Annotated in this window: 49 protein-coding genes; 27 read left to right on the forward strand and 22 right to left on the reverse strand. The window is 71.8% G+C overall.

The genetic code is table 11. The annotated features are described in order from the left end of the window. Positions 1-125: 125 nt before the first annotated feature. The 9 genes from pssA to ACFVZW_RS08130 form a co-directional block, all read right to left on the reverse strand. Positions 126-1,001: a CDP-diacylglycerol--serine O-phosphatidyltransferase gene (pssA, locus tag ACFVZW_RS08090; protein ID WP_362356067.1), complete on the reverse strand. Its 876-nt coding sequence runs from the start codon at positions 999-1,001 to the stop codon at positions 126-128. Next, entirely contained in the window at positions 994-1,650 is a 657-nt protein-coding gene (locus ACFVZW_RS08095; RefSeq protein WP_376430642.1) for a phosphatidylserine decarboxylase, read from the reverse strand. Before ACFVZW_RS08095 ends, pssA begins: the two co-directional genes overlap by 8 nt. A gap of 169 nt (positions 1,651-1,819) precedes the next feature. Continuing rightward, positions 1,820-3,025, reverse strand: coding sequence for an acyl-CoA dehydrogenase family protein (locus ACFVZW_RS08100; RefSeq protein ID WP_329114005.1), 1,206 nt, complete (start codon positions 3,023-3,025; stop codon positions 1,820-1,822). A gap of 2 nt (positions 3,026-3,027) precedes the next feature. Then, positions 3,028-3,552, reverse strand: coding sequence for a MaoC family dehydratase (locus ACFVZW_RS08105; protein ID WP_383552890.1), 525 nt, complete (start codon positions 3,550-3,552; stop codon positions 3,028-3,030). 5 nt (positions 3,553-3,557) lie between these two features. Next, positions 3,558-4,523 (reverse strand): CoA ester lyase, encoded by a 966-nt coding sequence (locus tag ACFVZW_RS08110; protein ID WP_260226713.1) that lies wholly within the window; start codon positions 4,521-4,523, stop codon positions 3,558-3,560. Then, positions 4,520-6,532: a protein meaA gene (locus ACFVZW_RS08115; RefSeq protein WP_384518415.1), complete on the reverse strand. Its 2,013-nt coding sequence runs from the start codon at positions 6,530-6,532 to the stop codon at positions 4,520-4,522. The genes ACFVZW_RS08110 and ACFVZW_RS08115 overlap by 4 nt, the downstream gene beginning before the upstream one ends. A gap of 14 nt (positions 6,533-6,546) precedes the next feature. Then, positions 6,547-7,884, reverse strand: coding sequence for a crotonyl-CoA carboxylase/reductase (gene ccrA, locus ACFVZW_RS08120; RefSeq protein WP_384518418.1), 1,338 nt, complete (start codon positions 7,882-7,884; stop codon positions 6,547-6,549). A gap of 393 nt (positions 7,885-8,277) precedes the next feature. After that, entirely contained in the window at positions 8,278-9,120 is an 843-nt protein-coding gene (locus ACFVZW_RS08125) for a TetR family transcriptional regulator (RefSeq protein ID WP_384518420.1), read from the reverse strand. Between the two features lie 109 nt (positions 9,121-9,229). Beyond that, a complete protein-coding gene (locus ACFVZW_RS08130) occupies positions 9,230-11,011 on the reverse strand; it encodes a 3-hydroxyacyl-CoA dehydrogenase family protein (RefSeq protein ID WP_384518423.1) in 1,782 nt (593 codons plus the stop codon). Between the two features lie 312 nt (positions 11,012-11,323). Here ACFVZW_RS08130 and ACFVZW_RS08135 point away from each other — a divergent pair, with 312 nt between their 5' ends. Beyond that, positions 11,324-11,920 (forward strand): HEAT repeat domain-containing protein, encoded by a 597-nt coding sequence (locus ACFVZW_RS08135; RefSeq protein WP_384518426.1) that lies wholly within the window; start codon positions 11,324-11,326, stop codon positions 11,918-11,920. On the opposite strand, the gene ACFVZW_RS08140 is transcribed toward ACFVZW_RS08135, so the two are convergent. From ACFVZW_RS08140 to ACFVZW_RS08150, 3 genes are all read right to left on the reverse strand, one after another. Then, positions 11,917-12,330: a RidA family protein gene (locus tag ACFVZW_RS08140; RefSeq protein ID WP_384518430.1), complete on the reverse strand. Its 414-nt coding sequence runs from the start codon at positions 12,328-12,330 to the stop codon at positions 11,917-11,919. The genes ACFVZW_RS08135 and ACFVZW_RS08140 overlap by 4 nt on opposite strands. A gap of 48 nt (positions 12,331-12,378) precedes the next feature. Then, a complete protein-coding gene (locus tag ACFVZW_RS08145; protein ID WP_384518432.1) occupies positions 12,379-13,995 on the reverse strand; it encodes an alpha/beta hydrolase in 1,617 nt (538 codons plus the stop codon). Between the two features lie 71 nt (positions 13,996-14,066). Then, the gene (locus ACFVZW_RS08150; protein ID WP_384518435.1) at positions 14,067-15,098 is read right to left on the reverse strand and encodes an Rv2578c family radical SAM protein; all 1,032 of its coding nucleotides are present in this window, start codon (positions 15,096-15,098) and stop codon (positions 14,067-14,069) included. A gap of 150 nt (positions 15,099-15,248) precedes the next feature. Here ACFVZW_RS08150 and ACFVZW_RS08155 point away from each other — a divergent pair, with 150 nt between their 5' ends. Together ACFVZW_RS08155 and ACFVZW_RS08160 are read left to right on the forward strand one after the other, a co-directional pair. Further along, positions 15,249-15,692 (forward strand): SRPBCC family protein, encoded by a 444-nt coding sequence (locus ACFVZW_RS08155; protein ID WP_384518438.1) that lies wholly within the window; start codon positions 15,249-15,251, stop codon positions 15,690-15,692. Between the two features lie 237 nt (positions 15,693-15,929). Next, positions 15,930-18,335 (forward strand): MFS transporter, encoded by a 2,406-nt coding sequence (locus tag ACFVZW_RS08160; RefSeq protein WP_384518441.1) that lies wholly within the window; start codon positions 15,930-15,932, stop codon positions 18,333-18,335. A gap of 6 nt (positions 18,336-18,341) precedes the next feature. Here the strand turns inward: ACFVZW_RS08160 and ACFVZW_RS08165 are convergent, their stop codons facing one another. Beyond that, a complete protein-coding gene (locus tag ACFVZW_RS08165) occupies positions 18,342-19,412 on the reverse strand; it encodes a hypothetical protein (RefSeq protein ID WP_384518443.1) in 1,071 nt (356 codons plus the stop codon). A 123-nt stretch (positions 19,413-19,535) separates the two neighbouring features. Here ACFVZW_RS08165 and ACFVZW_RS08170 point away from each other — a divergent pair, with 123 nt between their 5' ends. The 8 genes from ACFVZW_RS08170 (at position 19,536) to ACFVZW_RS08205 (ending at position 29,440) form a co-directional block, all read left to right on the forward strand. Next, positions 19,536-20,132, forward strand: coding sequence for a TetR/AcrR family transcriptional regulator (locus tag ACFVZW_RS08170; RefSeq protein ID WP_384518446.1), 597 nt, complete (start codon positions 19,536-19,538; stop codon positions 20,130-20,132). Positions 20,133-20,246: 114 nt separating this feature from the next. Further along, entirely contained in the window at positions 20,247-21,401 is a 1,155-nt protein-coding gene (locus ACFVZW_RS08175; protein WP_384518449.1) for an MFS transporter, read from the forward strand. Positions 21,402-21,502: 101 nt separating this feature from the next. Beyond that, positions 21,503-22,336, forward strand: a complete 834-nt coding sequence (locus tag ACFVZW_RS08180) for a M55 family metallopeptidase (RefSeq protein ID WP_384518452.1) — start codon at positions 21,503-21,505, stop codon at positions 22,334-22,336. Then, a complete protein-coding gene (locus ACFVZW_RS08185) occupies positions 22,329-23,663 on the forward strand; it encodes a M20/M25/M40 family metallo-hydrolase (protein ID WP_384518455.1) in 1,335 nt (444 codons plus the stop codon). Before ACFVZW_RS08180 ends, ACFVZW_RS08185 begins: the two co-directional genes overlap by 8 nt. Before the next feature lie 11 nt (positions 23,664-23,674). Next, positions 23,675-25,660 (forward strand): prolyl oligopeptidase family serine peptidase, encoded by a 1,986-nt coding sequence (locus ACFVZW_RS08190; RefSeq protein ID WP_384518458.1) that lies wholly within the window; start codon positions 23,675-23,677, stop codon positions 25,658-25,660. Continuing rightward, positions 25,657-26,589 carry an LD-carboxypeptidase gene (locus ACFVZW_RS08195; protein WP_384518461.1) on the forward strand — a complete coding sequence of 311 codons (933 nt, stop codon included), beginning with the start codon at positions 25,657-25,659 and terminating at the stop codon, positions 26,587-26,589. The genes ACFVZW_RS08190 and ACFVZW_RS08195 overlap by 4 nt, the downstream gene beginning before the upstream one ends. A 166-nt stretch (positions 26,590-26,755) precedes the next feature. Beyond that, complete coding sequence (locus ACFVZW_RS08200) at positions 26,756-28,525, forward strand: CocE/NonD family hydrolase (protein ID WP_384518668.1); 1,770 nt, start codon at positions 26,756-26,758, stop codon at positions 28,523-28,525. A gap of 150 nt (positions 28,526-28,675) precedes the next feature. Continuing rightward, positions 28,676-29,440, forward strand: coding sequence for a GNAT family N-acetyltransferase (locus tag ACFVZW_RS08205; protein WP_384518464.1), 765 nt, complete (start codon positions 28,676-28,678; stop codon positions 29,438-29,440). Positions 29,441-29,505: 65 nt separating this feature from the next. Here the strand turns inward: ACFVZW_RS08205 and ACFVZW_RS08210 are convergent, their stop codons facing one another. Beyond that, positions 29,506-30,606, reverse strand: a complete 1,101-nt coding sequence (locus ACFVZW_RS08210) for an adenosine deaminase (RefSeq protein ID WP_384518467.1) — start codon at positions 30,604-30,606, stop codon at positions 29,506-29,508. A gap of 77 nt (positions 30,607-30,683) precedes the next feature. Next, on the reverse strand, positions 30,684-31,433 hold the full coding sequence (locus ACFVZW_RS08215) for a GntR family transcriptional regulator (RefSeq protein WP_384518470.1): 750 nt from the start codon (positions 31,431-31,433) through the stop codon (positions 30,684-30,686). 158 nt (positions 31,434-31,591) lie between these two features. On the opposite strand from ACFVZW_RS08215, the gene ACFVZW_RS08220 reads away from it, so the two are divergent. Both ACFVZW_RS08220 and ACFVZW_RS08225 read left to right on the forward strand, forming a co-directional pair. Next, positions 31,592-33,019, forward strand: a complete 1,428-nt coding sequence (locus tag ACFVZW_RS08220; RefSeq protein ID WP_384518473.1) for an MFS transporter — start codon at positions 31,592-31,594, stop codon at positions 33,017-33,019. Positions 33,020-33,140: 121 nt separating this feature from the next. After that, entirely contained in the window at positions 33,141-33,530 is a 390-nt protein-coding gene (locus ACFVZW_RS08225) for a hypothetical protein (RefSeq protein ID WP_384518475.1), read from the forward strand. Positions 33,531-33,567: 37 nt separating this feature from the next. Here the strand turns inward: ACFVZW_RS08225 and ACFVZW_RS08230 are convergent, their stop codons facing one another. Continuing rightward, positions 33,568-33,900, reverse strand: coding sequence for a DUF6204 family protein (locus ACFVZW_RS08230; protein WP_384518477.1), 333 nt, complete (start codon positions 33,898-33,900; stop codon positions 33,568-33,570). Positions 33,901-33,968: 68 nt separating this feature from the next. Here ACFVZW_RS08230 and ACFVZW_RS08235 point away from each other — a divergent pair, with 68 nt between their 5' ends. Then, positions 33,969-34,874, forward strand: coding sequence for an arginase family protein (locus ACFVZW_RS08235; RefSeq protein ID WP_384518480.1), 906 nt, complete (start codon positions 33,969-33,971; stop codon positions 34,872-34,874). A gap of 40 nt (positions 34,875-34,914) precedes the next feature. Continuing rightward, on the forward strand, positions 34,915-36,888 hold the full coding sequence (locus ACFVZW_RS08240) for a DUF5107 domain-containing protein (RefSeq protein ID WP_384518483.1): 1,974 nt from the start codon (positions 34,915-34,917) through the stop codon (positions 36,886-36,888). A 25-nt stretch (positions 36,889-36,913) separates the two neighbouring features. Here ACFVZW_RS08240 and ACFVZW_RS08245 read toward each other — a convergent pair whose 3' ends face one another. Together ACFVZW_RS08245 and ACFVZW_RS08250 are read right to left on the reverse strand one after the other, a co-directional pair. Continuing rightward, a complete protein-coding gene (locus tag ACFVZW_RS08245) occupies positions 36,914-37,264 on the reverse strand; it encodes a VOC family protein (protein ID WP_384518486.1) in 351 nt (116 codons plus the stop codon). Positions 37,265-37,285: 21 nt separating this feature from the next. Then, positions 37,286-38,122, reverse strand: coding sequence for a methyltransferase domain-containing protein (locus ACFVZW_RS08250; RefSeq protein WP_384518488.1), 837 nt, complete (start codon positions 38,120-38,122; stop codon positions 37,286-37,288). A gap of 217 nt (positions 38,123-38,339) precedes the next feature. Between ACFVZW_RS08250 and ACFVZW_RS08255 the strand changes: the two genes are divergently transcribed. The 4 genes from ACFVZW_RS08255 (at position 38,340) to ACFVZW_RS08270 (ending at position 44,371) form a co-directional block, all read left to right on the forward strand. Beyond that, positions 38,340-40,190, forward strand: coding sequence for a transketolase (locus ACFVZW_RS08255; RefSeq protein WP_384518491.1), 1,851 nt, complete (start codon positions 38,340-38,342; stop codon positions 40,188-40,190). Between the two features lie 192 nt (positions 40,191-40,382). Beyond that, positions 40,383-41,579 carry a sulfite oxidase gene (locus tag ACFVZW_RS08260; protein WP_384518494.1) on the forward strand — a complete coding sequence of 399 codons (1,197 nt, stop codon included), beginning with the start codon at positions 40,383-40,385 and terminating at the stop codon, positions 41,577-41,579. 84 nt (positions 41,580-41,663) lie between these two features. Next, on the forward strand, positions 41,664-42,896 hold the full coding sequence (locus ACFVZW_RS08265) for an aminotransferase class I/II-fold pyridoxal phosphate-dependent enzyme (protein WP_384518497.1): 1,233 nt from the start codon (positions 41,664-41,666) through the stop codon (positions 42,894-42,896). A gap of 452 nt (positions 42,897-43,348) precedes the next feature. Then, a complete protein-coding gene (locus ACFVZW_RS08270) occupies positions 43,349-44,371 on the forward strand; it encodes an MBL fold metallo-hydrolase (protein ID WP_384518670.1) in 1,023 nt (340 codons plus the stop codon). Here ACFVZW_RS08270 and ACFVZW_RS08275 read toward each other — a convergent pair. Both ACFVZW_RS08275 and ACFVZW_RS08280 read right to left on the reverse strand, forming a co-directional pair. After that, the gene (locus ACFVZW_RS08275) at positions 44,351-44,989 is read right to left on the reverse strand and encodes a DedA family protein (protein WP_384518673.1); all 639 of its coding nucleotides are present in this window, start codon (positions 44,987-44,989) and stop codon (positions 44,351-44,353) included. The genes ACFVZW_RS08270 and ACFVZW_RS08275 overlap by 21 nt on opposite strands. Positions 44,990-44,997: 8 nt before the next feature. After that, positions 44,998-45,771 (reverse strand): MBL fold metallo-hydrolase, encoded by a 774-nt coding sequence (locus tag ACFVZW_RS08280; RefSeq protein ID WP_384518500.1) that lies wholly within the window; start codon positions 45,769-45,771, stop codon positions 44,998-45,000. Positions 45,772-46,081: 310 nt separating this feature from the next. Here ACFVZW_RS08280 and ACFVZW_RS08285 point away from each other — a divergent pair, with 310 nt between their 5' ends. The 6 genes from ACFVZW_RS08285 to ACFVZW_RS08310 all read left to right on the forward strand — a co-directional run bounded on the left by ACFVZW_RS08285 (position 46,082) and on the right by ACFVZW_RS08310 (position 52,885). Next, a complete protein-coding gene (locus tag ACFVZW_RS08285) occupies positions 46,082-46,486 on the forward strand; it encodes a recombinase family protein (protein WP_384518502.1) in 405 nt (134 codons plus the stop codon). Between the two features lie 101 nt (positions 46,487-46,587). Continuing rightward, positions 46,588-48,747 (forward strand): phage holin family protein, encoded by a 2,160-nt coding sequence (locus ACFVZW_RS08290; RefSeq protein WP_384518504.1) that lies wholly within the window; start codon positions 46,588-46,590, stop codon positions 48,745-48,747. Positions 48,748-48,813: 66 nt separating this feature from the next. After that, positions 48,814-50,295: an amino acid permease gene (locus ACFVZW_RS08295; RefSeq protein ID WP_384518507.1), complete on the forward strand. Its 1,482-nt coding sequence runs from the start codon at positions 48,814-48,816 to the stop codon at positions 50,293-50,295. 81 nt (positions 50,296-50,376) lie between these two features. Next, the gene (locus ACFVZW_RS08300) at positions 50,377-50,850 is read left to right on the forward strand and encodes a hypothetical protein (RefSeq protein WP_384518510.1); all 474 of its coding nucleotides are present in this window, start codon (positions 50,377-50,379) and stop codon (positions 50,848-50,850) included. Positions 50,851-50,901: 51 nt separating this feature from the next. Beyond that, the gene (locus ACFVZW_RS08305; RefSeq protein ID WP_383552797.1) at positions 50,902-51,042 is read left to right on the forward strand and encodes a hypothetical protein; all 141 of its coding nucleotides are present in this window, start codon (positions 50,902-50,904) and stop codon (positions 51,040-51,042) included. Between the two features lie 55 nt (positions 51,043-51,097). Further along, the gene (locus ACFVZW_RS08310; protein WP_384518513.1) at positions 51,098-52,885 is read left to right on the forward strand and encodes an alpha/beta hydrolase; all 1,788 of its coding nucleotides are present in this window, start codon (positions 51,098-51,100) and stop codon (positions 52,883-52,885) included. A 3-nt stretch (positions 52,886-52,888) separates the two neighbouring features. Here the strand turns inward: ACFVZW_RS08310 and ACFVZW_RS08315 are convergent, their stop codons facing one another. Continuing rightward, positions 52,889-54,094 carry a low temperature requirement protein A gene (locus ACFVZW_RS08315; RefSeq protein ID WP_384518516.1) on the reverse strand — a complete coding sequence of 402 codons (1,206 nt, stop codon included), beginning with the start codon at positions 54,092-54,094 and terminating at the stop codon, positions 52,889-52,891. A 106-nt stretch (positions 54,095-54,200) separates the two neighbouring features. After that, complete coding sequence (locus ACFVZW_RS08320) at positions 54,201-54,497, reverse strand: hypothetical protein (RefSeq protein ID WP_384518519.1); 297 nt, start codon at positions 54,495-54,497, stop codon at positions 54,201-54,203. 194 nt (positions 54,498-54,691) lie between these two features. Between ACFVZW_RS08320 and ACFVZW_RS08325 the strand changes: the two genes are divergently transcribed. Next, entirely contained in the window at positions 54,692-55,855 is a 1,164-nt protein-coding gene (locus ACFVZW_RS08325; protein ID WP_384518521.1) for a PP2C family protein-serine/threonine phosphatase, read from the forward strand. Positions 55,856-55,967: 112 nt separating this feature from the next. Then, entirely contained in the window at positions 55,968-56,939 is a 972-nt protein-coding gene (locus ACFVZW_RS08330) for an alpha/beta hydrolase (protein WP_384518523.1), read from the forward strand. The last annotated feature ends 732 nt before the right edge of the window (positions 56,940-57,671 follow it).

The following is a 57,671-nucleotide window of genomic DNA, read 5'->3' on the forward strand; positions in this document are numbered from 1 at the left end:
CCGCTCCGGCCCCCCCCCCCGCGCCCGGCGGGGCCCGGGGGCGCGACCGGGGGGGCCCCCCCGCCCACCACCCCGCGCCGGGCCCCGCCCCCCAGGTCTCCGGGCCCTTCCTCGTACACGTACCGCTACGGCAGCTGAGCCGCCTGCGCCTGCCGCGCCTCGCGGCTCTCACGGCGGTTGCCGCGGAAGGTGTTCACCCGACGGGCCGTCGCGAAGAGGGGGATCACGGCGCCCATCACCACCTGCAGGGCACAGCCGGCCTGCAGCAGGAACTGTCCGCCCGGCGCGTCGAACGCCCAGGCGGCCAGCATCCCCATGGCTCCGACGATCCAGGCGAGCATCGCCACCGCGAGGACACCCCGCGGCTTGGGGTACTCGACCCGGCTCACCATCAGCCAGGCGACGCCGATGATCGCGAGCAGCGTCGGGATGAACGGCAGCTCGAGGAGCACGATCGAGACCACAGTGAGCGCGCCGAAGGGGCTCGGCATGCCCTGGAACATGCCGTCCTTCAGGGTCACGCAGGAGAATCTCGCCAGCCGCAGCACCACCGCGAGCAGCACCACGATCGCGGCCACCGCCGAGACCTTCTGCTGCGCGCCGGGCGTGACCATGCCGTACACGAGTACGAAGTAGGCCGGGGCCAGACCGAAGCTGATCAGGTCCGAGAGGTTGTCCAGCTCGGCGCCCATCGGGGACGAGCGCAGCTTGCGCGCCACGATGCCGTCGAACAGGTCGAAGATCGCCGCGGCGAGCATAAGGATCACGGCGGTGGCGGCGCTGTTGCGCGCCATGCCGGTCTCGGTGCTGCCCGTGAGGTGCGGGATGAGGATGCCCGTGGTGGTGAAGTACACCGCCATGAATCCACACGTGGCGTTACCGAGCGTGAGGGCGTCCGCTATGGACAGCCTCAACGACAGGGGCATCTCCTCGGCCTCTTCGGCCTCCTCCGCGTCGCCGTCGGCGACCCAGTCGGCGGCCCGGGTGTCGGGATCAATCACGGTCAATGCGAGTCACCCCCGCGGTCGTGGTCTGACCGACCTCGACGGCGACGTCGACACCTTCCGGAAGGTAGATGTCAACGCGCGACCCGAAGCGGATCAGACCGATGCGCTCGCCCTGCTCGACCTTCGTCCCCTGCGGGATGTACGGCACGATGCGGCGGGCCACGGCCCCCGCGATCTGCACCATCTCGATGTCACCGAGCTCGGTGTCGAAGTGCCAGACAACGCGCTCGTTGTTCTCGCTCTCCTTGTTGAACGCCGGGACGAACCCACCGGGGACGTGCTCCACGGACGTCACCGTGCCGGCGAGCGGCGCGCGGTTGACGTGGACGTTCAGCGGGCTCATGAAGATGGCGACCCGGGTGCGCCCGTCCTTCCACGGCATGATGCTCTGCACCACACCGTCGGCGGGGGAGATGACCCGGCCCTGAGCGATCTCGCGCTCGGGGTCGCGGAAGAACCACAGCATGCCCGCCGCCAGGGCGGTGGTGGGCACGGCGATGGCCGCGGCACGCCGAGACTTGCGCGCACGCACGAGGCTCAGCGCCGCGGTGGCGACGGTCGGCAGAAGCCACGGCGATGCTCCGCGTGCGATGCGTACGCCCTTGGGGGTGTCGCGGTGTGCAGAGGTTTGGCTGTGGGGCATGGATGACCTTCGTAGCGGATGATGCCGCACTTGCAACGGGGGACGGCGGCTTTCGGGCGATGCTATCGGTTGCGGGCCGCAACTGGGCAAGCCAGAAGCCGAGTCGGCGGCCGGAAGACGATGACAGGGTGTGATCTTCTTCGCGGCCAAACCGACCCAAATGCGACAATCAGCCCTGGAATCGGTACTCCTCGAGCAGCCTGCGCCCAATGATCATTTTCTGGATCTCGGCGGTACCTTCGCCGATGAGCAGCATCGGCGCCTCGCGGTAGAGGCGCTCGATCTCGTACTCCTTCGAGAACCCGTATCCGCCATGGATACGGAAGGCGTCCTCGACGACTTCCTTGCAGTATTCGGAGGCGAGGTACTTCGCCATCCCCGCTTCGAGGTCGTTTCGTTCCCCGGAGTCCTTTTTGCGTGCTGCATTCACCATCATGGCATGAGCGGCCTCGACCTTGGTAGCCATCTCGGCGAGCTTGAACTGAATCGCCTGGTGCTGGGCGATCGCCTTGCCGAAAGTGTGACGTTGCTGGGCATACGAGACACCCAGTTCGAAGGCACGCTGCGCGACACCACAGCCACGGGCCGCGACATTCACGCGGCCGACCTCCACGCCGTCCATCATTTGGTAAAACCCTCGGCCGGTGGTGCCGCCGAGTACCCGATTGGCCGGAATGCGCAGTCCGTCCATGATGAGTTCAGTGGTGTCGACACCCTTGTAACCCATCTTGTCGATCTTCCCGGGGATCGTGAGGCCGGGGCGGACCTCTCCGAAGCCGGGCTCCTTCTCGACGAGGAAGGTCGTCATCGACTTGTGGGGCGCCGTGCCCTCGGGGTGTCCTTCGTCACTTCGGACGAGAACGGCGACCAGCGTTGACGTTCCGCCGTTCGTCAGCCACATCTTCTGGCCGTTGAGGACGTACTCGTCGCCGTCCTTGACCGCCTTGGACGTGATCGCCGACACGTCCGAGCCGAGGCCCGGCTCCGACATCGAGAAGGCGCCACGCGTCTCGCCGGCCGCCATCCGCGGAAGGAAGTAGTCCTTCTGCTCCTGGGTGCCGTGCTGCTTCAGCATGTACGCGACGATGAAGTGCGTGTTGATGATGCCGGAGACCGACATCCAGCCGCGGGCGATCTCCTCCACGCACAGCGCGTAGGTGAGCAGCGACTCACCCAGACCCCCGTACTCCTCGGGGATCATCAGACCGAAGAGGCCGAGCTCCTTGAGCCCGTCGACGATCTGCTGGGGGTACTCGTCGCGGTGCTCCAGCTCGGTGGCGACCGGGATGATCTCCTTGTCGACGAACTCCCGGACGGTCTTGAGGATCTCCTGCTGGACGTCCGTGAGCCCGGCGGTCTGGGCGAGTCGGGCCATGGCTACTTCTCCGTCTTCTTTGCGGGCTCGATCAGCTCGGGGCGGCCGGGCTGCTCGCCGCCGCGCTCCTTGATGTACGTCTCGGTGGGGACCATCACCTTGCGGCGGAAGACGCACACGAGGGTGCCGTCCTGCTTGTAGCCCTTGGTCTCGACGTAGACGATGCCGCGGTCGTTCTTCGACTTCGACGGGGTCTTGTCGAGGACCGTGGTCTCGCCGTAGATCGTGTCGCCGTGGAAGGTCGGCGCGACGTGACGCAGCGACTCGATCTCCAGGTTGGCGATCGCCTTGCCCGAGACGTCCGGCACGGACATGCCGAGCAGCAGCGAGTAGATGTAGTTGCCGACGACGACGTTCTTCTTGAAGTCCGTCGTGTTCTCCGCGTAATTCACATCCATGTGAAGCGGGTGGTGGTTCATCGTCAGCAGACAGAAGAGGTGGTCGTCGTACTCGGTGACCGTCTTTCCGGGCCAGTGCTTGTAGACGGCGCCGATCTCGAACTCTTCGTAGGTGCGGCCGAACTGCATCGGACTCAGGCCTCCGGGATCTCGAACTTGGTGGTGCGCTCCATGCCGGCGGCGCGGCCCTTGCCGGAGATGACCAGGGCCATCTTGCGGGAGGCCTCGTCGATCATCTCGTCGCCGAGCATGGCCGAGCCCTTCTTGCCGCCGGCCTCGGAGGTGTAGTAGTCGTACGCGTCCAGGATCAGCTCGGCGTGGTCGAAGTCCTCCTGCGAGGGGGAGAAGATCTCGTTCGCGGCGGCGACCTGGTCCGGGTGGAGCACCCACTTGCCGTCGAAGCCCAGGGCCGCGGCGCGGCGGGCGACCGCCTGGTAGCCCTCGGGGTTGCGGATCTGCAGGTAGGGGCCGTCGATCGCCTGGAGGTTGTTGGCGCGGGCGGCCATCAGGATCTTCATCAGGATGTAGTGGTAGGCGTCGGCGTCGTAGCCGGGCGGCTGCTCGCCGACGACCAGGGACTTCATGTTGATGGAGGCCATGAAGTCGGCCGGACCGAAGATGATCGTCTCGACGCGCTGCGAGGCGGTCGCGATCGCGTTGACGTTGTTCAGGCCCTGGGCGTTCTCGATCTGCGCCTCGATGCCGATCTTGCCGACCTCGAAGCCCATGGTCTTCTCGATCTGCGTCAGCAGCAGGTCGAGCGCCACGATCTGCTGGGCGTCCTGGACCTTCGGCAGCATGATGCAGTCGAGGTTCTGGCCGGCGCCCTCGACGACGGTGACGACGTCACGGTACGTCCAGTGGGTCGTCCAGTCGTTGACCCGCACCACGCGCGTCTTGCCGGTCCAGTCGCCCTCGTTCAGGAACTTGACGATGGTGTGGCGGGCCTCGGGCTTCGCCAGCGGCGCGCAGGCGTCCTCCAGGTCCAGGAAGACCTGGTCGGCGGCGAGCCCCTGGGCCTTCTCCAGGAAGCGGGGGTTGGAGCCGGGGACCGCCAGGCACGAGCGACGCGGGCGGAGTCGGTTCACGGGGCTGGTCATGCGGGGACCTCCAGGGGGTCGAGCTTGTTCGCTTTCCGGATCTCGTCGACGATACGGCCGATGATCTCCGTGATACCGAAGTCCTTCGGTGTGAAGACGGCGGCCACACCCGCACGCTTCAGTTCTGCGGCGTCGGCGTTCGGGATGATCCCGCCGACGATGACCGGGACGTCGTTCGCCCCCGCCTCACGGAGACGGTCGAGGACGTCCGGGACCAGCTCGGCGTGCGAGCCGGAGAGGATCGACAGACCCACGCAGTGCACGTCCTCGGCGAGGGCCGCGTTGACGATCTGCTCGGGCGTCAGCCGGATCCCCTGGTAGACCACCTCGAAACCGGCGTCACGCGCGCGTACGGCGATCTGCTCGGCCCCGTTGGAGTGCCCGTCCAGGCCGGGCTTGCCGACCAGGAGCCGCAGCCGCCCCGCGCCCAGCTCCGCGGCCGTCCGCGCCACCTTCTCCCGTACGAGAGCCAGCGGAGTGCCCTCCTCGGCCGTCACCGCGACGGGGGCGGAGGAGACGCCCGTGGGGGCGCGGAACTCGCCGAAGACGTCCCGCAGCGCCCAGGACCACTCGCCGGTCGTGACGCCCGCACGCGCGCACTCCAGGGTGGCGGCGAAGAGGTTGCCCTCACCGGCGGCCGTCGCCTTGAGGGCCGCCAGAGACTCCTGGGCCCGGGTCTCGTCACGATCGTCGCGCCACTCGTGGAGCTTCGCGACGACCTTGGCCTCGTTGGCCGGGTCGACCGTCATGATCGCCGTGTCGAGGTCCGAGGTGAGGGGGTTCTCCTCGGTCGACTGGAAGATGTTGACGCCGACGATCTTCTCGTCGCCGGCCTCGATCCGGGCGCGCCGCTCGGCGTGCGAGGAGACCAGCTGGGACTTGAGGTAGCCGGACTCGACGGCGGCCATCGCGCCGCCCATCGCCTGGATCCGGTCGATCTCGGCCAGGCACTCCTCGACGAGCGACTCGACCTTGGCCTCGATCACGTGCGACCCGGCGAAGATGTCCTCGTACTCCAGCAGGTCGGACTCGTGGGCGAGCACCTGCTGGATACGGAGCGACCACTGCTGGTCCCAGGGGCGGGGCAGGCCGAGCGCCTCGTTCCACGCGGGCAGCTGGACGGCACGCGCGCGTGCGTCCTTGGAGAGCGTCACGGCCAGCATCTCGAGCACGATCCGCTGGACGTTGTTCTCCGGCTGGGCCTCGGTCAGACCGAGCGAGTTGACCTGCACGCCGTAACGGAACCGGCGCTGCTTGTCGTTCTCGATGCCGTACCGCTCGCGCGTGACCTTGTCCCAGATGCGGCCGAAGGCGCGCATCTTGCACATCTCCTCGATGAAGCGGACGCCCGCGTTCACGAAGAACGAGATACGGGCGACGACCTCGCCGAAGCGGTCCGCGGGGACCTGGCCGGAGTCCCGGACCGCGTCGAGCACCGCGATCGCGGTGGACATCGCGTACGAGATCTCCTGGACCGGAGTGGCCCCCGCCTCCTGCAGGTGGTAGCTGCAGATGTTGATCGGGTTCCACTTCGGGATGTTGTTCACCGTGTAGGTGATCATGTCCGTCGTGAGGCGGAGGGAGGGGCCGGGCGGGAAGACGTGCGTCCCGCGCGACAGGTACTCCTTCACGATGTCGTTCTGGGTGGTGCCCTGGAGCCGGGTGACGTCCGCGCCCTGCTCCTCGGCGACCACCTGGTAGAGCGCCAGCAGCCACATCGCCGTGGCGTTGATGGTCATCGAGGTGTTCATCTGCTCCAGGGGGATGTCCTGGAACAGCCGGCGCATGTCACCGAGGTGCGAGACCGGGACCCCGACCCGGCCGACCTCGCCGCGGGCGAGGATGTGGTCGGGGTCGTAGCCGGTCTGCGTCGGCAGGTCGAACGCGACCGAGAGGCCGGTCTGACCCTTGGCGAGGTTGCGCCGGTACAGCTCGTTGGACGCCTCGGCGGTCGAGTGACCGGCGTACGTCCGCATGAGCCACGGCCGGTCCTTCTGACGCTCAGTCATGTACGTTCCCGGGATCAGATGTTACGGAAGCGGTTGATGGCGTCGATGTGCTTCGCGCGCATCTCCGGGTTGCGGACGCCCAGGCCTTCCTCGGGGGCGAGCGCGAGGACGCCGACCTTGCCCTGGTGCAGGTTGCGGTGGACGTCGTAGGCGGCCTGCCCGGTCTCCTCCAGGGAGTAGACCTTGGAGAGCGTGGGGTGGATCTTGCCCTTGGCGATCAGGCGGTTGGCCTCCCACGCCTCGCGGTAGTTGGCGAAGTGCGAGCCGATGATCCGCTTCAGCGACATCCACAGGTAGCGGTTGTCGTACTCGTGCATGTAGCCCGAGGTGGAGGCGCAGGTGGTGATGGTGCCGCCCTTGCGGGTGACGTAGACGGAGGCGCCGAAGGTCTCGCGGCCCGGGTGCTCGAAGACGATGTCGATGTCCTCGCCGCCGGTGAGCTCACGGATGCGCTTGCCGAAGCGCTTCCACTCCTTCGGGTCCTGGGTGTGCTCGTCCTTCCAGAACTTGTAGCCCTCGGCGTTGCGGTCGATGACCGCCTCCGCGCCCATCGCCCGGCATATGTCGGCCTTCTCGGGGGAGGAGACGACACAGATCGGGTTGGCGCCGCCGGCCAGCGCGAACTGGGTGGCGTACGAGCCGAGTCCGCCGCTGGCGCCCCAGATCAGGACGTTGTCGCCCTGCTTCATGCCGGCGCCGTTGCGGGAGACCAGCTGGCGGTACGCGGTGGAGTTCACCAGACCGGGGGAGGCGGCCTCCTCCCAGCTCAGGTGGTCCGGCTTCGGCATCAGCTGGTTGGACTTGACGAGCGCGATCTCCGCCAGCCCGCCGAAGTTGGTCTCGAAGCCCCAGATGCGCTGCTCGGGGTCGAGCATCGTGTCGTTGTGGCCGTCCGAGGACTCCAGCTCGACCGAGAGGCAGTGGGCGACGACCTCGTCACCGGGGTTCCAGGCGTTGACGCCGGGGCCGGTGCGCAGCACCACGCCCGCGAGGTCGGAGCCGATGACGTGGTATGGCAGGTCGTGGCGCTTGGAGAGCTCCGACAGACGTCCGTAGCGCTCCAGGAAGTTGAAGGTGGAGACCGGCTCGAAGATCGAGGTCCACACGGAGTTGTAGTTCACGGAGCTGGCCATGACGGCGACCAGGGCCTCGCCCGGGCCGAGCTCGGGGAGCGGCACGTCGTCGAGGTGGAGCGACTTGCGCGGGTCCTTCTCGCGCGTGGTGAGACCGGTGAACATCTCGGCCTCGTCCTTGTGGACGGTCACGGCGCGGTACGACTCGGGGAGCTTGATGTTGGCGAAGTCCGAGGACGTGGAGTCCGGGGACTGAATCGCGTCCAGGATGTCCTTCACGGGGTGCCTCCGGCGGTGCGGCGTCTGAGGGGGACGCGCTGAGGGTTACGTCTTGGGTGCTGCTGTGGAGGTGTGCCGTCGGTTCGGCGGGGTGGTGCGGTGGCTGCGCCGGGTGCGGCGCTGAGGGTTGCCTGTGACGCAGGCGTCCGGGCGCACAATCGCTTGTGGGGACAGCCGACGCACGAGCTGATCTCTGCGCGCCGGCCGCCCGGACAACATCAACGTATGGCACCGCGTGTCACCTGACAAGGCACTGGGTGCCAACAATTTCACTCAGATGCAATCCCCTGGTCACACATGAGCGATGATCGATCGAGTAGGGGGTCGAAAGCGGACGAAGGCCGCCCCCGGATCAGGGGCGGCCTTCGTCGTGGGACGGGGGTCGGCGCGTCGTCAGTTCTTCCTCAGCGCCTGCTGGATCGTGCGCATGACCTCGTCCAGCGGGGCGTCCGTACGGGCCACGGCGACGACCACGTCCCCCTCCGTGGAGGCCACGGCCGCGGGGGCCGCAGGGCCCGTGGGGGCCGGCTGCGCCTGCGGAGCCACCGGTCGGGCGCCTATGCCCGTGCCGAAGGTCTCCCGGACGATCGCGAAGGCGTGGTCCAGCTGGGCCTCCACGTCGCCCTGGCCGCCCGCACGCAGCCAGCGGCGCAGCACGTGGTTGTGGGCGGTGACGACCGCGGAGGCGGCCACCTCGGCCAGCAGCGGGTCGTCGTTGCCGTCGTGGTGGTCGCGCTCGTCGAAATGGCCCAGGAGATAGCGGGTGAACAGCCGCTCGTAGCGGGCCACCGAGGCGATCTCGCGCTCCCGCAGGGTCGGTACCTCACGGGTGAGCCGGTAGCGCTCCACGGAGACCGCGGGGGACCCCGCGTACATCTTCATGACTTCCTTGATGCCCCGGCAGACCGTGTCCAGCGGGTGCTCGTGCGGCGGCGCGGCGTTCAGCACCGCCTCCGCCCGCACCAGGGTGTCGTCGTGGTCGGGGAAGATCGCCTCTTCCTTGGAGCGGAAGTGGCGGAAGAAGGTCCGGCGCGCGACCCCGGCCTGGGCGGCGATCTCGTCGACCGTCGTGGCCTCGTACCCCTTGGTGGCGAAGAGCTCCATGGCCGCCGCGGCCAGCTCGCGGCGCATCTTCAGCCGCTGCGCGGCCGCGCGGGTGCCCGCCGGGCTCTCCTGCGTGTCGGAGGAGGACGGGGACGTGGACGTGGCACGGGGTGACTTCGCGGCCTTGGACATGTCCTGAACGTACTGCATCAGCGCGGGAGTGTGCCCAGGTGGGGGAGGGTCGCCCGGGGTGCCGGAGGCGCCCCCGGGACTCAGCAACCCTCCCCAGCCCGCGTAGGGCTCAGCGTCGGGCATATTCGCGGAAGCCGCGCCCCGTCTTGCGGCCCAGGCAGCCGGCCGCCACCAGGTGCTCCAGGAGCGGCGCCGGGGCCAGGCCCGGGTCGCGGAACTCGCGGTGCAGCACCTGCTCGATGGCGAGGGAGACATCGAGGCCGACGACGTCGAGGAGCTCGAACGGACCCATCGGGTAGCCGCCGCCCAGCTTCATGGCGGCGTCGATGTCGTCCAGCGTCGCGTAGTGCTCCTGGACCATCTTGATCGCGTTGTTCAGGTACGGGAAGAGCAGCGCGTTCACGATGAAGCCGGCGCGGTCGCCGCAGTCCACCGGGTGCTTCCTGATCTTCGCCGTGACCTCGCGGACCGTGGCGTGGACGTCGTCGGCGGTCAGGACCGTACGGACGATCTCCACCAGCTTCATCGCGGGCGCCGGGTTGAAGAAGTGCATCCCGATGACGTCCTGAGGGCGCGAGGTGGCGCGGGCGCAGGCGACGACCGGCAGCGAGGAGGTCGTGGTGGCGAGCACCGCGCCCGGCTTGCAGATCTTGTCGAGCCGCGCGAACAGGTCCTGCTTGATCGCCAGGTCCTCGGCGACCGCCTCCACGGCCAGGTCGACCTCGGAGAAGGCGTCGAGCGAACCGGCCGGGGTGATCAGCGCCAGCGTCTCGTCCCGGGCCTCACCCGTCATCCGGCCCTTGTCGACCGAACGGGCGAGGGACTTCGCGATCCGGGCCTTGGCGGTGTCGGCCTTCTCCTGGGAGCGGGCGGCCAGCACGACCGTGTAGCCGGCCTTGGCGAAGACCTCGGCGATCCCGGAGGCCATCGTGCCGGAGCCGGCGACGCCCACCGAGCGGACCTCACGGCCCTCGGCGGTGGCGGCGCTCTCCAGCGGGGTGAGCGCGTCGCGGACCACGGTGGCCGAGCCCGGGGCGTCGTACGTGTAGAAGCCGCGGCCCGACTTGCGGCCCGTCAGGCCGGCCTCGCTGAGCTGCTTGAGGATCGGGGCGGGGGCATGCAGCCGGTCGCGCGACTCGCTGTACATCGCCTCCAGAACCGTGCGGGCGGTGTCGACGCCGATCAGGTCGAGCAGCGCCAGCGGGCCCATCGGCAGACCGCAGCCGAGCTTCATGGCGGCGTCGATGTCCTCGCGGGAGGCGTACTTGGCCTCGTACATGGCGGCGGCCTGGTTGAGGTAGCCGAAGAGCAGCCCGTCGGCGACGAAGCCGGGGCGGTCGCCGACGGCGACCGGCTCCTTGCCGAGGTCGTGAGCGAGGGCGGTGACGGCCTCGACGGCCTGCGGAGCGGTCAGGACGGAGGAGACGACCTCCACCAGCTTCATCGCCTGGACCGGGGTGAAGAAGTGCAGACCGAGGACGCGCTCGGGGTGCGCCGAGTCGGCGGCCAGCCGGGTCACGGAGAGCGCGTTGGTGCCGGTGGCGATGATGGCGTCGGGCCGGACGATGGCGTCCAGGGCCCGGAAGACCTCCTGCTTGGCCTCGTACGACTCGGGGACGACCTCGATCACGAGGTCGGCGTCCGCCGCGGCCTGGAGGTCGGAGAAGGTGCGGAAGCGGGCGAGGACGTCCTGCCGCTCCTCCTCCGTGATCCGCTCACGGGTCACCGCGCGGGCGGTGGAGGCCTCCAGGGCGGCGACTGCCTGGGTGGCGGCGGCTTCGCTGATGTCGATGCCGATGACCTCACGGCCGGCCCGGGCGAGGACATCGGCGATGCCGGTGCCCATCGTGCCGAGACCGATGACGGCGATGGTGGAGAGAGGGGTGTCCATCAGGGGACTCCAGGGAGGGAAGAGTGACGACTGAAGGCGGCAATGCGGGCGCGAAACGGATCGCGAACGGAAAGCGCGAGAGTTCGCGACGGAAGCGCGAAGAGATCGCGTGGAAAAAGCGACGGACTCTGTCCCGGAGTCACATCGAAAACTGCCGAACCGACAAACTCGATCTCACGACGGCTGCGTCACCAGGCCGTTGTGAGGGTGCGGGGGGTGACCCGCTCACCTGAGATTAACCGGCGAGTAACGAGCGCGCCAGTCCCCGGGAGTTCGGAAAATGTGATCTGGATCGCGGATACGCTGACGGCCATGGATATCGCCCAGGACCCCGAATTCTGCTCGATGATCGATCGATTGCGGGACGAGATCCACGACGGCGCGGAAGCCGATCGAAAGCCATTCGAAGAACTCGTCGCCACCGACGATCCCGAGGAGTTCGCCCGGGTCCTGACCGCACCCGGCCAACCCCTCTGGGCCCGCGAGATCGCCGCCTTCCGGCTCGGCCTCGCCCGCGATCCGCGCGCTTTCGAAGCCCTGGTCCTGCTCCTCAACCACCGCGACCCGGAGCGCTGCGTCTGCGCCGCCTACGCCCTGACGCGCCTCGGCGATCCGCGCACCGCGCGGGCCGCCGCCGCCCTCGCCACCAACGAACTCCGCGTCGCCTACGCCCTGTTGGCGGTCCGGCTGCTCGCCGATCTGCGCGCCCCCGAGTCCGTACCGGCCCTGGTCGCCGTCCTCGAACGGCGTCTGGCGGCCGACGACCCGCACTGGCGGGTCGGCATCGCCTGTGTCGAGGGGCTCGGCACCCTCGGCGACCCGCGCGCCCTGCCGGCGATCGAGGCCGCCCTGCCGCACCCCCGACTCGGCCGGGCGGCCGCGGAAGCGCTCGCCCGGCTCGCGGGCTAGCCCGCGTCGCTCTCCGGGACCAGGGCGAAGGCCTCGATCTCGATCAGCAGCTCAGGGCGGACCAGGGCGGCGACCTGGACCGCCGAGCTCGCGGGAAGCGGGGCCGTGCCGAACGCCTCGTCCCGGGCCGTGCGGACCGCGGGCAGGTGGGCGACGTCGGTGACGAAGTACGTCAGCTTCAGCACGTCCTCGAAGCCCGCGCCCGCCGCGGCCAGGCAGCGGCGCAGGTTCGCGAAGACCTGACGGGCCTGCGCCGCCGGGTCGTCCGCCCCGACGACGGCGCCCGAGGCGTCGAGGGAGCACTGGCCGGATATCGCGACGAACCGGCCGGTGCCCCACACGACGTGGCTGTACTGGGGGCTGGGGGCGATCCCCTCGGGAGCGGGGACGTGGGTGAGGTGCGTCGTCATGCCCGACATCCTCGCGCACCCCACTGACAGCCCCCGAGCGCGGGTCTCTCAGCGCGCGTGGCCGAGGAGACCGTGCAGGACCGTGCCGCCCGTCGTGGCGGGCCGCGCGGAGCCGTCGCGGGACGAGGCGGCCTTCAGCGGCTGTGGCTTCGGCTCCGGGAGCGTGTCACAGACCGCGTCCGCCTCCGACCGGCCGTCGCCGCGCGGCACCTGCCCCGTGGCGAGATACGTCACCAGATGCTCGTCCATGCAGCCGTTGCCGGCCAGCGTGACCCCGTGGTTCCCGCCGCCCTCCTCGACCACCAGGCTGGAGCCGCGCACCATCCGGTGCAGCGCCACACCGCCCTCGTACGGGGTCGCCGCGTCGTCCGACGCCTGGAGGATCAGCACCGGCCCCACCTCGTCGTTGGTGACGTCGGGCGGAGTGAGCGAGTCCACCGGCCAGAACGCGCACGGAGCGTTGTACCAGGCGTTGTTCCAGGTGGCGAAGGGCGCCTTGGCGTGCGCGTCCCAGTTGTCCGTACGCCAGGTGTTCCAGTCCCGCGGCCACTTGGCGTCCCGGCACTGCACGCTCGTGTAGACCGAGTAGCCGTTGTCGGCCGCCGCATCCGCCGCCCCGTAGGCCTCGTACGCCCGGGTCAGCGGGACCGCGTCCTTGTCGTTGACGTACGACGAGAACGCCGCCGCCAGGTTCGGCCAGTACCCGTCGTAGTACCCGCCCGGCAGGTAGGTGTCCTCCAGCTCACCCGGACCGACCTTGCCGCCCGCCGGGCTCTTCCCCAGCTCCTCCCGCATTCCGTACCAGGCCGCCTCCACCTCCGCCGGGTCCGTGCCCAGCTTGTACGTGGCGTTCTGGCGTGCCACCCAGGCCATGAAGTCCTTGTGGCGGGTGTCGAAGGCGTAGTCCTGCGCGATGTTGTCCTCGTACCAGACGCCCTGCGGATTGACGACGGAGTCCAGCACGAGCCGGCGCACCCGCTCCGGGTACAGCCGCGCGTACACGGCGCCGAGGTACGTGCCGTAGGAGTACCCCAGGTAGTTGAGCTGCGGCGCGCCGAGGGCCGCGCGGATCGCGTCCAGGTCCCGGGCCGTGCTCACCGTGTCGATGTACGGCAGGACGTCGCCGTGCTTCTTCCCGCAGGCCGTCGCGAACGACCGGGCCCGCTCGACGCCCGTCCGCTCGCCCTCGGCGTCGAGCGGCACGGAGTCCGGCCGCACCGGGTCGAAGTGTCCGGGCTTGCAGTCGAGCGCGGGCTCGCTCTTGCCGACCCCGCGCGGGTCGAAGCCGATGATGTCGTACTGCGCCGCCACCTTGGCGGGCAGCGAGGCGGCGACGAACCCGGCCATGCTCCGTCCGCTGCCGCCCGGTCCGCCCGGGTTGACGAGCAGCGGACCCTGGTACTCCTTGGTGTCCTTCACGGTGTGCGCGACCCGGGTCAGCGCCAGGGTGATCGACCGGCCGGCCGGGTCGTCGTGGTTCAGCGGCACCTTGAGCGTGGCGCACTGGAGCTTGGGATAGGCCTTGGTGGCGCAGTCGCTCCACAGGAGCGGTGCGATGGGGCGGGGGGTCGGTTCGGGGCGGGGCGTCGCGGACGCGGGCAGGGCGGTGACCGTCCCTGCGACCAGTGCCCCAGTGGCGATCAGCATTCCTGCGCGTGTGGTCATAAGGCGTCCGTGCCCCGATCGGTACCCGGAAGGACCTGTTCCGCTCAGAGTTGACCCGATCAGAGGATCCGTCAGAGGAAGGTGAGCTGTTCGGCGGCCCCCGCGAGCGCCGGCTCATCCGGTACGGGAATCCGGCGCGGCGCTCCCCGACGGGAGGGCCCGATGCCGAACTCGGCGGCGAATTCGTGCACCTGACGGGTGATCCGGCGCTGGTACCAGGTCGGTGCGTAGGGCCCGTCCGCGTACATCCGCTCGTACCGCCCGACCAGATGCGGGTGGTGCTGCCGCAGCCAGGTGAAGAACCACTCGCGGGCGCCCGGCCGCAGATGCAGCACGAGCGGGGTCACGGAGGTCGCGCCGGCCTCGGCGACGGCGCGCACCGTGTCGCGCAGCTGCTCGGGGCGGTCGCCGAGGAAGGGGACGACCGGGGCCATCAGCACCCCGCAGCCGATGCCGTGCTCGCCGAGCGTCCGTACGACGTCGAGGCGCCGCTGCGGGGAGGGCGTGCCGGGCTCGATCGTGCGCCACAGCTCCTGGTCGGTGAAGCCGACGGAGACGGAGATGCCGACCTCGGTCACCTCCGCCGCCTGGACGATCAGATCGAGGTCGCGCAGGATCAGCGTGCCCTTGGTGAGGATGGAGAAGGGGTTGGCGTGGTCGCGGAGGGCCGCGATGATCCCCGGCATCAGGCGGTAGCGCCCTTCGGCCCGCTGGTAACAGTCGACATTGGTGCCCATGGCGATGTGGGCGCCCTGCCAGCGGTGAGAGGCGAGCCTGCGGCGCAGCAGCTCCGGCGCGTTGATCTTCACCACGATCTGCGAGTCGAAACCGAGGCCGGTGTCCAGGTCCAGATAGCTGTGGGTCTTGCGGGCGAAGCAGTACACGCACGCATGCGTGCAGCCCCGGTACGGGTTGACCGTCCACTCGAACGGCATCCGTGAGGCGCCGGGCACCCGGTTCACGATCGAGCGGGCCCGCACCTCGTGGAAGGTGATCCCGCGGAACTCGGGCGTGTCGAACGTGCGGGTGGTGACCGCGTCCGTACCGAACAGGGCGGTCTCCGCGGCGGCGGCGGGGTTGTCGCCCAGATTGTCCCAGCGCATGGACGCCTCCTCGGTAGCCGTGTCCTCAGCCGTGCGCACAGAATAGAACACGTGTTCCCTTGATCGTCGCAACCCGGATTTGGGACGCCCGGGCCCAGGTGGTTGGCTGGGCGCCACACCCCTGAAGAACCACGTGTTGGAGGAAGTGCAATGGCGCAGGTCGAGGCCACGACGGAGCGGATCATCCAGGCGGACCCGGAAGCGGTGTTCGACGCTCTGGCCGACTACAGCGGCACGCGCGCGAAGCTGCTGCCGGAGCACTTCAGCGAGTACGAGGTGCGCGAGGGCGGCGACGGCGAGGGAACCCTCGTCCACTGGAAGCTCCAGGCCACCAGCAAGCGCGTCCGCGACTGCCTCCTGGAGGTCACCGAGCCCACCGACGGGCAGCTCGTCGAGAAGGACCGCAACTCCTCCATGGTCACCACCTGGACCGTCACGCCCGCGGGTGAGGGGCAGTCCAGGGCCGTCGTCTCCACCGTGTGGAACGGCGCCGGCGGCATCGGCGGATTCTTCGAGAAGACCTTCGCGCCCAAGGGGCTCGGCCGCATCTACGACGCCGTTCTGGCCAAGCTGGCCACCGAGGTGGAGAAGTAACGCCTCGTCGGTCACCGATTCGAGTGGTTTCCCCGCCGCCCCCGCAAGAGCGCCCCGTGCGCCGAGGGGGCGCGGGGGCTTTCGTAAACGCGCTGATGAGCGCCCCAAGTGCCACCCCGTGCAGGGCTGTTCGGCACCTCTGACCCCATCGGCCCCTCGTGCCGTCCGACTTGCTCCCGCTTCGCGCCCAATGCGAAGAATGGCGCGGCGCTGACGTCGTGACGAGGGGAGCAGCACGTGGGTGCGATCACGCTGGCGAAGGACGACGTACCGCTCGTCGAGGACGGTCCGCCCTCCGACCAGCCCCCGCCCGCCGACGGGGAAGCCGCTCTCGACCCCCGTCGAGTCCGGCTCGTCTTCTTCGGCCTCATGCTCGCTCTGCTCCTCGCCGCACTGGAGCAGATGATCGTCGCCACCGCTCTGCCGAAGATCGTCGGTGAACTCCAGGGCCTGGACCGGATGTCCTGGACGATCACCGCCTATCTCCTCACCGCCACCATCGGCCTGCCGATCTACGGAAAGCTCGGCGATCTCTTCGGCCGCAAGGGCGTCTTCCTCTTCGCCATCGTGGTCTTCGTCATCGGCTCCGCCCTGGCCGGCTGGTCCAGGTCCATGGACGAGCTCATCGCCTTCCGGGCCGTCCAGGGCGTCGGCGCGGGCGGCCTGATGATCGGCGTCCAGGCGATCATCGCGGATATCGTCCCCGCCCGGGAACGCGGCCGCTACATGGGTCTCATCGGTGCGGCCTTCGGCCTCGCCTCCGTCGCCGGCCCGCTCCTCGGCGGCTTCTTCACCGACCATGTCTCCTGGCGCTGGTGCTTCTACTTCAACGTCCCCTTCGGGCTCGTCACCCTCGCCGTCGTCGCCGTGGTGCTCAAGCTCCCCAGGCCGAGGACCCGGGCCCGGCTCGACGTCCTCGGCTCGGTCCTGCTCGCCGCCGCCTCCACCTGCCTGGTGCTGCTCACCAGTTGGGGCGGGACCGAGTACGCCTGGGACTCCGAGGTCGTCATCGGCCTCGGCTGCGGAGCCGCCGCAACCACCCTGCTCTTCCTCGTCGTCGAGCACTTCGCCCCCGAACCCCTCATTCCCCTGCGGCTGTTCCGGGACTCGGTCTTCACGGTCACGAGCCTCGTCGGCGCGGTGGTCGGCATCGCGCTCTTCGGCGCCGCCAGCTATCTGCCGACCTTCCTCCAGATGGTCGAGGGCGCCACCGCCACCGAGTCCGGCCTCCTCATGCTGCCGCTGATGGGCGGGATCGTGATCGCCTCTGTCGTCTCGGGCCAGCTCATCACCCGCACCGGCCGCTACAGGATCTACCCGGTCCTCGGCGGCGCCGTCTCCGTCGTCGGCATGTGGCTGCTCTCCCGGATGGAGACGGACACCCCGCGCCTGCACCACAGCGTCTGGCAGGCCGTCCTCGGCCTCGGCATCGGCCTGGTCATGCCCGTCCTGATCCTGGCCGTGCAGAACTCCGTACGCCCCACCGACCTCGGCACCGCCACCAGCGCTCACAACTACTTCCGCCAGATCGGCGGCAGCGTCGGCGCCGCCGTCTTCGGCACCCTCTTCGCCTCACGGCTCGACGACGCCCTCGCCGACTCCCTGCCCCGCACGGCGGGGACCCCGCTGCCCGCCGCCGAATCGATCACTCCGCAGGCGGTGCACGCCCTGCCGCCCGCGCTGCGCGACGCCTACATCCAGGCGTACGCGGACGCGATGCCGCGGATCTTCCTCTACCTCGTGCCGGTCCTCGTGCTCGGCGTCGTCCTCGCCTTCTTCCTCAAGGAGAAACCGCTGGTGTCCCACCACACCCCCACCACCGAGGCCCCCACCGCCGTCCCCCGGGCCCGTGCGTCGGCCGCCCCCGCCGCAGCCGCGTACACCGCCGGCCTCCCGGTCTGCGGAACCGTCCAGCACCACGACGGCAGCCGTGTCCCGCGCGCGGCCCTCACTCTCATCGACGTCCAGGGGCAGCAGATCGGCCGCGGCGGCAGCGGCGAGGACGGGCGCTACGCGCTCAGCGTCCCGGGCCCCGGCTCGTACGTCCTGATCGCGGCGGCCGGTGGACACCAGCCACAGGCCGTCTCCGTCACCGTCGGCGAGCGGCCGGTGGAGCTCGACGTGGTGCTCGGCGGCGCGGGCCGGCTGGCCGGCACCGTGGTGACCGCCGACGGAACTCCCGTACGGGACGCGGCGGTCACCCTCACCGATGTGCGCGGCGACGTCGTCGCCTCCACCCGCAGCGGGCGCGAGGGCGGCTACGTCATCTCGGAGCTGGTGGCCGGCGAGTACACACTGGCCGCCAGTGCCCCCGCCTTCCGGCCCGCCGCGCTGCCGGTGAGCGTGCAGGCCTCCCGCGAGACCCGCCAGGACATCGAGCTGGCGGGCGGCGCGATGCTGCGCGGGACGGTGCGCGCGGGCGGCGGCCGGCCGGTCGAGGACGCGCGGGTGACGCTCCTCGACGCGGCCGGCAACGTGGTCGACACCCTGACCACGGGCCCCGACGGCACCTTCCGTTTCGTGGACCTGTCCTCGGGGGAGTACACGGTGATCGCGGCCGGCTATCCGCCGGTCGCCACCGTGCTCCAGGTCGCGGGCGGCGGACGCACCGAACGCGACCTCCAGCTCGGCCACGAGGACTGAACGGGGTCAGGAGGAGGCGTCGGTCGCCTTGCGCAGCGCGCTGATGCAGCTGCCGATCGCCTCCTGAAGGGCTTCGAGGCGCTGGAGCATGTCGTCCTCGAGGACGTCCTCCTCCAGGACCTCGTCGAGGGTCAGCTCCTCGAAGACCTTCGTGGCCTTCTGCAGGCTGTTGTAGAACTTCGTACGCCGCTCCTGGACGCGCAGCGCCGGGTCCGCCTCGACGGCCTCGGCGACCATGCCCTTCACCGCTTCGTAGGCCTCGCCGGCCCACTCGCCCGTCTCCTCGGAGTCGTCGAGCTCGTCGATGAGGGAGAGGTGCCGCTCCGCCTCGGCGCGTACCGCGGCGGGCGCCTCCACGGTCTGCCCGGCGGGGGTGCGGACCTGGCCCTTCTCGACGATCTGCCGGACGTAGCCGATCCGGTCGGCCGCCTTGGCCTCGCCCGCGACGGCCTTCTTCAGCTCGTCGGTGCGGGCGATGGCCCGGGCCATCCCGGTCTGCAGCGCCGGGTCATCCTTCATCCGGTCGAGCAGCGCGCCGCGCGCCGCCTCGGCCGTGCCCGGGTCGGCGAGGATCGCGGCACGCAGCGCGGTCGGGTTCTCCGCGACCTCCAGCGCCTTCGTCGGCCGGATGCCCTCGGCCTCCGCCGCGGCGGTGATCGCATGCCCGCGCACCGAGGAGGCGCTGGAGCGGGAGGAGTAGTACGACAGCCAGACGTCGGCCTCCGGGAGCTCGATGTCCTCGCCGGGCACCAGCGCCTCGAACTGCGGGACGAGCCCGTCGTCGGCGGCCATGTCCCAGGCCTTGTAGTAGCGCATGACCCGCTCGGGGGAGCACTCGGCCAGCTCGGCGAAGGCCTTCGCCGACACCTTGGGGGAGTCCTGCGCCGCCTGCCCGCCCGGTCGCACGCTCCGGGCCACCTTCAACGCGAACGCCCAGCCGCCGGTACGGGCGTAGACCCCGAACTCCCGGGCGTCCCGGACGACCGCGTCGGGCACGTCCTGGACGACGAAGTCGGTCGCCTCGGCATCGGGAGCCTGTGCGGCTTCGGCTTCGGAAGGGGCGATCACGGTGGTCACCGAGAGGTCTCCTGACGGTCGGGGAGCGGGAACTGCGCCCGCAAGCCTATACGCGCCTGTTGACGGGGTATCGCCCGAATTCGATATTGAAACGATCGGTCCAATACCTGCTACGGTTCCTCCATGGCACGCCCGAGGACGTTCGACGAGGCGCGCGCCCTGGACGCCGCGATGCACCTGTTCTGGGAGAAGGGCTACGAAGCCACCTCCACTCAGGACCTGTGCGAGGCGACCGGCCTGGGTCGCAGCAGCATCTACAACACCTTCGTGAGCAAGCACGAGCTGTTCCTCCGGGCGCTCGCGCGCTACACCGAGATGACCACGAGCGGTCAGCTCGCGCTCCTGGAGGACGAGACCGTCTCGCCCGTCGACCGTCTGAAGGGCGTCATGGCGTCGGTCGTCGAGATCGAGGAGACCCATCGGCGGGCCGGCGTCGGCATCGGCTGCCTCGGTGTCAACAGCACGGTCGAACTCTCCGGGCGCGACCCCCAGGCGGCCGCGCTCCTCGGACGGGACCAGGAGCGCCGGCTCGCCGCGCTCGCGGCGGCCATCGCCGCCGGCCAGAGCGCCGGAGCGTTCTCGCGGGCCCGTCGGGCCGACGAGCTCGCGCGCTTCTTCAACGCCGCCGTCGCCGGGATGCGCGTCTCCGCGCAGAACGGCGCGGACCGCGCCGTCATCGAGTCCATCGCCGCCATCGCGCTGGACGCCCTGACCGTCTGACCTCCCGAGCGCCAAGCCTTCTCCGTGGTCGAGCGCCCCGCCGTGGGTGCGCGCGCCCTGATTTCGTACTGATCAGTCCAAAACTACTCCCGAGCAACGAAGGACGTGAACCACGTGCCACGCGCCGTGTACGTACTGGCCATCGGCATCTTCGCCATGGTCACCAGCGAGTTCGTCGTCGCGGGTCTCATGCCGCAGATGGCGGCCGGACTCGACGCGACCATTCCCCGGATCGGCTACCTCATCACCGCCTTCGCCGTCGCCATGGCGGTCGGCGGCCCCTTCCTCACCGTCGCGGTGCTGAAGCTGCGCCCCAAGCCCGCACTCCTCGTGCTCTTCGGCGTCTTCCTGACGGGCAATCTGCTGGCCGCGACCGCCACCTCGTACGGCGCGATGGTCGTCGCCCGCGTCATCACCGGCGTCGCCGCCCAGGCGTTCTTCGGCGTGGCCATCTCGGTCTGCTCCGCGCTGACCCGGGAGGAGGTCCGCGGCCGCGCCATCGCCGTGGCGATGAACGGACTCATGCTCGGCACGCTGCTCGGGCTGCCGATGGCGACCTTCATCGGCGGGCACATGGGCTGGCGCGCCGCGTTCTGGGCCATCACCGCGCTGACCGTGCTCGCCGCCGCGGCGGTGGTCGTGGGCGTCCCGCGCATGGATCGGCCCGGCGTCGCCGGCGCGTCCTTCCGTGACGAGGTCCGGGTCTTGCGCAGGCCGCGTCTGTGGCTGGTGCTCACCACCAGCACCCTCATCATCGGCGCGACCTTCTCCGCCTTCAGCTACTTCAACCCGATCCTCACCGAGGTGACCGGCTTCGAGGAGGGGACCGTACCGGTGCTGCTCATCGCCTACGGCGCCGCCACGGTGATCGGCAACACGATCGTCGGCCGCCTCGCGGACCGTCGTACCGTCGGGGTGCAGGTCGCGGGACTCGCCCTCAACGTCCTGTTCCTGACCGGCTTCGCCCTGCTGGCCGATGTCGGCGCGGCCGCCGTGATCCTCATGACGGGCATCGGTCTGGTGGGCGTCACCATGAACCCGGCCATGGTCACCCGCGTCCAGCGGGCCGGCAACGCGGGCCCGCTGGTGAACACCGTGCACTCCTCGTTCATCACCCTCGGCATCATCATCGGTTCCTCCGTCGGGGGGATACTCGTCGATACCTACGGGCTCCGCTCGCCACTCTGGCTCGGCGCCGCGCTGGCGGCCCTCGGCCTGCTGTCGCTCCTGCCCGAGTCGGGCCGTCGCCGCAGCCCCGTAGAGGTCTAGACCACTAAACCTTCCCGAGGTCCTGGCCTGGCCCTTCCCCGGGGCGTAACGTGACGCCGCATGAGCGTCGTCGTCACCGCACGTGAGGGGACAGGGGTTTCGTGAAGATCCTGATCAGCGCCGACATGGAAGGCGCCACCGGCGTCACCTGGCCCGGCGACGTCCTCCCCGGGACACCCCAGTGGGAACGGTGCCGGTCCATGTTCACCTCGGACGTCAACGCGGCGGTCCTCGGGTTCTTCGACGGCGGCGCCGACGAGGTGCTGATCAACGAGGCCCACTGGAGCATGCGGAACCTGCTGCTCGAACAGCTCGACGAGCGGGCCGAGATGATCACCGGCCGGCACAAGACCCTGTCCATGGTCGAAGGGGTGCAGCACGGGGACGTCGACGGCATCGCGTTCGTCGGCTACCACACCGGCGCCGGAACCGAAGGCGTCCTCGCGCACACCTACCTCGCCAACTCCCTCACCGGCGTGTGGCTCGACGGCGAGCGGGCCAGTGAGGGACTACTGAACGCCCATGTCGTCGCCGAGTACGGCGTGCCCGTCGTCCTCGTCACCGGAGACGACCTGACCTGCGACGACGCCCTCGGATACGCGCCCGAGGCACGCAAGGTCGCCGTCAAGGACTACGTCTCGCGGTACGCGGCGGTGTGCCGGACCCCGAAGCGTACGGCCGGCGACATCCGGGCCGCCGCCAAGGACGCGACCGCCCTCGCCGTACGGCACGAGCCGGTGCGGGGCGGGCCGTTCACGATGGAGCTGGAGTTCGACGCCGAACACCTGGCCGGCGCCGCCACGGTCGTGCCCGGCGTGGCGCGGAGCGGCGAGCGCAAGATCGCGTACACCAGCGGGACGATGTACGAGTCCATTCGTACCTTCAAGGCGGTCACCACGATCGTCTCCGCAGCGGTGGAGGAGCAGTATGGCTGAGCCGGGTCAGGGGCCGGACGCCACGGCGCTCGACGAGGTGGTGACCTTCACCTCCGAGCTCATCCGCATCGACACCACCAACCGCGGCGGCGGCGACTGCCGCGAGCGGCCCGCCGCCGAGTACGTCGCCGAACGCCTCGCCGCCGCAGGCCTGGAAACCGCCCTGCTGGAACGGACCCCCGGCCGCACCAACGTCGTGGCGCGCATCGAGGGAACCGACCCCTCCGCCGACGCCCTGCTCGTCCACGGCCACCTCGACGTCGTCCCGGCGGAGCCCGCCGACTGGGCCGTGCACCCTTTCTCCGGAGAGGTCCGCGACGGCGTGGTCTGGGGCCGCGGCGCCGTCGACATGAAGAACATGGACGCGATGGTCCTCGCGGTCGTCCGCTCCTGGGCCCGCCAGGGCATCCGGCCGCGCCGCGACATCGTCCTCGCCTACACCGCCGACGAGGAGGCCAGCGCCGAGGACGGTTCGGGCTTCCTCGCCGGCGAGCACCCCGGGCTCTTCGAGGGCTGCACCGAAGGCATCAGCGAATCCGGGGCGTTCAGCTTCCATCCGACGCCCGGCATGACCCTCTACCCGATCGCCGCCGGCGAACGCGGCACCGCCTGGGTCAAGCTCACCGCGCACGGCCGGGCCGGACACGGCTCGAAGGTCAACACGGCCAACGCCGTCACCCGCCTCGCCGGAGCCGTCGCCCGCATCGGCGCCCACCCCTGGCCCGTCCGCCTGACCTCGACCGTACGGGCCGCGCTCACCGAACTCGCCGCCCTGTACGGCATCGAGACCGACATCGGCGCGGCGGGCTTCGACGTCGACCTGCTTCTCGAGAAGCTCGGCCCCGCCGCGGCGCTCGTGGAACCGACCGTGCGCAACAGTGCCAACCCGACGATGCTGGACGCCGGTTACAAGGTCAACGTCATCCCCGGGCACGCCGTCGCCTATGTCGACGGCCGGATGCTTCCAGGCGGCGAGGAGGAGTTCGCCGAGACGATGGACCGCCTCACAGGGCCGGACGTCGAGTGGGAGTTCCATCACCGCGAAGTCCCCCTGGAAGCCCCCGTCGACTCGCCCACCTTCGCCCGACTGCGCGCCGCCGTCGAGCACTTCGACCCCGACGGCCACGTCGTCCCGTTCGCCATGTCCGGCGGCACCGACGCCAAGCAGTTCTCCCGGCTCGGCATCACCGGATACGGCTTCTCCCCGCTGAAACTGCCCCCGGGCCTGGACTACGGAGCGCTCTTCCACGGAGTCGACGAGCGTGTCCCCGTCGACGCCCTGCACTTCGGCGTCCGCGTCCTCGACCACTACCTGAAGTCCGCGTAAGGGGAGTAGAGATGGTCCCGACGGGCTCCTACGGCACCTGGCCCTCCCCGATCGACGCGACGCTCGCCGCCCGGCACGACGGACGCCCCGAGTACGTCGGCGTCGTCGGCGACGAGGTGTGGTGGACCGCGCCACGCCCCACCGAGGGCGGCCGGCGCGCGCTCGTCCGCCGACGGGCCGACGGCACCGAGGAGTCGGTGCTCCCCGACCCGTGGAACGTCCGCAGCCGGGTCGTCGAGTACGGCGGCCAGCCCTGGGCGGGCCTGGCCCGCGCGGACGGCGGACCGCTCGTCGTGTTCAGCCACTTCCCCGACCAGCGTCTCTACGCGTACACACCCGACGCCGGGCCCGGAGCCGAGCCCCGGCCCCTCACCCCCGTCTCCACCATCGGCGGCGGACTGCGCTGGGCCGACCCGGTGATCCACCCCGACCGCGGCGAAGTCTGGTGCGTCCTGGAGGAGTTCACCGGACCCGCGCCGACCGACGTCCGCCGCGTCCTGGCCGCCGTACCCCTCGACGGCTCGGCCGCCGAGGACCGCGGCGCCGTACGCGAACTCTCCGACGGACGCCACCGGTTCGTCACCGGCCCCCGGCTCTCCCCGGACGGACGGCAGACCGCCTGGATCGCATGGGACCACCCACGGATGCCGTGGGACGGCACCGAGGTGCTCCTCGCCGAGGTCACGGCCGACGGCACCCTGCAGGGGGCGCGGACCGTCGCCGGCGGGCCGGAGGAGTCGGTGCCGCAGGTCGACTGGACCGCCGACGGACGGCTTCTGTACGTCAGCGACCGCAGCGGCTGGTGGAACCTCTACCGGACGGACCCCGGTGGCGAACCGGTCGCCCTCTGCGCCCGCCCCGAGGAGTTCGGCGGACCGCTGTGGAAGATCGGCCTCAGATGGTTCCACCCGCTGGAGAACGGCCTCGTCGCCGTCATCCACGGCAAGGGCGCCACCGCGCTCGGGATACTCGACCCCGAGAGCGGCGAACTCGTCGACGCCGCGGGGCCCTGGACCGAGTGGGCCTCCACCCTCGCCGTGCACGGCACCCGGGTCCTCGGCGTCGCCGCGAGCCCCCGCAGCGCCTACGAGGTCGTGGAGCTGGACACCGGCACCGGCCGGGCCCGGGTCATCGGCTCGGCCCACGACGACCCGGTCGACCCCGCGTACTACCCCGAACCCCAGATCCGCACCTTCACCGGCCCCGACGACCGCGAGATCCACGCCCACGTCTACCCGCCGCACAACCCCGACCGGATCGCCCCCGGCCAGGAGCTGCCGCCCTACGTCGTCTGGGCGCACGGCGGGCCGACCGGGCACGCTCCGCTCGTCCTCGACCTGGAGATCGCCTACTTCACCTCCCGGGGCATCGGCGTCGCAGAGGTCAACTACGGCGGGTCCACCGGCTACGGCCGGGAGTACCGCGAGCGGCTGCGCGAGCAGTGGGGCGTGGTCGACGTGGAGGACTGCGCGGCCGTCGCCGAGGCGCTGGCCGCCGAAGGCACCGCCGATCCGGCGCGGCTGGCGATCCGGGGCGGCAGCGCGGGCGGCTGGACCACCGCGGCCTCCCTCGTCACCTCCGAGGTGTACGCCTGCGGCACGATCATCTATCCCATCCTCGATCTGCTGGGCTGGGCCACCGACGAGACCCACGACTTCGAATCCCGGTACCTGGAGTCGCTCGTCGGCCCGCTCGCCGAGGTGCCCGCCCGCTACCGGGAACGCTCGCCGCTCGACCATGTCGAGCGGATCTCCGCGCCCTTCCTCCTGCTGCAGGGCCTCGACGACGTGATCTGCCCGCCCGCGCAGGCCGAGCGGTTCCTGGGGCGGATGGCGGGACGCGGGGTCCCGCATGCGTACATCGCCTTCGAGGGCGAGAGCCACGGCTTCCGGCGCGCCGAGACGATGATCCGCGCCCTGGAGGCCGAACTCTCCCTGTACGCCCAGACCTTCGGCATCGCCCGACCCGACGTACCCCTCCTGGAGCTGAAGAAGTGACCGTCACTCCGCCGACCCGGCCCCAGTGCCTCCGCCCGGGCGCCCGGGTCGCCGTCGTCGCTCCCAGCGGGCCGATCCCCGAGGAGCGGCTCGCGGCCGGGCTCGACCTGCTGCGCGGCTGGGACCTGGAGCCCGTGGTGGCGCCCCATGTCCTGGACACCCACCACCGGTTGGGATATCTCGCCGGTGCGGACGAGGCCCGCGCCCGGGACCTCCAGGAGGCATGGTGCGATCCCGACGTCTCCGCGGTGATCTGCGCGCGGGGTGGCTACGGCGTCCAGCGGATGGTGGACCTGGTCGACTGGTCGGCGATACGGGCCGCGGGGCCCAAGGTCTTCGTCGGCTACAGCGATGTCACCGCCCTGCACGAGGCGTTCGCCGTACGCGCGGGCCTCGCGACGCTCCACGGGCCGATGGTCGCGGCGGCCGCCTTCCTCAAGGACCCCCGCACCCAGGAGTCCCTGCGGGCGACCCTCTTCGAGCCCGAGTCCGTGCGGACCCTCGGCCTGGACACCGCCCGCGCCATGGTCCCGGGCCGGACTCACGGCGTCACCCTCGGCGGCTGTGTGAGCCTCCTCGCCGCCGACCTCGCCACCCCGCATGCCCGCCCCTCGGCCCGCGGCGGCCTGCTGCTCCTGGAGGACGTGGGGGAGGAGCCGTACCGCCTGGACCGTATCCTGACCCAACTGCTGCGCTCCGGTTGGCTGGACGGGGTCGCGGGGATCGGTCTCGGCTCGTGGGAGGAGTGCGGCCCCTACGAGGAGGTCCGGGCGGTCCTCGCCGACCGGCTCGGGGGTCTCGGAGTCCCGGTGGTGGAGGAGATGGGCTTCGGCCACAGCGAGACGGCACTGACCTTCCCCCTCGGCGTACCGGGCGTCCTGGACGCGGAGGCCGGGACGCTGACGCTGGACGTGCCGGCGCTGCGTTGAGCCGGCCGGGCCGGGGCGCGCCGGCGCGCATGAGGCCCACCGACCTTCACTGAATCTCCGTCCACAACCCTTGTCAGGCGCGTTGACGGAGATCTGACACGTGTCACACCATGGGCCCGGATCGATACTTACCAGTCGGTATCCTCAGCGTGGAGGCCCCGTGTCCGTGTCCCGTGCGCTACCGCTGTCCCGCAAGCTCCTTGCTCTGGCCGCGAGTTCGGCACTGGCCGCGCCCCTCGCCGTCGTCGGCCCGGCGAGCGCGGCCGAGTCGGGCGCGTACACCGTCACCCCGCTGAGCTTCACCGTCGAGGCGGGCGGCCGCAGTTGTGTGATCGACGCCGACCTCTACCGCCCGGCCGGGGTGGACGCCGCGCACCCGGCGCCCGCCGTGCTCGCCACCAACGGGTTCGGCGGGAGCAAGGCGGACGGGTCCACCGACGCCATCGGGAAGGCCTTCGCCGCCCAGGGCTATGTCGGACTCGTCTACTCCGGGCTCGGCTTCGGCAAGTCCGGCTGCCTGATCTCCCTCGACGACCCTCGCATCGACGGACGGGCCGCGACCCGGCTCGTCGACTTCCTCGGCGGCACCCGCGCCGCCGACGACGGCACCCGCGCCGACTTCGTGACCAAGGACGGCGCCGGCGACCCGCGCGTCGGCATGGTCGGCGGCTCCTACGGCGGTGCCATCCAGCTCGCCACCGCCTCCGTCGATCCCCGGCTCGACGCCCTCGTCCCCCTCATCACCTGGAACGACCTCGCCTACTCGCTCGCCCCGAACGGCGCCGACCGCGCGACCCCCGGCGTCTTCAAGTGGCAGTGGGCCAACGGCTTCTACCTCATGGGCGAGGGGCAGCCGCTGCTCGTCCCCTCCCTCGACCCCTCCCGCGTCAACTCGCTCGGCTGTCTGCACTTCGTCACCGACGCCTGCGACACCGTCCGGCTGCTCAACTCCGGCCGCTACCGCGACGCGGACACCAAGAAGATGCTCGACTTCGCCCGGAGCGTCTCACCGGTCTCGTACCTCGACCGCGTCAAGGCGCCGACGCTGATCGTCCAGGGCCAGTCCGACAGTCTCTTCAACCTCAACGAGGCCCAGGACACCTACGAGCGGCTCCAGGCGCGAGGCGTCGAGACCAAGATGATCTGGCAGTCGTGGGGGCACAGCGGGGGACAGGCCCCCGGTGAACTCGACCTCGGCCAGGGCAATGTGGAGACCAGCTACGTCGGGCAGCGCGTCCTCGCCTGGTTCGACCGCCATCTGCGGGGCGACCGGAAGGCCGACACCGGCGCCGAGTTCGCCTACTACCGCTCCTGGCAGAGCGGCTACGGCACCGCGGCCCGGGTCCCCACCCTCAGCCAGAGGCTCTACCTCTCCGGCGACGGCAAGCTCGTCGACAACCGGGCCAAGGTCGCCCGCGGTTCACGCGAGTACAGCAACCGGCTGGTCCCCACGAGCCATTCGGAGTCCTCGCTCACCGGACTCATCGGCCTGCCCGACCCCCGCCCGTACGACATCAAGGGCACCTACCTCGGCTGGACCAGCGCCCCGCTGGCCGCCCCGGTCGACGTCGTCGGCTCCCCGCGGGCCACGCTCCGGGTCGTCTCCCCGAAGACCGAGCGCGTCCAGGACTCCGGCGACGCCGCCGACAAGCTGGTGCTCTTCGCCAAGGTCTATGACGTCGCCCCGGACGGAACGAAGACCCTGGTCAACCGGCTCGTGGCGCCGGTACGGGTACCGGACGCGACCCGGCCCTTCACGGTGGAACTGCCGGGCATCGTGCACCGCTACGAGACGGGTCACCGTCTGGAGTTCGTGATCGCCGCCAGTGACGACGCGTACTCCGGGAACCGGGGCATCAAGCCGGTGACCGTCACCGCCGCGCCCGAGGACACCGGCACGCTGGAGCTGCCCGTTGTCAAGGGCCGGGTGGGGTAGCAGCCAGAAGGGTGGATTCACGCGACCTTCGGGCGTTCTTTACCTGTTCTTTTCCCACTCTGCGGGCAGCGGGACGGAGACTGTGCCACCGCCTTCGCGCCGTGACGTCGGCGCGGGGCAGCTCCCACTCGCAGAAGGACCGAAGGCCCCGTGCCACTTCCCGTTGTGCTGTCCGGCCGCACCGTACGGCTGGAACCCCTCGCACCACAGCACGCCGCCGCGATCGCCGCGGCCGGCGCCGAGGACCGTACGACGTACGCGTTCACGCCCGTCCCCCACAATCTGGACGCGGCGGAGATCTACCTCGAACGTGCCCTGGCCGAACAGGCCGCGGGCCGAACGCTTCCCTTCGCCGTCGTCAGTACCGCCGACGAGCAGGTCGTCGGCGCGACGAGGTTCCTGGAGCTCGACTACTGGCAGGGGCCGCTGGTCTGGCCCTCGGTGCCCGGGATGCCGTACGGCGATCCGGCCACCGCGGTGCCGGACGCCGCGGAGATCGGCAACACCTGGCTCGCCCCCCGGGCCCAGGGCACCGGGATCAACTCCGAGGCCAAGCTGCTGATGCTCCGGCACGCCTTCGAGGTGTGGGGCGTACGGCGCGTCTCGATGCGCGCCGACGCCCGGAACCTGCGTTCGCGGGCCGCCATCGAACGCCTCGGAGCGACCTGCGAAGGGGTGCGGCGGGCGCATTCACGCGGGCTCGACGGGGCCGTGCGCAGCACCGCCTTCTACTCGATCCTCGACGAGGAGTGGCCGGCCGTCCGGGCCGTCATCGAGGCCAGGATCGACCGCGGGCCGCGACTCGACGGTGCGACGCTGCTGGACGGTGCGGCCCGGCTGGACGGACCGCCCCTGCTCGACGGTGCGGCCCGGCTCGACGCGGCGGCGCCGCGCGGCCCGCTCGTACCGGCGTAGGCGCACAGCGGACGGCCCCGCGCGGTCGACATGACCGTGCGGGGCCGCTGTGTACACCCGGGGCGTCAGAGCGCCGCGTACCCCGGGCGCACGACCTCGTCGATCAGCCGCTGCCGCTCCGGCAGCGGCAGGAACGCGGCGTCGAGCGCGGCGACCGTGAACTCCTCGAAGACCTCCGGGCCGTAGCCGAAGGCGTCCACCATGTGCTGGAACTCCTCGCTCATGGTGGTGCCGGAGACCAGTCGGTTGTCCGTGTTCAGCGTGATGCGGAAGCCGAGGCGGCGCAGCTCGTCGATGGGGTGCGAGGCGTAGTCCTTGGCCGCACCGGTCTGGAGGTTGGAGGTCGGGCAGACCTCCAGGGCGATCCGGTTGTCGCGGACGTACGAGGCCAGGTGGCCGAGCGTGCCGTCCTCGGCGATGTCGTCCGTGATCCGCACCCCGTGGCCGATCCGCTCGGCGCCGCAGACCTGCACGGCCTCGTGGATCGACTCCGCGCCGACGGCCTCGCCCGCGTGGATCGTGAAGTGGCAGTTCTGCCGCTTGAGGTGCTGGAAGGCGGGGAGGTGGCGGGCCGGCGGGTTGCCGATCTCGCCGCCGGCGATGTCGAAACCGGCCACGCCCTCCTCGCGGTGGGCGACCGTGAGCTGCGCGATCTCCAGGGAGCGGTCGGTGTGGCGCATCCCGGTGAGGAGGGCGCGGACCGTGATCCGGCCGCCGGTGCGGCGCTCACCCTCGCGGAAGCCGTCGTTCACGGCCTCGACGACCTCGTCGAGGCTCAGCCCGGCTTCCAGGTGCTGCTCGGGGGCGTAGCGGATCTCGGCGTAGACGACCCCGTCCGCGGCCAGGTCCTCGGCGCACTCGGCCGCGATGCGGTGCAGCGCCTCGCGGGTCTGCATCACCGCGCACGTGTGGGCGAAGGTCTCCAGGTACCGCTCCAGCGAACCGGAGTCGGCGGCGTCGCGGAACCAGACCGCGAGTGCGGCCGGGTCCTCGGTCGGCAGCGCGGTGTAGCCGCACTCCCGGGCCAGTTCGACGATGGTGGCGGGGCGCAGGCCGCCGTCCAGGTGGTCGTGGAGGACGGCCTTGGGCGCGCGGCGGATCCACTCGGCGACGGGCGTGGAGACCGGGGAGCTGAGCGGGGCGGCAGGGTTGTCAGACAAGTGCATGGCGCGGAAGTGTACGCCACGACGGCGGAAGGGCGCTGTGACGGCGATCGCCCGCCTGGTTCCGCAGGGCTGCCGGCTCAGTTCGACTGAAGGACCGGGAGGGCCGGCGCGCCCGTCGGGAGCATGTGCTTGGCCGCGAGGACCGGGGTGTCCCCGACCCGTACGACCTGGGTGACGAGCACCGCCGGGGTGTCTGCCGGGCGACCGAGCTGCTCGCCCCGCCGCTGGCCGAGCAGCGTCGCGGTCACACTGCTGTGGGCTCCCAGCGGCACTCCGCGCGAGGCGCCCGCGAGCACGGCCAGCATCGAGGTCCGCTCGGGCGCCGACTCGGCGCGCAGCGCTTCGGCGAAGGCCGGGTGCGCCCGCTCCAGTACGTCGTCGGCGGCTGCCCACTCCTGGCTGAGTGCCGCCGCCGCACCCTCTCCGGCCAGCAGGGACTCCCAGAAGCGCAGCTCCGCCCGGGCCGGGGCGAGCAGGTGCTGGGTGGTGAAGTCCGTGGGCTCCTCGACCGCCCGCAGCAGGGCCCGTACGCGCAGGGGAGCGCCCGCGCCGATCAGCTCCTCCAGGGGCTGGATGTGCTCGAAGCCGCGCCGGGGCGGGTGGTCGTTGACGGTCCGGCCGACCCCGCGCCGCACGGAGAGCAGGCCGTCCTCCTGGAGGAGCAGCAGCGCCTCGCGCAGGGCGGGGCGACTCACGCCCAGCTCGCCGGCGAGCTTGGGCTCGGAGGGGAGGGTCGAGCCCGGGGGATAGGTGCCGTCGTGGATGGCGTCCGCGATCCGCTCGTAGAGCACCACGACCGGTCGCCGCTGCTGTCCGCTGACTGCCACTGCCCCTCCTCCTGCCTGCTTGTCGGCAAGTGAACGGTATCCGGAATCACAGGTCAAAGGGACTTGACGTGTGACGCGCGTAGAACTCACTCTGTCTGGGCGCTGCTTGTCAGACAAGCAAAGTTCATCGATATGACATCCACGGCAAAGGGGCCCACATGTCAGCAACATCCGACCTCAAGGGCCGCGGGCCCATGCTGCTGGCGATGGTGCTCGCCGTCCTCGGCTACCAGATCAACGCCACCATGCTCAGCCCCGCACTGCCGGATGTCATCGAGCGCCTCGGCACCACCACGGCCGCCGCCGGTCTCTCGCAGACCCTCTTCTTCCTGATGGCGGCCATCGGTCAGGTCACCCTCGCCCGCCTCAGCGACCAGCGCGGCCGCAAGCCGATGATGATCGTCTGCGCCTTCGTCCTGATCGCCGGCAACCTGCTCTGCGTCTTCGCGCCGAACATCGAGATCTTCATCGCAGGCCGCATCCTCCAGGGCATCTCGGCGGCGATGTTCACCCTCGCCTTCCTCACCCTGAACCAGCTCCTCACCCCGGCCGGCTTCGGCAAGGCCGCGGGCATCATCACCGCCGTCAACGGCGGCCTCGCGGGTGTCGACGCCATCGCCGGCGGCCAGATCGCCGACACCATCGGCTTCCGCGGCATCTTCGTCTGCTCCACCCTGATCGCCGTCGCGGGCCTGATCGGCGTACGCACGTACGTCCCCGACGTCCCGGCCACCGCGACCGACGGCCGCTTCGACTCCCGCGGCATCGCCGCGCTCGCGCTCGGCCTCACCGGCATCCTCGTCGGCCTCGCCCAGGGTGCCGCCTGGGGCTGGACCTCCGTCCTCACCCTCGGCTTCCTGCTCGGCGGCCTCGCCTCGCTCGTCTTCTTCGTCGTCTCGCAGAAGAGCGCGGCCAACCCGGTCATCGACATCGAGGTGCTCGCCTCGCGCCGCGCCTGGCCGCTGCTGCTCACCACGGTCTGCACCCTGGGCGGCGCCTTCGGCGCCATCGCGCTCACGATCCCGCTCTTCTCGCAGGACGCCAGGGTCGGCCTCGGCCTCTCCGCCGTCACCGCCGCCGTCCTCTTCCTCACCCCGATCCAGCTGATCGGCGTGATCTCCGCCCCGCTGACCGGCCGGCTCGGTCCGAGGATCGGCTGGCGCACCATCGTCGTCACCGGCGCGGTCGCCAACTTCGCGATCTTCCTCTTCGCCACGTTCTTCCTGCGCAACGAGTGGATCCTGGTCGCCTCGCTCGCGGCGCTCGGCGTCACGTACGGCGGATTCATGCTGACCGGCCTCAACGGCCTCGCCGTCACCACCGCCCCGAAGGACAAGCCCGGCTCGCTCTCCGGCCTCAACGGCGCCTGCTTCGGCATCGGGGCCTCGCTCGGCATCGCCTTGGCCTCCGCGATGATCACGGCGGGCAGCGACGCGGGCGGCCCGACCGAGGCCGGCTACCAGCACGCGATGTACACGGCGCTCGCGCTGCTCGGCATCGGCGTCCTCACGGCCTTCCTCATCCAGCGTCCCGACCCCGCCGAGGCACCCGCCGAAACGCCGCAGCCGGTACTCGCCCACCACTGACCAGGCCGCAGGGAGAGGCCGCACCCTCACCCGTACGGCCCTCCCACCGCCCCTGTGCGGACCGGATCCCTCCATCCTGGTCCCACGGGGGCGGGCGCGTACGAGGAGGAGAGGTCAGGGGATGAGGCCGAAGGAGACGTCGAGCACGGGCCGGGCCCGGCGCATCTGGCTCCTCACGCCCGGCCGGATCGCCACCGGCGCCGTGCTCGCGCTCGCGGTGGTCGCCGTCACCGCGGGGGAGGAGGCGGTGGCCGACGAGGACGCCCCGCCGATGCCCGGCTTCCTCGGCAAGGGATTGTGGCAGGTCTTCACGGCGCTCGACCACCGCACCCGCATCGACGTCCACGACGTCGGCGGGAGCGACAGACGGGTGCTGTGGCCGTCGAACTGGACGGTGTGCACCCAGCATCCGGACGAGGGTGTGGCGCTCGACGGCCGCACCACGGTCGTGATCGGTGTGGCGAGGAAGGGCGAGACCTGCCCCCGGAAGGTCCGCTCGGCCCGCCGCTGACCGGCCGCACGTCGCCGGAGGCGGTCCCGGCGGGCGGTCAGCGCTTGTAGTTGATCTTCATGGTGTCCATGTCCGTGACGGACGCCCTGAGTTCCCCGTGGCCGTGCCCGAGCTCCCCGAGCACCGTCTCCACCCGGTCCTCGGCGATCGCCGCCGCCATCTCCTCGCCGTCCGCCGCGTCCGAGACCACGATCACCCGGTACGAGAAGTGCTTCAGCGTCCTGTCATAGGCGAGCGAGCCCTCGTCGGTGAACCGCATCGCCGACATCCCGTGCTCGTCGACCTCGGCGAGCAGCCGCGCCCGGCTCGCCTCCGACAGGCCGTCGAACGTGCCGCGCACGATCACCCGGTAGGTGTGCTGGGTGCTCATTCCCCTGGTCCTCACGTCGTTCACGAAACTCGTTGAAGATCCAGACTACGGCGGCGAGGATGAGGCACATGCGGAATATCGTGGTGCTCGACGCCCCGTCCAACCTCGGCCTGCGCCCGCCGTCCCCCGGCACCGTGCCCGGCTGCCACAAGCTCGCCGGCGCCCTGCGCGAGAACCGGATCGTGCGGAGGCTCGGCGCCCTGGAAGGCGGCGTGGTCGTCGCACCCCGCTACGACCTGGGCGACTGGCGGGAGGGCGACGGAGTCTTCAACGCGGCCGCCCTCGCCACCTACACCCGTACGCTCGCGGACCGGATCGAGGGGCACGTACGGGCCGGGGAGTTCCCCCTCGTCCTCGGCGGCGACTGCTCCATCCAGCTCGGCGCCTCCCTCGCCCTGCGCCGCCTCGGCCGCTACGGGCTCGCCGCGATCGACGCCTCCCCGGACTTCCGCCACACCGGCAACTCCGACCGGGTGGGCGCCGCCGCCGGCGAGGAACTGGCCCTCGCCACCGGCCGGGGCCAGCGGGACCTCACCGACCTGGAAGGCCTCGAGCCCTACCTCCGCGAGGAGGACGTCCGGCTCTTCGGCATCCGTGACGCCTACCACGACGATCCCGAACTCGTCGACCTGCGCGCCCTGAAGGTGCCCGTGGTCACCGTCTCCGAACTGCGCGCATGGGGTCCTGCCGAGCTCGCCGCCGCCACGGTGACCGCCTTCGAGACCCCGGCCCTCGACGGCTTCTGGGTCCACCTCGACGCCGACGTCCTCGACCCCTCCGTAATGCCGGCCGTCGACAGCCCCGACCCCGACGGCCTGCTGCCGGACGAACTCGTCCCCCTGCTCCGGACCTTGGTCCGCTCCGAGCGCTGCGTCGGGCTCAACGTCACGATCTGCGACCCCGATCTCGACCCGGACGGCACCGCCGGAGCGCTGCTCACGGACCTCGTGGTCGCCGCCCTGGCCGAAGCCTGACGAGCGGCGCCCCTGGTCAGGAGCGCGCCCGACGTGTTCCATGGTCGACATGACGACCGTACGACGTGCCGTACTGACCCTGCCCGCGGCCCCGTTGGGCCCGGACAACCCCTTGCCCGCCCTGCGGAGCCCGGGCGCGGCGCACGTGGCCGCCCTCCTCGACGCACGCGTCAAGGAGGACGTGCCGCGCGACATGGCACGCCAGTTGGGGTACGCACCGCTGCGCAGCCTGCTGCCCGTCCCGGTCCGCGACGGCTACGGACGCGAGCGCACCCCCGCCGCGATCGACGCGATCGTCATCGAGAACGACCGGCTGCGGGCGACCGTGCTGCCGGGGCTCGGCGGCCGCGTCCACTCCCTGCACCACAAGCCCACGGGGCGCGAACTGGTCCACCGCAACCCGGTGTTCCAGCCCGCCGCCTTCGCCCTCAACGGCGCCTGGTTCGCCGGCGGCATCGAATGGAACATCGGCGCCACCGGCCACACCACCCTCTCCTGCTCCCCGGTCCACGCCGCGATCGTCCCGGCCCCCGACGGCGGCGAGATGCTCCGGCTGTGGGAGTGGGAGCGCCTGCGCGACCTGCCCTTCCAGGTCGACCTGTGGCTCCCCGAGGACTCCGACTTCCTGCATGTCGGCGTCCGCGTCCGCAACCCGCACGAGCGGACCGTCCCCGTCTACTGGTGGTCCAACACCGCCGTCCCCGAGGACCGCCGGATCCTCGCCCCCGCCGACGAGGCCTGGCTCCACGGCTACGAGCGCGGCCTGCGCCGCGTCCCCATCCCGGTCACCGAGGACGAAACGGGCACGGCGGGGGACCGCACGTACCCGCTGCGCAGCACTCTTCCCGCCGACTACTTCTACGACGTCCCCGAGGAACGGCGGCGCTGGATCGCCGCCCTGGACGAGACCGGCACCGGGCTCGTCCAGACGTCCACGGACCTGCTGCGCGGACGCAAGCTCTTCCTCTGGGGCTCGGCCCGCGGCGGACGGCGATGGCAGGAGTGGCTCACCGAACCCGGCGCGCCCGGATACGCCGAGATCCAGGCCGGACTCGCCCGCACCCAGCTGGAGCATCTGAAGCTGGAGGGCGGCGCGGAGTTCAGCTGGCTGGAGACGTACGGGCCGCTGACCGCCGAGCCCTCGGCGGTCCACGGCGAGGACTGGGCGGCAGCCCGCGCGAGCGTGGAGGGGAGCCTGGAGCAGGCGCTTCCGCGCGCCGCCGTCGATGCCGCGTACGCGGCGTGGCGCGCCGGCGCGGCCGACGCCGAACCGGTGACGGTCCTCGCGGCGGGCTCGGGCTGGGGCGCGCTGGAAGTCCTCGCCGGAGGGCACGAGCTGCCGGGGACCCCGTTCCCCGCGTCGACCCTGGGCGCGGAGCAGAAGCCCTGGCTGGAGCTGCTCCGCACGGGCGTCCTGCCGCCTCGCGAGGACGGGGCCGCCCCCGGCCCGTCGCTGGTCGCGGACCACTGGCGCGACATGCTGGAGACCGCGCCCGCGGAGCCGCTCACCGAGTACCACCTCGGGATCGCGCAGTGGCACGCGGGCGACCTGGCCCAGGCGGTTCGGAGCTGGGAGCGCGGGCTCCGGCGGGCGGGCGTGCGCTGGCCGTTGCTGTACTGCCTCGCCGTCGCCGACGAGGAGGGCGGCCACCCGGAGCGGGCGGCCGAGCGCTTCGCGGAGGCCTTCGACGCGCTGCCCGGCGACGTGGACACCTTGGTGTCCGCCGCCCTGGGCCGTGAGGCCCTCACCGCGCTCCTGGCCGCCGGCCGGGTGGCGCAGGCCCGCGCACTCTGGGAGCGGCTGCCCGCGCCGGTCCGCGCACGCGGCGCGTTCCGCTTCGTCGAGGCCCGTCTCCTCCTCGCCGAGGGCCGGAAGCCCGAGGCCCGCGCCGTCTTCGACGCGGGCTTCGAGGTGCCGGACCTGCGGGAGGGCGCCGAGATCCTGGGCGACGTGTGGTCGGCCATGACCGACGAGACGCTCCCGGACTCCTACGAGTTCCGGATGCGTCCCTGAGGCGTCCCCGTCGGACCCGGCCGGTTCAGGCGGTCCGGCGGTCGACGTACTCGAAGACGGAGCCGTCCGGGTGGACCGCGATCAGATTGCGGCCCACCGGGGTCGGGACCGGGCCGGCCAGGATCTTGGCGCCCGCCTCCGTCAGCGAGGTGAACGCCGCGTCCACATCCTGGACGGAGACGGTCGCGGCGACCTTCCGCAGGACCTCCAGCTCCGACTCGGGTCCGCTCATCAGCAGGAAGCAGCCGATGGCCGCGACCGACACCCCGCCGCGCTCGAAGCGCAGGGCGGAAGCGCCGGTGAGGCGCTCGTAGAACTCCACCGCCGGCTCGAGATCGTCGACGCAGACACGTAGCGTGGACCCAAGAATCTCCATGCGTACGAGCCTAGTTGAGGTTCAGGAGACGCGGCAGAGGATCTCTCCGTGCGGGACCATGAACCAGGCGTCCTCCTGCCGGCCCCACTCCCGCCACGCCTCGGAGACCTCGGCCAGCGCGTCCGGCGTCGTGTGGCCGCCGTCCACTGCCAGCTTCGCGTACACGGACTCCGTCGTCCGCTCCGCCCACAGACCGCTCCACCACGCCCGCTCCTCCGGCGTCGCGAAGCACCAGGTGGCGGCCGTCGTCGTCACGTCCGTGAACCCCGCCCGCCGTGACCAGGCGAACAGCCGCCGCCCGGCGTCGGGTTCACCGCCGTTGGACCGGGCGACCCGCTGGTACAGCTCTTGCCACGCCTTCATGGCGGGCGGCTCCGGGTGCCAGGCGAAGGACCCGTAGTCGCTGTCCCGGGCGGCGACCACACCGCCCGGGCGGCAGACCCGCCGCATCTCGCTCAGCGCCCGCACCGGGTCCCCCACGTGCTGCAGCACCTGGTGGGCGTGGACGACATCGAAGGAGTCGTCCGGGAAGTCCAGGTCGTGGACGTCGGCGACCGCGAACTCCACGTTCTCCAGGCCCCGTTCGGCGGACGTGGCCCGTGCCTTGTCCAGGACGTCCTCGGCCGCGTCCACCGCGGTCACCCGGCCGGGGGCCACCAGCGCGGCCAGGTCGGCGGTGATGGTGCCGGGGCCGCAGCCCACGTCCAGGACGTCCAGGCCGGGGCGCAACTCGGGGATCAGATAGGCCGCGGAGTTGGCGGCGGTGCGCCAGCTGTGCGAGCGCAGCACCGACTCGTGGTGCCCGTGGGTGTAGACGGCGGTCTCCTGCGGCGCTGACTGCTCGGAGGCATGGGTCATGACCGGACTCCCTCGTGTGGGTTGGTGTGGTCACGGTACGCCTTCGTGCCGCATCGTGAGATGACAATCTCGCCATGTGGTCAACGCGTTGATGTGAATCGCGCGGCCCGCGCCCGGCGACTCGGGGCGCATCGCGGGGCATACGCCCCGGCGCCCTGGGTACGCGCATCGGTGACCTGATCCGGCCGCCGCGAAGACTCGTGGAGGAAGGTCCGTGATGCGGTACGAAACGATGTCCTCGCTCGCCCGGCAGCTCCGCGCGGACGCCGTACGCGCCGCCGACGCCGCCGGCTCCGGGCATCCGACCTCCTCGATGTCGGCCGCCGAGATCGGCGCCGTGCTGCTCGCCCGGCACCTGCGGTACGACTTCGACCGTCCCGACCACCCGGGCAACGACCGGCTCGTCCTCTCCAAGGGACACGCCTCGCCGCTGCTGTACGCCATGTACCGGGCCGCGGGCGTCGTCGGCGAGAGCGAACTGCTCACCTTCCGCGCCAGGGGGAGCCTTCTCGAAGGCCATCCCACGCCCCGGCTGCCCTGGGTCGACGTCGCCACCGGCTCACTGGGCCAGGGCCTGCCCATCGGGGTCGGCATGGCGCTGGCCGGGAAGTTCCTCGACCGCGTCCCGTACCAGGTGTGGGTGGTCAGCGGCGACAGCGAGATGGCCGAAGGGTCCGTCTGGGAGGCCGTGGAGCACGCCGCGTACTGCCGCCTGGACAACCTCACCCTGATCGTCGACGTCAACCGGCTCGGCCAGCGCGGACCCACTCGTCACCAGCACGACCTGGGCGCCTACGCCGCCCGCCTCGAAGCCTTCGGCTGGCACACCCTGCGGATCGACGGACACGACGTCGAGGCGGTCGACGCGGCGCTGCGCGAGGCCCGCGCGACCGTCCGCCGGCCCACCGCGATCCTCGCCGCCACCCGCAAGGGCCGGGGCGTGGCCGCCGTGGAGAACCGCGAGGGGATGCACGGCAAACCGCTCCCGGACGCCGAGGCCGCCATCGCCGAGCTGGGCGGCCGGAGCGATCTGCGGGTCCAGGTGACCGATCCGCCCGCCGCGCTGGTGCCGCGCCCCGGCCGGGACGGCGCGCCGCGGCTCCCGAGGTACACGAGGGGCGAGAAGGTCGCCACCCGTGACGCCTACGGGCACGCTCTCGCGGCCCTCGGCGAGGTCCGTGGCGACATCGTCGCGCTCGACGGCGAGGTCGGCGACTCCACCCGTACGGAGTTCTTCGCGAAGGCGCACCCCGAGCGCTACTTCGAGTGCTGGATCGCCGAGCAGCAGCTCGTCGGGGCCGCCGTCGGACTCCAGGCACGCGGCTACGTCCCGTACGCCTCGACCTTCGCAGCCTTCCTCACCCGCGCGTACGACTTCGTCCGGATGGCGGCCGTCAGCCGGGCCGGGATCAACCTCGTCGGTTCGCACGCCGGGGTGTCCATCGGCCAGGACGGGCCGAGCCAGATGGGTCTGGAGGATCTCGCGATGCTGCGTGCCGTGCACGGCAGCACCGTGCTCTACCCCTGCGACGCCAACCAGACGGCGAAACTTGTGGTGGCCATGGCCGACCTCGAAGGCGTCCGCTACCTGCGCACCACACGCGGCGGCACCCCCGTCGTGTACGGGCCCGAGGAGGAGTTCCCGGTCGGCGGGAGCAAGGTGCTCCGCAGCCACGGTGAGGACGACCGGGCGACCGTCGTCGCGGCCGGGGTGACCGTGCACGAGGCACTGAAGGCGGCCGACCGGCTCGACGAGCACGGCATGCCGGTCCGGGTGATCGACCTCTACTCGGTCAAGCCGGTGGACACCGAGACCCTCGACCAGGCGGCCGGGACGACCGGCTGCGTCCTGACGGTGGAGGACCACCATCCCGAGGGCGGGATCGGCGACGCCGTCGCCGAGGCGTACGCCAACGGGCACGGCGGGATGCCCCGCCTGGCACGACTCGCCGTGCGCTCCATGCCCCTCTCCGCGACCCCGGAGGAACAGCTCCACGAGGCCGGCATCGACGCGGACGCGATCGTCTCGGCGGTCGAACTCATGCTGGAGCGCGTGCTGGTGCGCTAGGGCGGACCTGACGGCCACTCATATGACGAACCCGTGAACAGACCGTCCCGAAGGCACTTGCACGCCTAGCATCGGGCCCGCCGCCACCCTCGTCGTACCCCCGCGCGCCGCCGCGGTACCCCCGCATGCCGTCGTCCCCCGTCCTCCGCCGTACCCCCGCTCCCGCATCCGCCGCCGCACCCGAGGAGAAACGTGCCCCACGTGTCCGTGCCGGACCGCCGGTCCCTGCTGAAGCTGCTCGCCGCCGCCCCCGCGGTCTCCATGCTCGGCGGACCGGCGGCCGCGGCCCCCGCGACGGCAGCCTCCGGGCCAGGCATCGTCAAGCCGCTGCCGCCCGAGCTGTTCACGATCCGCGGGACCAACGCCGAGTCCCGCTTCGACTCCTTCGGGAACACCGGCCTCCTCACCCCCACGGACCGCTTCTTCGTCCGCAACCACACCTCCACCCCCGTCCTCGACGCCGCCACCTGGCGGCTCACCCTCTGGGGCGACGGACTGCACGGCCGTGGCCCCGTCCACTTCACCTACGGACAGCTGCGGGACCTCCCCTCCGTCACCCGGACGGCCCTGGTCGAGTGCGCCGGAAACGGCCGCAGCCTCTACGCCACCCAGCAGGGCGAGACCGTCAGCGGCACCGCCTGGACCCTCGGCGCGGTCGGGGCCGCCCGCTGGCGCGGGGCCCGCCTCTCCGACGTGCTGCGTCGCGCCGGGATCGCCGCGGACGCCGTGGACGTACAGCCGAGCGGCCTGGACGACGAGTACGTCACCGGGGGCGTGAACCTCGGCCGGGTCCGCCGGCCGCTGCCGGTGGCCAAGGCACTCGACGACGTGATCCTCGCGTACGAGATGAACGGCGAGACCCTTCCGCGCGACCACGGCTACCCGGTCCGCCTCGTCGTGCCGTCCTGGGTCGGCATCGCCTCCATCAAATGGCTCGGCGACATCCAGGTCTCCACCACCCCGCTCTCCTCGCCGTGGTCCACCGACTACTACCGGCTCTTCGGCGCCGCGCATCCCCCCGGCGGCAGCGCGCCGATCACCCGCCAGACCCTCAAGTCCGGGTGCGAGCTCCCCTTCGGGGCCACGCTGGAGGCCGGCCGCGTCCACCGCCTCACCGGTCGCGCCTGGTCCGCACTCGCGCCCGTGCGCAGGGTGGACGTCTCGACCGACGGCGGCGCCCTCTGGCGCCCCGCCCGGCTCCTCGACGCCCCCCGGCGCGACGGCTGGGTCCGCTGGACCGTCCCGTGGCGCCCGCGCCGCTCCGGCCCGGCGACCCTGCTCTCCCGCACCACCGACGCGGCCGGGAACGTCCAGCCCGAGCGGGCCGTCCACAACACCCAGGGCTATCTCTTCAACGCGGTGGTGCGACACCCGGTCGCCGTCGTCTGAGGCAGCGAACCGCTCCGAACCTTCGTATAAAGGGCACTGTGGGCGCCGTGCGGGCGCGAACCGGTGCTTCAGGAGGTACGGGAGATGAGGCAGACGGCTCCGGAAGGCCGCGGCCCGGTGCGCTACGGCCCTCCGGCCCCGGAACCGGGCTTGCCCGTACTCCCCGGACTCGCCGCGATCCTCGCCGCCTCCGCCGGCCGCACCACCGTCGAACCACCCGGCGGCGGCCCCGTGCTCCGCGAGGCCGCCAGCGGCTACTGGTGGCGGCGCGGCCTGCGCACCCACGCCGAGGACGTGGTCGCGGCCCCGGGCGCGCAGCCCCTGCTGCTCGCCCTGATCGCCGCCCACGGCGGCGACGTCCTGATGCCCAGGCCCTGCCCCGCCTGGTGGACCCCGCAGGCCCGCCTCCTGGGCCGGCCCGCCTATCACGTGCCCACCCCCGCCGAGTGCGGCGGCGTACCCGACCCGTACGCCCTGCTCGAAACCGTCCGCCGGGTCCGGGCCGAGGGCGGCCACCCCCGGCTGCTGCTGATCTCCGTCGCCGACGACCCCACCGCCACCGTCGCTCCGCCCGAGCTGGTCCGCGAGGCATGCGAGGCCGCCGTCGCCGAGGGGCTGCACATCATCAGCGACGAGACCTGGCGCGACACGCTGCACCGGCGTCACGACACCGTCCTCCTCAGCCCCGCCGAGATGTGCCCGGACGACGTCACCGTCCTGTACGACCTGGCCGGCGCCCTCGCCCCGGTCGCCTGGCCCTGCGCCGTGGCCCGCTTCCCGCCCACCGACCCCTCACGCGCCGACCGCTACACCGACCCCCGCGCCCGCACCCTCGACATCCTCACCGCACTCGGCGCCTTCGTCGCGGGACCGGTCGCCCCCGCCGCCGCGCACGCCCTCGACGAGCCGGAGGACGTCACCGTACGCGCAGCGCTCTCCGCCGGCCTCCACGCGCGCGTGGCCGCCGCCGCGCACCGGGCGGTCCTCGCCGCCGGCGCCCTCGCCCGGCCCCCGCAGGCCGGCCGCCACCTCTACGCCGACCTCGGCCCGCTCCGCGCCGGGCTCTCCGCCCGGGGCGTCACCGACTCCATGGAGCTGGAGAACCACCTCAGCGAGCGGCTCGGCGCGCCGGTCCCCGGCGGGCACCGCTTCGGCGACGAAATCGGCGCCCTGCGTGTGCGGTTCGACACCGGTGCCTTCCTCGGATCGACCGAGGAGGAGCGGATGGAGGCCCTCACTTCGGCCGACCCGGTGGAATTGCCGCATGTGGCCCGCGCGTTGAGCTCCTTCGGAGCGGTGCTGGAGGAACTCCGGTGACACCCGGGGCACTTCGGCCCCCCGTACGCCCGCAGCACGTCCCGACGAACTGCGCAGAACGGAGCTCGCAGATGACGGAACAGACGGCACGGCCGACGCAGGCCCCACGGACGGCACCCGACGGCGGGACCGGATCCGATGGCCGGGCCGCATCGGACGGCGGGACCGCATCGGACGACCGGGCTGCAGCGGACGACCGGACCGCCCTCGGCTCCCGGACCGCCCCCGGCGACCGGACCGCGACCGGCGGCCGGACCGCCCCCGGCGACCGGACCGCGACCGGCGGCCGGACCACACCCGGCGGCCGGATCGGGTCGGAGGACCGGACCGCCCCCGGCGACCGGACCACACCCGGCGACCGGACCACACCCGGCGGCAGGACCGGATCCGACGGCAGGACCGGATCCGACGGCAGGATCGGGTCGGAGGACCGGACCGCCCCCGACGGCAGGATCGGGTCGGAGGACCGGACCGCCCCCGACGGCCGGACCGCGCCGCCCCCCGCCGCCCCTGTCCTCCAGCCCCTCGGGCGGACCAGGACCGACTGGCCGCGCTCCTTCGCCGACCGGCTCACCGCGCCGCTCCCCGGCGTCCGCGCGATGGCCCGGCTCGCCCGCGAGGGCGCCGTGCGCCCCGGGCCCGAGGGCCTGCGCGACATCCCGCTGCTGCCGTTCGCCCCCGGCCCGCTGCCCGCCGCCGAGCCCGACACACTCGCCGTCACCTGGGCCGGCCACGCCAGCTGGATCCTGCGCGTCGGCGGTCTGACCGTTCTCACCGACCCCGTCTGGTCCCGCAGGATCCTCGGCACCCCGACCCGGATCACCCCCGTCGGGGTGCGCTGGGAGGACCTGCCGCCCGTGGACGCCGTCGTCATCAGCCACAACCACTTCGACCACCTCGACGCCCCCACCCTCAAGAGGCTGCCCCGGGACACCCCGGTCTTCGTCCCCGCCGGCCTCGGCCGCTGGTTCACCCGGCGCAGATTCCACCGGGTCACCGAACTCGACTGGTGGGAGGCGGCCGAACTCGACGGTGTGCGCTTCGAGTTCGTCCCCTCGCACCACTGGTCCAAGCGGACCCTCCTCGACACCTGCCGCTCGCTGTGGGGCGGCTGGGTCCTCACCGACCCCTTCGACCGCCGGGTCTACTTCGCCGGCGACACCGGCTACGGCCACTGGTTCGCCGAGATCGGGCGCCGCCATCCCGGGATCGACCTCGCGCTGCTCCCCATCGGCGCCTACGACCCGCGCTGGTGGCTCAGCGACGTCCACACCGACCCCGAGGAGGCCGTGCGCGCCTTCCAGGACCTCGGGGCACGGCGGATGGCGCCGATGCACTGGGCGACCTTCGTCCTCTCCGCCGAGCCGGTCCTCGAACCCCTCACCCGGGTCAGGGCCGCCTGGGAGCGTGCCGGGCTGCGCCGCGAGGACCTGTGGGACCTCCCCGTCGGCGCCTCACGCGTGCTTCTGCCCTGACCTGCTGTCGCGCCCGGCTCCCCGTACCCGCCGCCACAGCGCGGGAGCCCCGCTGATCAGCACCGTCAGCGCCACCGCCGCCAGCACGCCCTGCCACGGCTCGGGGAACAGCGAGCCGCCGAGAATCCCGATCAGCTGGTACGTCGCCGCCCACGCCAGACACGCCGGCACGTCACCACGAACGAACCGGCGCAGCGGCACCCGCGCCAGCAGACACGCCAGCATCACCGGAATCCGCCCGGCCGGCACCAGACGCGACAGCACGAGCACCGACACCTGGTGGGTCTCCAGCTTCGCCTGCGCCTGCGCGAGCCGGTCGGGGGCGGCCCGGCCGCGCAGCACCTCCAGCCACCGCGAGCCGTTCCGCGACCCCACCCCGCGCTGCCCCAGCCAGTACAGCGTCACATCGCCCAGGAGCGCGGCGCAGGCCGACACCAGGAACACGAAGAGCAGCGACAGCGGGGACGTCTGGTGGAAGGCGACCACGGCCGCCGAGCTGACGATCGCCCCCGTCGGCACGACCGGCACCAGCGAACCCAGCGCCACCAGCGCGAACAGCGTGGGATAGCCGACCGCCTGCTGCGTCGACTCGGGCGGCAGGTCCCGCACCGCCCCCATCAGATCGATCACGGGGCGACCTCGGGCCGCACCCGCTCGCCGTGGCCGAGCAGGTGCACCACCACCTTCGGCGCGAGCCGCGCCGCGTGCCGGACGAACTCGTCGCCCGGAGCGTGGAACTCGTGCGGCCGGATCGCGTCCATCCCGATCGGCCAGTACGTGCCGTAGTGCACCGGCACCGCCGCCGCGGGGGAGAGCGCCGCGAGCGCCCGCGCCGCCCGGCCCGCGTCCAGATGCCCGTGTCCCAGATACGGGCCCCAGCCACCCACCGGCAGCAGCGCCACGTCCACCGGGCCGACCGCCTCGGCCATCCCGTCGAAGAGACCGGTGTCGCCTGCGAAGTACGTCCGTGCCTCGCCCTCGACGACATACCCGAGCGCGGGGGAGCGGTGCGGCCCCACCGGCAGCCGTCGGCCGTCGTGCAGCGCCGGTACGGCCCGTACGGTCACGCCCTCCACCGTCACCGCGTCGCCCGGCTCCAGCTCCGTCAGCCGCAGACCCCGGCCGTCGAGCCTCCGCAGCCCCGCCACCGCGCCCGGCGCGCCGCGCGGCACGATCAGCCGCGTCCCGGGCGCGAGCCGGGCCAGCGAGGGCAGATGCAGATGGTCGGCATGCAGATGGGAGACGAGCACCGCCTCGGCGGCCGCCGCCTCGGGTGGCGGCAGCGCGCCGCGGCGCCGCCGCAGATGCGCGAGCCGGCGCGCGAAGAGCGGGTCGGTGAGGAACCGGACCCCGGAGTCCTCGACCGTGCAGGTGGCATGACCCCACCAGGTGACCTCCACCGGTACGCCGCCCTTCCGCCCGAGTCGATGCGCTGATACCGAGGGTAGATGTCCCGAGCGGGCGACGCGGGGCGTCCGAGGCGGGTCGCGGGGGTAGCCATCGTGGAGCAAGGCGATGGGAGCCGTGGTGAGCACGATGGGGACGACCTGCCATTCGGCGCAGTGTCCGCGCTGCGGGGGCGTGCTGGCCGTGACCCAGGACGGCTGGCAGATCTGTCATACCTGTGGCTACTCCTCGCCACCGTGAGGCCCGGGGGCGGTGGGAAGGGACGCCCTCCTCGCCCGAGCCGGTTCGGAGTAGGGTCGGTCCATGGACGACGTTCGGGTGGCGGCGATCGCCAGCCTCACCCCGCTTGAGGAACTCGACAGCGACCCCTTCCTGGTCGACACCCGCAGCCAGCACGAGATGTGCGCCCGTTGGGCCCAGCACAAGGGCTACGTCGTGGCGAGACAACTGCTCTTCTACGGGATCCGGCCCGACCACGCCGCGCTCTGGGCCGATGTGGACGCCGGGCACGTCGACCTCTTCGTCGCCCCCAACGAACGGGTGCTCGCACGGGCGTTGACCGACGTGTCCGCGTTCTTCGCGGAGTGCGAGCGACGGGGCGTACGGCTGGAGACCGCGGGTCTCGACGAGCCGGTGTACGACGCCGCGGCCAAGGCCGACGTGCACCGCCGCCTCTCGATGCCCACCGCCGGCTACGACGGTTGCTAGTGCCGTCTGCCGGTGTCGCGCGCGCTCCTTTCCCGCCCTGACCGCGCCCCTGGGCGATGTGCCACGCTTGAGGCAGGAAACGGGTGAAAGGTGAACCAGGCGTGGGTGACGGGCGATGGCGTACCGCCGGCCACTGGCGGAGCGCGGGGAGCGCGCTGGTGCGGGTGGTCGTGGTCTGGGCGGTGTCGACGCTGACCATGCTGGTCCTGGCCGGACTGCTGCCCGACTTCCAACTCCAGTCCGCCGACGGCGACAGCATCACCCGTACCGCCCTCACCGCCGCCTGGGGCGCCGGCGCGTTCGCTCTGCTCGGCGCGCTGGTGTGGCCCGTGATCGTCCGGGCGCTGCTGCTCGTACCGGCCCTGGTCCTCGGCCTGTTGGTGTTCTTCCTCAACGGCTCCCTGCTGCTGATCGCGCTCTGGCTCATCCCCGACGGCCGTGGCGCCGCCGACCCGGAGACCGCCGTCGTCGTCGCCGCCGTGATGTCCGCCGTCGCCTCGGCCACCTCCACCGCGCTCGCGGTCCGGGACGACGACGCCTACCGCCGCCGCCTCTACCGGCTCGCCGACCGCAAGCGCCCCCGGGCGGTGACGGGGCGTCCCCCCACGCAGCCAGGTGTGGGGGGAGGCCCCGAACCCGTCCCCGGCACGCTCTTCCTGCAACTCGACGGCGTCGGGCACCAGGTGCTTCGCGACGCCGTGGCCGACGGGCTGATGCCCACCGTCGCCGACTGGCTCGACGGCTCCCACCGGCTCACCCCCTGGCGCACCGACTGGTCGAGCCAGACCGGCGCCAGCCAGCTCGGCATCCTGCACGGCTCCAACGAGGACGTGCCCGCCTTCCGCTGGTACGAGAAGGACACCGGCCGGCTCATGGTCTCCAACCGCCCCGCGAGCGCCGTCGAGCTCCAGCGGCGGGCCATCGAGCGCACCGGGGACGGCGGGCTGCTGACCGTCGACGGCGCCTCCCGGGGCAACCTCTTCAGCGGCGGCGCCGACCAGCTCGCCCTCGTGCTGTCGATGGCCGCCCGCCGCGGTCGGCGCAACCGCTCGCGCGCCGGGTACTTCACCTACTTCTCGGACCCCGCCAACGCGGTCCGTACGGCGGGGTCGTTCGTCGCCGAGGCCGCGCGCGAGGTGGTCCAGTCGATCCGGGCGCGGCTGCGCAAGCAGACCCCGAGGGTCTCGCGCGGCGGCACCTACCCCTTCATCCGGGCCTTCGCCACCGTCGTGGAGCGCGACGTCGTCGTCGCCGCGGTGATCGGGGACCTGCTGGCCGGGCGGACCGCCGTCTACGCCGACCTCGTCGCCTACGACGAGGTGGCCCACCACTCCGGCCCGCACGGCCACGACACCGACCGCGTCCTCGCCCGGCTCGACCGTTCCCTCGCGCTGATCGCCAAGGTCGCCGAGCATGCGCCCCGCCCGTACCGGATCGTGCTCCTTTCCGACCACGGCCAGAGCCCCGGCGAGACCTTCGAGGGCGCCTATGGGCTCACCCTGCGGGATCTCGTACGCGCCGGATGCGGGCTGCCCGTACCGCGCCGGGTCCGGCGCACCCGCAGCGGCTCGGAGGCCAGGGACGCGGCACGCGACGCGCTGCGCAGCGCGCTGCACCGGCCGGTGGACGAGGACGGGGGAGCGGTGCCCGACAAGGCCGGGCCCGTCGTGCTCGCCTCCGGCAACCTGGGTCTCATCTCCTTCCCCGGCGTGCCGCACCGGATGACCCGCGAGGAGATCGAGCGCCGCCACCCCGCGCTCCTGCACACCCTCGCCAACCACCCGGGCATCGGCTTCCTGCTGGTCGCGAGCGCCGAGCACGGCTCGGTCGTGCTCGGCAGGGACGGTGCGGAGGTGCCGGTCGCCGAGCTCGCCGACGACGGGCCGCTCGCGGTCTTCGGGCGGGGCGCGGCGGACGCGGTACGGCGCACGGACGGGTTCCCGCACGTCGCCGACATCATGGTCAACTCGATGTACGACCCGGCGACCGGCACCGTGCACGCCTTCGAGGAGCAGATCGGTTCGCACGGCGGTCTCGGCGGCGAGCAGTCGCACCCCTTCCTGCTCTCGCCCGTGGACTTCTCGGCGCCGGTCGGGCCAGGGGCCGAACTCGTGGGCGCGGAGCAGCTCCACCGGGTGCTGCGCCGCTGGCTGAGGGAGTGCGCGGGACCGCAGGTGCCGCTGGAGATTTCCCCGCCCGTGAGCGATGCGGAAGCGTTTCTTCCGGTCAAGGGCACCGCCGGACCGGACAAAAACAACTGATTTGGTAGGGCGTCTCGCCTGCCGGACCATGGTCGGGTTTGCACGACGAGAGGCGCACCACCCCCCATGAGCACGGCCCTATCCGAACAGTCCGCAGAAGAGACCAAGCACGCCCGGCGATTCGGACTGCCGATCGCCACCGCCCTGGTCATGGGCAACATCATCGGCGGCGGAATCTTCCTGCTCCCCGCCTCCGTCGCCCCCTTCGGCACGGTCAGCCTGGTCGCCTTCGGCGTCCTCACCCTCGGCGCGATCGCCCTCGCCCTCGTCTTCGGCCGGCTCGCCCACCGCCATCCGCAGACCGGCGGCCCGTACGTCTACGCCCGCGCCGCCTTCGGCGACTTCGCCGGCTTCCTCGCGGCCTGGTCGTACTGGATCACCGCCTGGGTCTCGAACGCGGCCCTCGCCGTGGCCGCCGTCGGCTACCTCGACGTCCTGATCCCCGTCCACGAGTCGAAGCTCGCGACCATCGCCGCGGCGCTCACGCTCCAGTGGCTGCCGGCGCTCGCCAACCTCGCCGGGACCCGGTACGTGGGCGCCGTGCAGCTCGTCGCGACCGTCCTCAAGTTCGTCCCGCTCCTCCTGGTCGCCGTCGGCGGACTCTTCTTCTTCGACAGCGCCAACCTCGGACCGTTCCAGGCCGGCGAGGGCGGCGCGCTCGGCGCGGTCTCCGCCTCCGCCGCGATCCTGCTCTTCAGCTACCTGGGCGTCGAGTCCGCGGCCGTCAGCGCCGGCGAGGTCCGCGACCCGCGGCGCAACGTCGGCCGTGCCACCGTCCTCGGCACCCTGGGCGCCGCCGCGATCTACCTCCTCGGCACGCTCGCCGTCTTCGGCACGGTCGCCCACGACCGGCTCGTCGAGTCCTCCGCGCCGTTCTCGGACGCCGTGAACGCCATGTTCGGCGGCTCGTGGGGCGGCACCGCCATCGCCTGCATGGCCCTCGTCTCCATGGTCGGCGCGCTCAACGGCTGGACCCTGCTGAGTGCCCAGACCCCCTACGCGGCGGCGCGCGACGGGCTCTTCCCGAAGGTCTTCGCCCAGAAGCGGCGCGGCGTCCCGACCGTCGGCGTCCTCGTCACGGTCGTCCTGGCCTCGCTGCTGACGGTCTACAACTACACGGTCGGCACCGAGGGCGTCTTCGAGATCCTCGTCCTCGTCACCACCTTCACCGCGACCGTCCCCTACCTGCTGTCGACCGCCGCCCAGATCTACTTCCTGCTCTCCGGCCGGTCCGAGCGCGTCGACCGCGCCCGTCTGATCCGCGACGGGGTCCTGGCCGCGGCCGCCTTCGGCTTCTCCATGTGGCTCGTGGCGGGCTCGGGATACGCGGCGGTGTACCAGGGCGTGCTGTTCCTCTTCGCGGGTGTGCTCGTCTACGCGTGGATGTCGGCCCGCAAGGTGCGGCGGGGAACCGAGCCGAACGGTCCGGACTCCCTCTCCGTGCCGGGTCCGGACGTCTCCCTGCCGGCTCCGGACGTCTCCGTGCCGGGTCCGACGCGGACGGCCGACGGCGCGTCCGAGCGCGTGAATTCGGGCGCTTCCGCGTAGGCCGCCCGGGCGGAATCCCCGCCCGCCGCGGCACGTCGGGCTTGTCGCGGGGCAGTACGCATCTCCGTGAGCCCCGCTCCCGTGTCGCGTACCGAACCCGCCGCCTCGGCGGGCGGGCCGGTGCGCGACGCGGCCGAGAGCGGGGCAGGCGCACCGGCCGGACACGACGCACCCCACACGGGCGCCCCGGCCTCACCTGCCGCCCGACGAAGCCGCTCCCGAGCGTCCGCCCTCGGGCGGGTCGTGGTTCCGGTGCTGCTCGTGCTGGCCGCCCTCTTCGGGACGTACGGCGGCGCCGGAGGCCTCGGAGTCACCGAGGTGCTGCCCGCCGCGTCCGGCGCGGCCGACTCCGGTGCGGAGACGCACGAGGCGGGTGAGGCAGAGGCGGCCGCCTCGGTCTCCCGGAGCCGCTCGCGCCACGGGGCCGCGCCCCGCGACGGCGCTCGCCGGCGCGGACCGGCGGCATCCGACCTCGCTGTCGCACCCGCATCCGTACCCGTACCCGTACCGAGCCCGCGCGACGACGCCCGGCGGTGCGTGGTGATGCGCTGCTGAGAGGCCCGTACCTCTCGCAGCCCGTCACCCCCCACCGCAAGGAGCTTCGCCATGCCCGTCGACCCCTTCGCCGTCCTCCGTGCCCTTCTGCGCGCCGAGGCCGCCCGCAACGCACGCGGCGCGTCCGCCGAGCCGGAACGCGCCCCGGCCCGTGAGCCGGAACCCGTCCGCGAGGAGCGTCCCGCCCGCTAGGACCCGGCCGGCGGGCGGAGTTGCGGAGCGGTGCACCGTGGACGAGGATCATCCGATGATCTCGGCCGACCGGCACACCACTCCCGATCGGTCCGCCGGCCCCGCCGACCGGCTGAAGCCGTTCGGCATACGGCTCCTCGCCGTCGCGCGGCACCCCTACTGGGACCGCCCCGACCCCTCGTACCTGATCCGCCGCTGGCCCGATCTCACGGCGCTCTGCGTCGCCACGCTCTTCTTCTGGTCCTCCCTCTCGCCCTCGCTCGTCCCGCGCCCCTGGTATCTCCAAGGGCTGGTCGGCGGCATCACCGCCGCCATCGGCTACGCGCTCGGCTCCGCCCTCGCCTGGCTCTTCCGGGCGCTCGTGCGAGGGCGCCCCGGCGAGCGGGCGCGGGGCAGATGCTGGCAGGTGTACTGGGCCGTCGCCCCCGCCGTCTCGATGTGGCTGATCTCCGAGAGCGCCCGGATGCAGCGTCAGCTCCGGGTCCTGCAAGATCTGCCGACCGCCCTCACCTGGCACACCCCGGTGATCGCGCTGATGGCGATCGGGCTCCTGCTCGTGCTCCTCCTCGTCGCCCGCGCCGTCCGCCTCGGCTCCGCCAAGCTGATCCGGCTGCTGGGCCGGCTCCTGCCCAGGCCCCTCGCCTTCGCGGTCGGGGCGGTGCTCTCCGCCCTCGTCGTGCTCGTCGGCGTCCGGGACGTGGTCTTCGACCGGGGGATCATCGACGTCGCCGACCGGATCGCCGAGGCCACCAACGGCGGCACCAAGGACGGCATCCACCCACCGGTCTCGCGGTACGTCTCCGGCGGCCCGGGCTCCCTGCTCCGCTGGGAGAACCTCGGCTTCCAGGGCCGCAACTTCACCGGCGCCGTACCGACCGGCGACGGCATCGCCGCCTGGAGCGGGCGTCCGGCCCTCGACCCGGTCCGCGTCTACGTCCCCTCCGCGGTGCCCGCCGCCTTCGAGGACGAGCGCCCCTTCAGGGCCGAGGCCGCACTCGCCGTACGCGAACTGGAACGCACCGGCGCCTTCGAGCGCCAGGTGCTCGTCATCGCCGGCACCACCGGCACCGGCTGGGTGAACCCGAACGTCGCCGAGCCGCTGGAGTACATGTACGGCGGCGACACCGCGATCGTCGCCGTCCAGTACTCGTACCTGCCCAGTTGGGTCTCCTTCCTCGTCGACAAGGAGAAGGCGGGCCAGGCCACCCGGGAACTCGTCCGGGCCGTCCGCGCCCGCCTCGACGCGCTCCCCGCCGAGGACAGGCCCAAGCTCCTCGTCACCGGCGAGAGCCTCGGCGCCTACGCCGTCGAGGCGTCCTTCGACGGCCCCGACGACCTGCTCGCCCGGACCGACGGGGCTCTGCTCCTCGGCACGCCCGACTTCTCCCCGACGTCCCGGGAGATCCGCCGCGACCGGGACCCCGGCAGCCCGGTGTGGCGCCCGCAGTACGAGGGCGGCGCGCGGGTGCGCTTCGCGCAGTTCCCGCAGGCGGACCTCGCCAGGCCCCCGGCCCGCTGGGAGTGGCCCCGCGCGGTCTATCTGCAGAACGCCTCCGACCCGATCGTCTGGTGGTCGCCGGAGCTCCTCCTGGAGCGCCCCGACTGGCTGGAGCATCCGCTCGGCCCGGACATCACGCCCGAGATCGACTGGTTCCCCTTCGTCGCCTTCTGGCAGACCTCGATCGACATGGCCGTCTCGTACGAGGTCCAGGCGCCGCACGGCCACCGCTACGGCGCGGGCGCCGTCGACGGCTGGGCGGCCGTCGCCCCGCCCGAGGGCTGGACCGCCGCCGACACGAGCCGGCTGCGCGCCTTCATCAAGGACCGCAAGGCCGCGTACTGAGTTTCAGCCGGCTTGCTGGACGCTCTTCCCCGCGGTGCCCCTGCCGAGCAGGGTGACCAGCGTCGTCAGACCGGCGGCGAGGAGGACGAGGGCGACGAGGGCGGGGACCAGACCGACGAGAGCGCCGGCCGCCAGCGCGCACACCCCGCCCACGGCGAGGACCGTCGGCCGACGGCCCGAGGTGCGCAGCACGATGGCGGCCCCGCCGAGCAGGAAGACGCCGACCCCGCCCGTCAACGACCAGGCCACGACGCCGTGCAGTGGTTCGGAGAGGTCGTAGTGGCCGGTGTCCGCGACCTGTTGCAGGACCTTCTTCATCCCGAGCGCGCACAGCACCACACCCGCGACCAGCGGAAGGTGCAGGAAGGTGTACACGTCCCGGGCGAACCGGGTCCGCTCGTCGCCCTCCAGTGCCTCCAGCCGATGCTCGGCCCCCTCCGAGAGCCGCCGGAAGTACAGCGCCCAGAGCGCGGCCGAGAGGAGCAGCCCGGCCGCGGCAGCGCCCAGGACCGCGACCGTGATCGGCAGGCCGGACACCCCCACGCCCATCGCCACGATCGACTCGCCGAGCGCGATGATGACGATCAGTCCGTGCCGCTCGGAGAAGTGCCCGGGGGAGTTGACCCGCCAGCCGGAGGCTCCCGTGACGTAGATCCCGCCGTAGTCGATGACCACCGCGCCCAGCCACAGCAGGAGTTGGACCTTGCCCGTGTACGCGGAGCCGATGAGCAGCAGCACCAGCGGCGGCGCCACGGACAGCAGCGCCGTGCGGCGCAGAGTGGCCCGCAGGGCGGTGTCGTCGGGGCTGGAGATCCAGTACGAGACCAGATGGAGCGTGCGCACGGCTCCGTAACAGAGCACGAACAGGAGCGGGGCCGAGAGCCCGCCGGGTGCGTCCGCGAACACCTCGGGCACCACGAGCGACACGATGAAGACGACGGCCATCACGACGACGAGCACCGCGAACAGCGCCCCGGAGTCGGCCCGTACGACATTGCCCAGCCAGGCGAAGCAGCACCAGCACCACCACAGCAGCGCGAGCACGATCATCGCGCCGACCACCCGCATCGTCGACGGATCGGCCGCCATCAGGGCGGTCACCTGAGTGATCGCGTACACGAACACCAGGTCGAAGAAGAGCTCCGCGGGTGTCACCCGGTGGTCGTCCCCGGCCGCGACCATCCGCGCCCGGTCCTTGCGCCGTGCCATGTGAGCTCCCCGCGTCCTCGGTGCGGCCCCCGCCGCCACGGCGCGAACAATACCCACGACCCGACGACGGCGAAGCGATCTGAGGGATCCGGCATCACCTCGCACCTCACAGCACCATGCTCCTGGAGGCATCGTCCACGCAGGTGGGGTTCTGTGGGGATCGGGACTGACGGGCAGGGGAGCCAACCAGCCCTATACGCAGGGCGGCTGTCAGACGGGCACCGGCGCGGCCGGCGAGCGCAACGGCGTCGGCGAGGTCACCCGGCTTCACGATCACCAGCCGTCGGTCGGCCAGCCGCACCCGCCACACCCGTGACCTCGGACTGCTGTCCAGGAGTTCGGCCTGCTTGGGGGTGCCGACGGTGGAGCGCAGCGCCTCATCGAACGGAACACGGTTCAGCATGCCGACGAAGCGTAGCCTCGGCTTCGCACGCGGCCCGGCGCCCGGGCCGGCGCTCCTGTCTTCGCCCCGCTCCAGCCCGTCCCGCGTAAATGGCGAGTCGCCTTGGCGAGCACCTGCGAACGGCCACGGCCACGGCCCTGGGGCTGCTTCGGCCGGAGCGGGCGCCGGGGCGCGATGCGGTGTATCCAGAACGTATGGTTCCTAGCCGACGCGGAGATCATCCTTCGCCAGAGGGGACACGTCATGCGTTGCTGGCGGTACCGATCGCGCTGATCGTGATCGTCACTGTGGTCGACATCCTGGCTCCGCCCAGCGTCCACCTCGGGCCCTTTCTGGTCGCCGCCCCCGCTATCACGGCGTCGTTCGCCGGACCTCGGACGACCGCCTGCGTCGGCGCGCTGGCTGTCTTGGCCCAGGCCGTTGTCGCGGCGGTGCGCACCAGCCTCATCGATCTGAACCACAGCTTCCAGTTGATCACTCTGATTCTGATGTCGGCGTTCGCGACTTTCTTTGCCGCCCGGCGAGAACGCCGTGTGGGGGAGCTGACACAGCTGCGCTCGGTGGCGACGGCCACCCAAGAGGTGGTGCTCAAGCCGCTTCCCCCGCGGATCGGTCCGTTGCGCATCGCCTCTGTCTATCTGGCAGCCGAATCCGAGGCGCAGATCGGCGGCGACCTGTACGCCGCCGCCCGCACGGAGCAAGGAACCCGGATCGTCATCGGCGATGTGAGGGGCAAGGGCCTGGAGGCGGTCGGTGACGCCGCCCTTCTTCTCGGCGCGTTCCGGGGCGCAGCACACAGGCAGGCGGACCTGTCCGCGCTGGTCAGCTTCCTGGAGGGAACCGTCTCCTCGAACCTGGACAACCCTGGGGCTCCCGACATCGCGACCGAGGATCGCGGCGAGGCGTTCATCACCGCCGCCGTGATGGACTTCCCGGACGACGAGCCGGTCATTCGTCTGATCAACTGCGGTCACCCCCCGCCCCTGCTACTGCGTCGCGGCCAGGTCAGTCCGCTCGAAGTGCGTCATCCGGCACCGCCTTTGGGGCTCACCACATTCGTGGAGACCGACCTCTCTCCGGAAACGTTCGGCTTCGAGCACGGCGACATCGCCCTTCTCTACACAGACGGTGTCATCGAGGCGCGCGACCAGGACGGCACGTTCTACCCGCTTGCGGATCGGGTGGCCGGCAGTGCGAGCAAGGGTCCGGACGCTCTCCTGGCCTACCTGCGCAAGGATCTGATGGGGCACGTCGGCGGCCATCTGGGGGATGACGCTGCCATGGTCGCGATCGAGCGCATGCTGCCGCCATCCGATCCATCCCCGGGTACTGATGCTCCCGACCAGCCGCGAGGCTGATCGTGCTCGGGGGCCCTCTCCCGATGTTGCGCCGATGAGCGACTGAGAGACGATGAAAGGGGGCTCAGCCCTGTCCGCTGCCCCTGAATCGGCCGAGAGCAGGAGGCGCGTCATGCCCGCGAACCCGTCGTTCCCGACCCCTGTCCTGGAACCCGCGGCCAAAGAGCTTGCGGACGCCACCTCCCCGCACCCGCGCATCTACGAAGTCCCACCGGAGAACGGCCGCGAGATCCTCGATGGCTTGCAGAACGGGGAGGGCGTGGCCAAGCCCGCGGTGACCGAGGAGTGGGTGAGCGTGGACGCGGGCCGATACGGCCACGTCCGCGCCCGTATCATCCGCCCCGAGGGAGCGACGAAGACGCTCCCGGTGGTGCTGTACATCCACGGCGCCGGATGGGTCTTCGGTGACGAGAACACCCACGATCGTCTGATACGTGAACTTGCGGTCGGATCGGACGCGGCGGTGGTCTTCCCGGTCTACGACCTGGCCCCCGAGGCGAAGTACCCCACGCAGATCGAGCAGAACTACGCGGTCGGAAAGTGGATCGCCCAGAACGGCGAGGAGCAGAACCTCGACGCCTCCCGGATCGCGGTCTGCGGCGACTCGGTCGGCGGCAACATGTCGACCGTCTTCGCGCTGATGGCCAAGGAACGCGGCGATGTCAGCCTGGCGGCCCAGGTGCTGCTCTACCCCGTCACCGACGCCAACTTCGACACCCCCTCCTACCAGCAGTTCGCCGAGGGCTACTACCTCACCCGCGACGGGATGAAGTGGTTCTGGGACGCCTACACGAGCGAGCCGGGGCAGCGCGAAGAGATCTACGCGTCCCCGCTGCGGGCCGACATCGAGCAGCTGCGCGGTCTGCCCACCACCTTGGTCATCACCGATGAGGCCGACGTACTGCGCGACGAGGGCGAGGCGTACGCATCCAAGCTGCGCGAGGCCGGTGTGGACGTCACCGCGGTACGAGTGCTGGGGATGGTCCACGACTTCCTCATGCTCGACAGCCTCCGCGACTCCAAGGCGACCGTCGTCGCCCGCACGCTGGCCGTCGAGGCACTGCGCCGGGCACTCCACTCGTAAGTGGTGACCGCGCACATGTCGAAGGCCCAGGTCACCGGTACTGGTTCGTTCCTCGGCCGCGATGGTGGGGGAAGGGCGTCGTGCCAGTAAGTGCCGGATGCCTTGAGGGACTCCGGTGGCCGGATGTCTACGAGCGCTTGCGTGCCCAGAGGTTCACGAGTCGCCTCGTCCCTGATGCCGCTCAGGCGGAGTGAGGAGAAACCTTCTCTACGGGTTCAAGGCACCCGCCGCGCACGGCGCGGCGCGTGCGGCCCGTCGTCCGGGCCGCCGCTCCTGTCTCCGCCCCGCTCCGGCCGCCGGCCGATGCCTGACAGCTTGGGTTGATGGGGGAGCGGAGGCAGGCCCAAAGGCACGGCAACCGTCACATGGCATGCGCAGCCGGGAGCGCTGCCTACCGCGGCCGGGAGGGGGTGCCAAAAGACGGTCAGCGGCGAGGGAGGGGTGGCCTCTTGCGCCAGGCCGGCCGTCTGCAGGGGACCAGTTGGGCCGGATGCCGTACCCCCGCCGCCACAAATGCGAGCGCGTGAGGCGCCAGCACTACCGGGAATGGGCGGGCGGGGAGCGGCTGCTGCCGCGATAGGGCGTCGGCCGGTGTGGTCGCTCCGAAGACGGTGAGTGAGCGAGCGAGTTGAGCTGGGAGTACGAGTGCCAGATGCGTGGCAGATTGGGCGGTCAGCCACGGTCACTCCAGGAACACCGTGGCGTCACGCCCTCGCGACAGCGGCCCCAGGG

Origin of the sequence: Streptomyces sp. NPDC059567 (assembly GCF_042735655.1) — a bacterium.
Classification (GTDB): Bacteria; Actinomycetota; Actinomycetes; order Streptomycetales; family Streptomycetaceae; genus Streptomyces.

Excerpts from the sequence above, each read along its gene's own strand:
- ACFVZW_RS08285 (WP_384518502.1), top strand. The coding sequence starts at position 46,082 with ATGGACGACGTTCGGGTGGCGGCGATCGCCAGCCTCACCCCGCTTGAG.
- ACFVZW_RS08095 (WP_376430642.1), bottom strand. The coding sequence starts at position 1,650 with ATGCCCCACAGCCAAACCTCTGCACACCGCGACACCCCCAAGGGCGTA.
- ACFVZW_RS08130 (WP_384518423.1), bottom strand. The coding sequence starts at position 11,011 with ATGGACACCCCTCTCTCCACCATCGCCGTCATCGGTCTCGGCACGATG.
- ACFVZW_RS08310 (WP_384518513.1), top strand. The coding sequence starts at position 51,098 with ATGATCTCGGCCGACCGGCACACCACTCCCGATCGGTCCGCCGGCCCC.
- ACFVZW_RS08150 (WP_384518435.1), bottom strand. The coding sequence starts at position 15,098 with ATGCGCTGGGACAATCTGGGCGACAACCCCGCCGCCGCCGCGGAGACC.
- ACFVZW_RS08305 (WP_383552797.1), top strand. The coding sequence starts at position 50,902 with ATGCCCGTCGACCCCTTCGCCGTCCTCCGTGCCCTTCTGCGCGCCGAG.
- ACFVZW_RS08330 (WP_384518523.1), top strand. The coding sequence starts at position 55,968 with ATGCCCGCGAACCCGTCGTTCCCGACCCCTGTCCTGGAACCCGCGGCC.
- ACFVZW_RS08315 (WP_384518516.1), bottom strand. The coding sequence starts at position 54,094 with ATGGCACGGCGCAAGGACCGGGCGCGGATGGTCGCGGCCGGGGACGAC.
- ACFVZW_RS08185 (WP_384518455.1), top strand. The coding sequence starts at position 22,329 with ATGGCTGAGCCGGGTCAGGGGCCGGACGCCACGGCGCTCGACGAGGTG.
- ACFVZW_RS08140 (WP_384518430.1), bottom strand. The coding sequence starts at position 12,330 with ATGACGACGCACCTCACCCACGTCCCCGCTCCCGAGGGGATCGCCCCC.
- ACFVZW_RS08135 (WP_384518426.1), top strand. The coding sequence starts at position 11,324 with ATGGATATCGCCCAGGACCCCGAATTCTGCTCGATGATCGATCGATTG.
- ACFVZW_RS08210 (WP_384518467.1), bottom strand. The coding sequence starts at position 30,606 with ATGCACTTGTCTGACAACCCTGCCGCCCCGCTCAGCTCCCCGGTCTCC.
- ACFVZW_RS08105 (WP_383552890.1), bottom strand. The coding sequence starts at position 3,552 with ATGCAGTTCGGCCGCACCTACGAAGAGTTCGAGATCGGCGCCGTCTAC.
- ACFVZW_RS08235 (WP_384518480.1), top strand. The coding sequence starts at position 33,969 with ATGCGGAATATCGTGGTGCTCGACGCCCCGTCCAACCTCGGCCTGCGC.
- ACFVZW_RS08125 (WP_384518420.1), bottom strand. The coding sequence starts at position 9,120 with ATGTCCAAGGCCGCGAAGTCACCCCGTGCCACGTCCACGTCCCCGTCC.
- ACFVZW_RS08110 (WP_260226713.1), bottom strand. The coding sequence starts at position 4,523 with ATGACCAGCCCCGTGAACCGACTCCGCCCGCGTCGCTCGTGCCTGGCG.
- ACFVZW_RS08225 (WP_384518475.1), top strand. The coding sequence starts at position 33,141 with ATGAGGCCGAAGGAGACGTCGAGCACGGGCCGGGCCCGGCGCATCTGG.
- ACFVZW_RS08240 (WP_384518483.1), top strand. The coding sequence starts at position 34,915 with ATGGTCGACATGACGACCGTACGACGTGCCGTACTGACCCTGCCCGCG.
- ACFVZW_RS08250 (WP_384518488.1), bottom strand. The coding sequence starts at position 38,122 with ATGACCCATGCCTCCGAGCAGTCAGCGCCGCAGGAGACCGCCGTCTAC.
- ACFVZW_RS08295 (WP_384518507.1), top strand. The coding sequence starts at position 48,814 with ATGAGCACGGCCCTATCCGAACAGTCCGCAGAAGAGACCAAGCACGCC.
- ACFVZW_RS08265 (WP_384518497.1), top strand. The coding sequence starts at position 41,664 with ATGAGGCAGACGGCTCCGGAAGGCCGCGGCCCGGTGCGCTACGGCCCT.
- ACFVZW_RS08320 (WP_384518519.1), bottom strand. The coding sequence starts at position 54,497 with ATGCTGAACCGTGTTCCGTTCGATGAGGCGCTGCGCTCCACCGTCGGC.
- ACFVZW_RS08220 (WP_384518473.1), top strand. The coding sequence starts at position 31,592 with ATGTCAGCAACATCCGACCTCAAGGGCCGCGGGCCCATGCTGCTGGCG.
- ACFVZW_RS08190 (WP_384518458.1), top strand. The coding sequence starts at position 23,675 with ATGGTCCCGACGGGCTCCTACGGCACCTGGCCCTCCCCGATCGACGCG.
- ACFVZW_RS08245 (WP_384518486.1), bottom strand. The coding sequence starts at position 37,264 with ATGGAGATTCTTGGGTCCACGCTACGTGTCTGCGTCGACGATCTCGAG.
- ACFVZW_RS08275 (WP_384518673.1), bottom strand. The coding sequence starts at position 44,989 with ATGGGGGCGGTGCGGGACCTGCCGCCCGAGTCGACGCAGCAGGCGGTC.
- ACFVZW_RS08155 (WP_384518438.1), top strand. The coding sequence starts at position 15,249 with ATGGCGCAGGTCGAGGCCACGACGGAGCGGATCATCCAGGCGGACCCG.
- ACFVZW_RS08145 (WP_384518432.1), bottom strand. The coding sequence starts at position 13,995 with ATGACCACACGCGCAGGAATGCTGATCGCCACTGGGGCACTGGTCGCA.
- ACFVZW_RS08230 (WP_384518477.1), bottom strand. The coding sequence starts at position 33,900 with ATGAGCACCCAGCACACCTACCGGGTGATCGTGCGCGGCACGTTCGAC.
- ACFVZW_RS08115 (WP_384518415.1), bottom strand. The coding sequence starts at position 6,532 with ATGACTGAGCGTCAGAAGGACCGGCCGTGGCTCATGCGGACGTACGCC.
- ACFVZW_RS08325 (WP_384518521.1), top strand. The coding sequence starts at position 54,692 with ATGGTTCCTAGCCGACGCGGAGATCATCCTTCGCCAGAGGGGACACGT.
- ACFVZW_RS08255 (WP_384518491.1), top strand. The coding sequence starts at position 38,340 with ATGCGGTACGAAACGATGTCCTCGCTCGCCCGGCAGCTCCGCGCGGAC.
- ACFVZW_RS08170 (WP_384518446.1), top strand. The coding sequence starts at position 19,536 with ATGGCACGCCCGAGGACGTTCGACGAGGCGCGCGCCCTGGACGCCGCG.
- ACFVZW_RS08100 (WP_329114005.1), bottom strand. The coding sequence starts at position 3,025 with ATGGCCCGACTCGCCCAGACCGCCGGGCTCACGGACGTCCAGCAGGAG.